Source organism: Enteractinococcus fodinae (genome assembly GCF_031458395.1).
Taxonomy (GTDB): Bacteria; Actinomycetota; Actinomycetes; order Actinomycetales; family Micrococcaceae; genus Yaniella; species Yaniella fodinae.
This window is the reverse complement of sequence record NZ_JAVDYJ010000001.1, coordinates 115344-173014: the sequence shown is the minus strand read 5'-3', so window position 1 is coordinate 173014 and position 57671 is coordinate 115344. Positions and strand designations below refer to the sequence as shown.

Genomic DNA, 57671 nt, shown 5'->3' with positions numbered 1-57671 from the left:
CAACAGTTGATGGGAGGCTAGTGTCTGCCATGTTGCTCCTAAGAAATATGTGGTGGTGTACTTAGACGCGTTCGACCAGCATGGCCGAACCCTGACCGACACCGATACACATAGTAGCCAGACCACGGGATTGCTGCTCGGCTTCCATACGGGACAGCAGGGTGATCACGATGCGCGCACCCGAAGAGCCCAGTGGGTGGCCCAGGGCAATAGCCCCGCCCCAGGTGTTGACGATGTCAGGGTTCAGACCGAGACGACGAATCGATGCCAACGACTGGGTGGCAAAAGCTTCGTTGATTTCGGCCGCATCCAGATCATCCACGGACCAGCCGGCTTTGGCCAGCACCTTTTCGGTTGCTGAGACCGGCCCTAGACCCATGACTTCTGGGGCGAGCCCAGCCGACCCACCGGCAACAATGCGTGCCCGCGGGGTGAGGTTGTACTTATCGATGGCCGCCTGGGAGGCAACAACGATGGCTGATGCTCCGTCGTTGAGGCTCGAGGAGTTCCCGGCGGTGACGACGTCCCCCAGTCCGGTGACCGGACGCAGTTTCGCCAGTGATTCGACGGTGGTACCCGGACGCGGGCCCTCGTCTTGAGAGACAACGGTGACGTTGCCTTTGCGGTCTTTGATTTCTACTGGCACGATTTCGGCATCGAAGCAACCGGCTTCTTGGGCCGCGACCGCTTTGGCCTGGGAGTTCACCGCGAATTCGTCAGCTTCTTCGCGGGTGATGCCGTCGACGTTGGCGACTTCTTGGGCAGTTTCGGTCATCGAGTAGGTCATCTTGCCGTTACGCGACAGATCACCGTGTTCGAACCGGGGGTTGACGAAGCGCCAGCCCAGCGCAGAGTCAAACATTTGACCAGGCTGGCCGAATGCGCGAGTTGGTTTTTCTAAGACCCATGGAGCACGCGACATGGATTCGACACCGCCGGCGATGACGATGTCGGCATCTCCGGTGGCGACCATGCGTGATGCGGTTTCAATAGCGGACATCCCCGAGGCGCACAGCCGGTTGATGGTCATCGCGGGTACAGATTGGTCGCCGCCGGCCAAGAGCCATGCCATGCGTGCGACGTTGCGGTTTTCTTCGCCGGCACCGTTGGCGTTGCCCAGCAGGACTTCATCGACATCGGCCGGGTCGATCCCGGTGTCTTCGAGGACGGCTTTGATGGTCAGGGCTGCCATGTCATCTGGCCGAACTGAGCTCAGCGCGCCGCTGTGTCGGCCCACCGGAGTGCGCTTACCCGAGACTAAAAATGCTTCTGCTACCACGAGGCTCCTTGAAAGAACTAGGAAAAATGTTGATTGGGTGAGGTCTTGGCACACCACAAGCTGGCTGCCGTCCTAGGACAACAGCCAGCTTGTGATTTAAGGGATGTTGGAGGCGATCATCCCCGTACTATTTGGCCAGCAGTTCGCCGCTGAATTCTGGTTTGCGCTTTTCTTGGAATGCAGCGAACCCTTCCGCATAGTCAGCGGTTGCGCACAGCTTGCCCTGGGCAATGTTCTCTTGTTCGACCGATTCCCACAGCCCGATGCGCTGATCCCGGATTTGCGCCACGAGGTCACGTGAGGCCAGGAACGCTCCGGTTGCGCCCTGGGCCGCTTTGGCGACCTTGTCGCGGGTGAACTCCAGCAGCTCTTCTTTGGGTAGGGAGCGGGAGAAGAGTCCTTGTTGTACGGCTTCTTTGCCCGACATCAGATCGGCGGTGTAAATAAGATCGAGGGTGCGGTGGGCACCGAGTCGTTCAGTGAAGAGGGCGTGACCCCCTGAATCGAGTGTCGCGCCGAGGTTGGCAAATGGTGAGCCAATTTTAGCGTCATCGGCAACGTACACGACGTCGGTGGCGATGGCCAGGCCCAACCCGACACCCAGGCAGGCGCCTTGGACCGCGGCGAAGGTCGGGGCCGGGAAGTCGGCCATTTGTCGCAGGACCGGAGTAACAAGTTTGCCCAGGTATTCGTAGGCGTCATCGTCAGCGGGATCGACATTCGAGATGTCTCGGCCGGCGCAGAAGCCACGGCCTTCGCCGCGCAATAACAGGGCACGGACACCGGCATCTGCCGCTTCGGTGTAGGCCTTGGAGAGATCGCTGATTGCGGCCTCATCCAGTGCGTTCATCTTCTGCGGCGCGTTGAGCGTGACTTCGGCAATATTGTTGTCAATGTTCAGTTCAATCATGGCGGTCCTAAGCATCGTAGTCGACGGTGAGCTTCTCGGATGTCGGGCGAGTCTGACAGGTCAGTACATAGCCGGCTTCAACTTCATCGGCTTCCAGCGCGTAGTTTTCATCCATCTCGAACGTACCGGTCACGACCTTGGCGCGACAGGTGCCACACACACCACCGGCACACGCAAATGGCGTATCGGGACGGACCCGTAGTGCCGCGTTGAGCACAGATTCGTTGGCGGCCACGGGGGTTTCGACGGAGGATGACAGCCCATCCAGGGAGAACTCGATCGTGCGGTTTTCGCCTTTGGGGTCCACGGCAACGGGACGTCCGCGGTGGCCCCGTGGTTCGGTTGGGTCACCGGTGGTGAACAGCTCGTACCGGACGGCGTCTTCTTGCACGCCGCGCTCTTTGAGCTTATCGCGGGTCATCTGAACCAGTTCGAAGGGCCCGCACAGGAACCATTCGACGGTGTTTTCGACCGGAATGATGTTAGCGAACAGCTCATCGAGTTTCTCTTCGTCAATCCGTCCTGACATGAGCGGCGAGATCCGCTGCTCACGGGACAGCACGTGGTGAATCGACAAGCGCGTGGGGTATTTGTCTTTCAGGTCGCCGAGTTCTTCGGCGAACATCACGTCCATGGCCGACCGGTTGGCATAGACCAGATCAAACGTGGCGTCCTCGGTGGACTTCAACAGGGTTGAAACGATCGACATGATCGGGGTGATCCCAGATCCGGCAGCTATGGCCACGAAGTGCCCACCCTGCCTCGCGTGCTCTTCGGCAATCGCCTCTGGGTCGTTTAGCGCGGTGCTGTGCATCTTCGAGGTGAAGGAACCCTGCGGGTTCATCACGTTGATGGTGTCACCAACTGCCAGCTCTTCGTGTGCCCAGGTGGAGAACAGGCCGCCAAAGTCTTTCTTGATGGCAACCCGGATTTCACCAGGAACGGGCTCGGCACAAATCGAATACGAGCGGCGGACTTCCTCGCCGTCGATGGTGGCACGCAAGGCCACGTACTGGCCGGGCACATAGTTGTAGTCATCTTGAAGCTCTTCGGGAATTTCGAAGGCCACCTCGATGGCTTCATCGGTCAGTTGGCGAATCTCCGACACGTTTAAGGCGTTAAACCGTGCGCGCTTCCGTGCGGGTGCCTTCAAGGTTTCAGTCATGAAGTGAGTTCCTTAATGGACTTTGAAGTAGTCAAACGGTTCGAGGCAGTCGTTGCAGGTATATAACGCCTTGCACGCGGTGGAACCGAATCGGGTGATTTCACGAGTACTCAGGGAATGGCACTGGGGGCATTTGACCGCCATCGGCACGATCACCGGACCGCTATTCACAGCGGATTTACCGGTGGGCGGCGCGATGCCGTATTCTTCCAGTTTGCGTTTGCCCTCGTCGGACATCCAGTCGGTGGTCCAAGCTGGTGTCAGAACGAGTTTCACTTCAGCGTCTTCGTACCCAGCGTTTTCAAGCGCCGCGGTAACGTCGGCTGAAATCGTACCCATGGCGGGGCAACCAGAGTAGGTCGGAGTAATCGTGACCACTGGTTTGCCGTCGGCCAGTTCAACACCACGCAGGATGCCGAGATCTTCAATGGTCAACACCGGGACTTCTGGGTCCGGTACCACCTTGACGACATCCCACAATTCTTGGGTTGTTGGGTCTACGGGTCGAAGCTCTGCTGAAATAGTCATTACCACTTAGCTCCTGGGAATTGACGAGCAAGTACTTGCATCTCGGTCAAAATATGATCGCGATGCTCTGAGTACCTGCCGGTACGGTTACCCCCAAATGCAGCGCGTACATCTGGGAGCTCTAGGGTTGCTTGTTCAATGATCGGGGCGATGCGCTGATCGAAGGCCTCGCGCAGGCTGGAGGGCAACACGGCGATGCCGCGTTCCGACAGATCGCGCAGCAGATCATCGTCCTGGAACAGTTCCTCGACATATGGCCACATGTAGAACAGGCCTTCTTGCATCCGGCGATGCGATTCTTCGGTGCCATCGCCTAAACGCAGGGTCCACTGGGCCGCGTGGTCCAGGTGGTACATCACTTCTTTGAACGCCTTGGCTGCCACAGCCGCCAGGGTTTCGTCCTTGGAGTTAGATAGCCGCGAGAATAGTTCGTACTGGTAGCACGCGAAGATCAGCTGACGAGCGATGGTCTGACCGAAATCGCCGTTGGGTTGTTCAACTAAACGGACCGAGCGGAACTCGGGGGCATCGCGGAAGTAGGCCAGATCGTCTTCGGTCTTATCCCAGGCTGTGCCTGCATACGACAAGAGGAAGCGTGCGTGGCCCAATTGGTCTTGGGCGATATTCGCCAGGGCAACGTCTTCTTCCATCTCTGGGGCGCGAGAGATCCAGTGCCCCAGTCGCTGTGCGAGCATCAGGGCGTCGTCGCCCAGATACAGTGCATAGGTCGCGACATCTTCATCGGCCTTGACATCGGCTTCGATGATGTCTTCTGGAGTGATCGCCTCGCCGGCGGAGATGCGAGTTGCGGAATCTGCTGAAGCGAAACTCATAGGTGCTTCACTCCTTCGGATTTGGTGTAGTAGGTCGCGTGACGAAAGGCTTTGCCCTTGGAAGATTCAAAGAACCCACCCTTGGAATCTGGGTCGGAGCTGGAGATGCAGTCAGCTGGGACGACCCACACGGAGGTACCTTCGTTGCGCCGGGTGTAGAGATCGCGTGCGTTGCGCAGTGCCATCGTGTCATCCGGGGCATGTAGCGAGCCGGCGTGGACGTGGGATAGCCCGCGAGATGAGCGGACGAATACTTCGTACAGCGGCCAGGAGGCATCAACGTTTTGTTCTGACATGTTTCTAGGCTCCAATCAGGTGACGATCAGCAGCGTCTTGGTTACGACGAGCTTGTTTTTCTGCGTATGCGGCGGCTGCTTCACGCACCCACGCACCATTTTCATGGGCTTCGCGACGGTGCTGAAGGCGCTGGACGTTACAAGGGCCGTTGCCCTTGATGACGGACATGAATTCATCCCAGTCCAGCTCGCCGAAGTCGTAGTGACCGCGTTCTTCGTTCCACTTCAGGTCCGGATCCGGCAGGGTCAGACCCAGTGCCTCGGCCTGTGGCACGATCATGTCGACGAAACGCTGGCGCAGTTCATCATTCGAGTGACGCTTGATGTTCCAGGCCATGGATTGCTTGGAGTTCGGTGAGTCATCATCTGGTGGACCAAACATCTGCAGTGCTGGACCGTAGAACCGGTTGACCGCATCCTGGGCCATCGCTTTTTGTTCTGGGGTCCCGTTGGACAGTTCGTACAGGATTTCCCAGCCTTGGCGCTGGTGGAAGGATTCTTCTTTACAGACGCGAACCATCGCACGTCCGTACGGCGCATAAGAGGCACGGCACAGCGGGACCTGGTTCTGAATGGCGGCACCATCAACGAGCCAACCGATCGCGCCTACATCGGCCCAGGTAAGGGTCGGGTAGTTGAAGATCGAGGAGTATTTGGCTTTGCCATCGAGCAGGTCCTGGACCATCTTGTCACGCGAGGTGCCAAGGGTCTCGGCTGCTGAGTACAGGTATAGACCGTGGCCGGCCTCGTCCTGGACTTTAGCCATGAGAATCATCTTGCGCTTCAGCGATGGAGCGCGCGTGATCCAGTTAGCCTCTGGCTGCATGCCGATGATCTCGGAGTGCGCGTGCTGGGAGATCTGCCGGACGAGGGTTTTGCGGTACCCCTCTGGCATCCAGTCGCGGGGCTCGATTCGAGAGTCCTCGGCGATAATCTGGTCGAACCGTTCCTGGCCTGCCCGCTCATCGTCTAAATGAGAGACATCGGAGTGTATAGACGTTGTAGACATATGTGACACCTCGCGACGGATAGTTAGTGAAAGTCTTTCGGAACTGCGGCTTACGCCTGAATTACCGAACGTTCAGTCAGTATAGAACAGAAGAGTGAGGTGCGCAACTCACGAAGCGGCTCATAGGGCAGCGCATGGTCTCGCTGCGCGCGCCACGCGACTAGCTCAGCGACACCTCCTCCAACAGTCCACTTGACACCGGATTTGACGCACATCACACTGATGATTACCGTATGAATGGTCAGTAGATAATTATATAGCTCACATCCGGAGAATTCTATGTCACAGGCATTGGGCACCAACGGTGCATCCCCTGGCACGACCGCAGGGATCCAGCAGGGTCACTTCGGTCCGCACGACCATCCCCGGTGGGGATTTGATAGAGCTTCCGAATGGTTGGGCGTGACCGTCACGGAATACGCACCGGGTTATGCCAAAGGGCAGATGCAGGTGCGCGAAGAGATGCTCAATGGTTTTGAGATCGCCCACGGTGGCATGATCTTTGCCTTTGCCGACACGATCTTCGCTTGGACGTGCAATAATCCCGACGGCGATGGCTCAACCATCACCGTGGCTCAGGGAGTCGATGTGAACTTCCTGTCGTCCCCAACAGTTGGCACTGTGCTGACTGCGGTTGGCACGACTCGGGCCGCTACGGGACGCTCAGGCCTGTGTGACATCACTGTCTATGACGATAAAGAAAATGTAGTCGCCGAATTCCGAGGTCGGTACCGGACAATCCCGAACCCGCACCAATAGCACCCCATCAGCGATACACAGAAACGTAAAGGACACACCATGACGACCAACAGCGTTGTACCCCCAGCGAACGAAGTTCCACAGCCATGGACACCACCTGCTCCACCAGCTGACCGGAGTCAACTCGATTCCGAAGAACTTTACAGTCGTACTGAAATCGAAGCCCTGCAATATGAACGCCTGCGCTGGACCCTGCATCACGCATACAACAACGTGCCGGCCTATAAAGAGCTCTACGACAACCATGGCGTGCACCCAAACGATTTCAAGTCGCTAGAGGATCTGAACCTCTTCCCGTACATCGACAAAGAATTCTTACGCGAAAACTATCCATTCAAGGCACTGGCGGTGCCGATGGAAGACATTCGTCGTATTCACGCGTCTTCCGGTACCACGGGCCAGCCGACCGTCGTTGCCTACACTGAAAACGACATCGAGCTGTGGGCCTCTCTGGTCGCTCGTTCAATGCGCGCGTCCGGTGTCAAACCCGGCTGGAAAGTCCATAACGCGTACGGCTATGGACTGTTCACCGGTGGGCTTGGCGCACACTACGGTGCAGAGCGCCTCGGCTGCCCCGTTATCCCGATGTCCGGTGGTCAGACCGAGAAACAGGTGCAGATGATCATGGACTTCGAACCCGAGGTCATCATGTGCACCCCGACCTACCTGTTGACCCTGGCCGATGGATTCCATAAGGCCGGTATCGATCCGAAAACGACTTCGCTGAAGGTTGCGGTCCTGGGCGCTGAGCCATGGACCGAGGGGATGCGTCAGGAAATCGAAAGCATTTTCGATCTGAAAGCCTGCGACATCTACGGTTTGTCCGAACTGATGGGCCCCGGCCTGGCCGGTGAAGCCGTTGACACCCAAGATGGCTGCCACATTTGGGAAGACCACTTCCGCCCCGAAATCATCAACCCGATCACAGGCGACGTCTTGGAAGATGGCGAATCCGGCGAACTGGTGCTGACCACGTTGACCCGTGAAGCACTGCCGATCATCCGGTTCCGCACCCACGACCTGACCAGCCTGTCCCCCGGCACCGCACGTCCGGGCCACCGTCGACTCAACCGGATCACCGGTCGCTCCGATGACATGATCATCCTGCGCGGGGTCAACGTGTTCCCGACCCAGATCGAAGAGCTTGCGTTGGAGATCGAAACACTGTCGCCGCACTTCACGCTGGAAATCACACGTCCGAATCGGATGGACGAGATGACCATCAAGATTGAGCGTCGCGAAAACGCCAGCCGTGAAGCCGCCGAACTCGGCGGCAAACAGCTATTGGCGCAGATTAAGACTCGCATTGGCTGCTCTTGCAAGATCGAAATAGCCGAGCCAAATACGTTGGCGCGCTCTTCCGGGAAGCTCCGTCGCATCTACGATCTGCGCGAGCTCAACTAACGAAACCTACGTGCCTGCCGTGGAGAGCCAAGCATTGGCCCTCCACGGCAGGCAACGTACGATAATGATTGACTTTCTGATCGCCGCTGCATCACCCTGGCTTTCACTCAAGGAGCTTGAATGACCACTACACCCACTCCGACCCAAGCGACCCGTCGTGGCCGCCCCGGATACGATCGCCAAACCCTGGTGGATCTTTGTGTGAAGGTCTTCAACCGCCACGGGTACGAAGCCACCAGCATGGGCATGCTCGCCACGGAGCTGGGTATCTCCAAGTCGGCGATCTATCACCACGTCAAGACCAAAGAAGAAATTCTTCAAAGTGCACTCGATGATGCGCTTGATGGACTCGAAGCTGTGACAGAACAGGCGGAGCATACCGCCGGCCCCGCTCGGGACAAGATCGAAGCGCTCATCAAGGGTGCGGTTAAAGTCCTAGTCAACAGGCAGCATTCCGTCACCCTGCTATTGCGACTCCGCGGCAACTCCGAGGTTGAAACGAAAGCCCTCTTACGTCGTCGTGACCTGACGACGCGGCTGGCAAGCCTCATCGCTGATGCCCAGGCTGAAGGATCCGTTCGAGAAACCACCAGCCCTAAAGTACTGGCCCGTCTCATCTACGGAACCGTCAACTCGCTGGTTGATTGGTACTCACCAGAAAAATCCGCTGGCGCAGAGCAAACCGGAGATGTTTTAGTCGACCTGATTTTTCAAGGCATCGAACAAGACTAGCCACCACGCGGTGGCAGCGAACCGGTCGGGGTAGATCGTGAGTGACCCACGTCCTGCTGTTTCTGCCTCCGTTATGCCGTGATGAACTCGGTAGAGTCCCGACCCAGGGCGGCCGGTGGGGCATTCTCAGTGATGTGAACGCGCAACGTTTTGGCGAATGCGTCTGCATCTCCCGTGCGGAGATACTCGGTGAGTTGCACGTGTTCGGCGATGATTTCGGCGCCACGATTCAGTAGTCGGTCGCCGGCGGCAAAAAGTACGAAACGGTGTCGGTCGGACAACTGTGCGTAGAGTTCCAGCAGCACCGTGTTACCGCCAGCCTCCACGAAGCCCCGGTGAAACTCGAGGGTGAGGTCGATGAAGCCGCGAAGGTCGCCACGGGTGAGTGCTTCGCGCTGTTCTGCGATGGAGCGATCGAGACGATCGGCCAGCCGGTGGCGCAACTGCGTGGATGCTCGGTCCACCGCCGTGGTTTCCAGAAGGACGCGGGCCTCGGCAAGCTCTGCGATCGTGCGCTCACTCATGCCCTGGACCAGGGCTCCGCGCTTAGGATAGATAACGATCCACCCCTCATCCTGGAGCCGAGCAAGGGCAACACGGATGGGTGTCCGGCTGACCCCGAGGTCGGTCGCCAACGCATTCTCACCGAGCATCGTGCCGGGAAGATGGGTGCCGTCGAGGATCCGCTCGCGAATCACCTGATAAGCACGCTCAGCAGCGCTAGTGCTATTACCTGTCTTCGCCATGTGCGTGACCTCCTCGGTGCTGTTTTCTCCAGATCGGGCAGAGTAGTCCCTCAACCCGTCTTCTCGCCTCCCATTATGATCGGAGCCCGGCGTTTAGCGCACTTGTGACTGCTCGAGGCCAGCGTCTTCTTTCTCACCGGTGGGCTGTGCTCTTCCGGGCCAGCGCATCAGTGGAATCGCTTTCACGGAGAAAGCCAGGGTGATGAGCAGGACCCCGGTTGCCATGAGGTTGATCCCCAGGAAGCCGCTTGTCTCCAGTACGGTCCCAGCCATCGCTGCCATCAACGCCCCACCGAGGTTCATTGCCGAATCCGACGCGCCCTGCAGTGGAATCTTCGCGTGACTGGGCACCGATGACGTCAACAGCGCCGAACCGCCGATGAGGAACATCGACCATCCCACTCCGAGCAGCAACAATGCAACACTCAACAGGACCATTGATGATACCGGTGCCAGGGCGTCGATGACGCCGAGTGTGATCGTGAGAATAAAGACCCCAGTACCGGCCGCGATCACCGTACCCGGCCCCCAGCGGTCAGCCATCCACCCGAAGACCGGCGACAGCGCGTACATCCCGGCGATGTGAATACTGACCACGATGCCGATCGCGCCGAGGGAGAACTCCTGATGGTCCATATGGACCGGCGTCATCACCATGACGTTGGTCATCATCATCTGCCCGGTGATTACCGTGACTATGGCAAACAACGGAACCGGCCGCGCCAACGCAAAGCGCAGCGCCGCACCGAGCTTCAGCGTCGCCGGTGCAGCTGTGCCGGCGGGCTGAGTATTGCTTGCTGTGTCTTGTTCCACTCCGCGGGCTAGGGTTGATGCTGACAGGGTGGCCAAGGCGAACGCTGTCATCGAGATCAGGTAGGGTCCAGCCAGGCCATTCATTCCCAGCGCATCGCCGAGGCGCGCACCAGGTTCGGTGAAGCTAGGGCCCAGCACCGAGCCGATCGTGGTCGCCCACACCACCAGCGACATCGCTCGTCCAGCCGCTGCCGGATCAGCCAGATCAACGGCGGCGTACCGAGCCTGCAAACCCGCAGCTGTAGATGATCCGCACATCATCATGCCCAGCATGAATAACGGCAGGAATTGCACCGCCACGCCCAGCAACACCACCCCGGCACCGAGCGTGCCGATCCCGAACCCGAGAGTAAGCGCCGTCCGCCGACCGCGCCGACCTGCTAATGCCGCCAACGGGTAGGCGACGAGACCGGCCCCGAGAATCACACTCATCTGCGCGAAACCCGCCATCGCGGTGCGTCCTGAAATTTCCTCGGCCAGTAGGCCGCCGACGGCATAGCCCGATGCGATCCCAGCACCGGAAAACAACTGGGCAATAATCAGCTTCGCCTGCGCCCGTGTACGCGTCTTCATCAACGCCCTACCTTCTCTCTGACCCGCTTGGCTGAGCGGCGATCATCGCTCGCACGCCCTGCCACTGTTATAGCTGGGATCCATCTTGGATACAAGAAGGCTAGCCGCTACTTACCGGGCTCGTACTATTGAGGCGGCGCGGAGTGCTTCAGCGATGTTGATGTCCACGTTGAAGCGTTGTCCCAGAGAGTCTCGTTCTGAAGGGCGGTGGCGTTGGACGGCTCCGCGGCGGAGTTCAGGTAGTACCGCCGGGAGTCGTTATTTATTGCAGCCAGCCTTGGCTAGGCAGTCAACCTCTGCCCCTCAACGGGAACTCGGCGTTGACCACCTAGCGTGGGTAGAGGTCAAAAACACCCCGGTGTGGCCGGGCTCCACCCGACCTGCGGTGTCAAGATTCCCTTATTGCTGTACAGCTGACTTACTCAGGGCTGGTTGTTCCGCGTGAGAAATGAGGGACTGGAAAATTAGACGACGGTGTTCCTCATTGGCTGAGGCTTCTTCGGGGTGCCACTGCAGTCCGATAACCCATGCTTTGTCTTCGTGCTCTATCGCTTCGATACTGTTGTCATGCGCGTATGCGGTCACGGTTAATCCCGAACCGGGCTGGTCAACGGTCTGGTGATGGGCACTTCGAACACCGATGGTTCCAGCGCCTCCTAGGATTTGCGCGATCTGAGAGTCGGGCACAAGTTCTACTTTTTCGTCCATGAACCCCATGTCGCCGTCCCCAAGATCTTGGCGATGTCCTTCGATATGCTCAACTAAGGTGCCGCCTTGGGAAACGTTGAGCAACTGGGATCCGCGGCAAATGCCGAGTACCGGCTTGTCTTCTGCCACCGCACGACCAACGGAATCCAGGCAGAACTTATCGGCTTTTGCATCGATCCATGGCATCTCGGTGGACAGGTCGACGTCGGAATAAAAACCCGGGTGAACATCAGGGCCGCCCATATATACGAACGCATCGACCTGGTCATGCCAGGTGGTTCCACGCTCTTGGAGTGTGGGCGCAGAGCTGTCGATGACTAATGGCCTGCCGCCTTGGTCCCGAATGGTGGTGACAGCCTGCATCGTAAGGTCGTGGATAGCTTGTGCCGACCAGTTACTTAATTTAGGTGTCCACAAGGAAACAACGACGGCGATGACCGGGCGGCCATCCTTTTCGAAGTCCTGTTCCTGTTGAAAGTAACGAACCGAAAAGCCTGGGTGTTGCTGAGTCAATATGTCCTCCTTATGGTTCACTGTGCTCGGCACTGAAAAGATGTAGGAATAGGTGCAGTTCAAGTGGGTCTTTCTGCACTAGTGGAACACTGCGCTCCGCAAGATAATTCCTGATCTTCCGCGCTCACTTTTGCAGTTTTCTCCGCTCTTATAAATCCGGCTGAACACAGCCAGTATTCGGCGGGACGAAGCGTTGCTCGGGCGTGCATCTGCCCGACATCTGGCGTGCCTTGGTAAGCGCGTCCACCGTTTACGTGCTCTTCAGTCGTGTGTGAGAGTTAAGAACAGCGTCAAGCTAATACTCGATTTTACAGCTCGTTTCGGAGGGCAGTCACGTGACGTTTTCCATTTGTGCGTATGACCCTGCCACAGGGCAGCTGGGTGTTGGGGCCATTACAGCGCTGCCCGGGGTTGGCAAACTCGTTTCTCATGCACAAAGCGGGGTGGGCGCAGCGGCTACGCAGGCCACGCTGAATCCCTACCTGGCACTGGACGGTCTGGCCCTGATGGCCGGAGGTAGCAATGCTCAGGCGTCGCTCGAAGAAGTCATCCGCCGCGACGATGGTCGGGAATATCGCCAGCTTGGCATCATCGATGCACAAGGCAATACAGCCGCTTGGACCGGGTCCAAAACTCCTGAATGGTCGGGGCATTTGCAGCGTGGCAACGCGGTCGCGCAAGGAAACCGACTTGTCGGAGCAGAAACACTCGAGGCCACGATGGATGCCTTCGATGAGCACGAGAACCTCGAGTTGGCCTATAGGATCCTGCGCGCTCTGCAAGCCGGCGAAGCGACAGGCGCGGATCGGCACGGTTCGGTCTCCGGTGCGATCTATGTGGTCGACACCGAACAGTACCCACTGTGGGACGTGCGCGTCGATGATGCCACTGATCCCGCCGCAGCGTTGGACGCGCTCGTGGAAACGTTTGCCGAAGACTTGATTCCGCAGGTCCGAAAACTACCCACGCGAAATGACTACGTGGGGGAACAAACACGAGAGGCAATGGCCGAAGACTCTGCTGGCTAATCAGCTAGACGATGGCGAGGCTTCTGCCAGGATATGAAAATAATCATCTCCCAAAATAAAAGCAGGAGAACTCTGTTTGCGCCTCTTCGGCCGGTGTTAGGGTAAATCACCCATAAAGCACTAAGCGACCCAGCGGATTGCAGAACACGAACATTCCGCTGCTGATGAGCATAGGAGGGACTTATGGTGTGTGCTATTGCAGGTGAACTCGCGTTTCGAGGAGCCCGAGCAGAAACAGGCGCAGTACAGAAAATGGCCAACGCCCTGGGGACGGCTAACGACAACCGCATCTGGAATAACGGGTGGGTAGCATTCGATCAGATACCACTTGGCAACACCGGTGCTTCCGCAAGCTCGCAGCCCACCTACGATGCAGAACAAGAACTCGCGGTAGTCTTCGATGGGCATCTAACCAACCGTGACGAACTGTACTCCGAACTCGCCAAAGATCACCGGTTCCGCGCCGGCACAGATGCCGAGGTAATCCTTGCAGCGTATAGCAAGTGGGGCGAAAGTTTCATCGAGCGGTTACACGGCGAATTCGCCATAGCTCTTGCAGATTTGCGACGCCATCGACTGCTGTTAGGCCGTGATCGGTTGGGCGTCAAACCATTATATGTAGCGCATCTCAACGGGCGGTTACGCTTCGCGTCGACATTGCCCGGGCTGGTGGCCAGCGGCGGAATTGATACGTCGGTCGATAGGATCGGGCTGCATCACTATATGAGCTGGCATTCCATTGTGCCCGCGCCACGTAGCATCCTCACTGGGGTCACCAAGCTGCCACCGGCCACCATGCACATCATCGACTCCGATGGCCAGCTATCCGAGCGCGTGTATTGGCAGCCTGACTATTCGCGCAACCACGTCTATGCGAATTGGGATGAGCAAGACTGGCAGGAAGCTATCTGTAATGCGCTGCAAGTTGCAGTACAACGTCGTCTCGATGACGACACGGGGGTGCTCTTATCCGGGGGCCTGGATTCCAGCCTGCTGGTGGCATTGATGGCAGAGGCCGGCCAGCGCGATATACCCACCTTCAGTGTCGGTTTCGACTCCAACGGCCAACAAGCAGGCAATGAATTCGAATACTCGGATCGGATAGCCGAGGAATTCCAGACGGATCATCACACCCTGCACATTGGATCGGAAGAATTTGCTGGGGCGGTCGGTGACGCTGTGGCCGCCATGATGGAGCCGATGGCCAGCCATGATGTCCCGGCCTTTTATCTGCACTCTCAAGCGGTCGTGAAACACTCCAACGCGGTGCAATCTGGCCAGGGTGCCGATGAGCTCTTCGCCGGATACCGGTATCACCAAGTCGCTGAATCGGTACCTCGAGAGTCAGCGTTGGCGGTGTTCGAAGAAGCGTTTGTGGATCATACCCAGCACGAACTGGCACAGATCCTGAACCCAACCTGGTTGACGTCTACGGATGTGAGCCACGAACGACTTGCTGACAAGCTCAGCGCTCCGGGGGCCGAAACTGCGATAGATGCAGTGCTCCGGCTCGAAACGCAACTGCTCATGGCAGACGATCCAGTCAAACGCGTCAGTAACATGTCGTCGATTGCCGGGCTTGAAGCCCGCGTGCCGTTTCTTGATCACGAACTGGTCGAGCTGGTTGCGGCGTGTCCCATCGAACTGAAAACTGCCCAAGGCGGCAAAGGCATCCTGAAAGATATCGGCCGGAAGCTCTTACCGTCGGAGGTCATCGACCGGCCGAAAGGATACTTCCCCGTTCCAGCATTGGGGCACCTGCAAGACCCAATCCTCACAGACATCCGCGAGGCGCTGCACGCCCCGGAAGCTCAGGAGCGAGACCTGTTTCGCCGCGACTACATCAACGCTCTGCTGGACAACCCCAACGACCAATACGTGCCCACGGGTGGCAACACCTTATGGAAGCTAGGGCTGTTAGAACTTTGGCTCCAAAGCCACAATGTTGGGTAGTCCGGCTATCCAAAGAATTCAAGATATATGAAGGGACGCGATATGCGGAAATTCGGAGTCGAAGAAGAATTACTGCTGGTAGATGCAACTTCTCTGAATCCCCTGCCTGCAGGAGAATTGATCGTCGCCAGGAACGGGCGGGAAACCCCCACGGGGCACAAGCTCACCACGGAATTTAAACAAGAACAGCTGGAAGTGGTTTCTCCGCCGCAACTTACCCTTGCTGAGCAGCTCGAGACGATCCGCACGGGGCGTGCGCTGGCCGAAGCCGCAGCCGCGGAGTCCGGCGGGCGGGTCGCCGCGATGCCCACTGCTCCGGCAACAGACAGCCCGCGCCGGACGCCCGGCCCACGAAACCACAAAATGGCACAGCGGTTTGGGCTCACCGCAGCTGAACAGCTCACCAATGGTTTTCATATCCACATTGATATCGATTCTTGGGATGAGGGCGTAGTCGCACTAGACCGCATCCGGGTGTGGTTGCCCTTGTTACTAGCACTGAGCAGCAACTCGCCCTTCTGGAACGGCGTCGATACCGGTTTCGCATCCTACCGGTACCAGGCCTGGTCACGCTGGCCAACCGCAGGCCCCACGGAAATCTTCCATACCGCTGCCGCATACGAAGCACATCGCCAAGCGATCTTGGACACGAAAGTTCCCCTGGATGCGGGCATGCTCTACTTTGATGCTCGCCTGTGCGACCATCAACCTACCCTCGAGGTTCGTGTGGCTGATGTCTGTCTCAAGGCTGAGCACGCGGCCGTTGTCGCTGCCCTGGCCAGAGCACTCGTGGAAACGGCGATCCGCAAAGGCGACGAGGAGCCTGCTGGTGTATCGGCCAACCTTCTTCGAATTTGGTCTTGGAAGGCGAGTCGCTACGGGGTGGAAGCAGAGTTGATCAATCCATTCACTGGGACACCAATTGCCGCACGCGATGCGATAGCGCAGCTGCTGGATGAACTTGCACCAGTCCTGAGCGAATACGATGAAGAAGAGACCGTGCAGACCGTGGTGGCAGAAATCTTGCAGGGCGGTTCTGGGACCGGAATACAGCGAGAAGCGTATCAACACCACAACAACATGTATGACGTCATGGATGCTGTTGTGCACGCCACCCATGACCACCACGATTCCCAACGGGTAGGTATCGGACCGAGCTAGTAAGAAAAGCCACCTTGCTATTGGGCACCTCACACCGTGTGCCCCAATAGCTTGATTCGTTGGTTAGGCGGAGGGCTCGCGGTACTGTTGTACCTGACCTTTTCCAGCTAAACACAGCGAATGAAGACTTTCACTGCGCAAAAAAGTGGGCGCATTACAAGGAGACCCGGTGTCCAACAATTCCATCATGACGACGTATGTAACGCCCTCACCCGGGCAGAAAGTCCAAGCGGACCTTGCCCGATCATGGCTGCTCGTCAATGCCACCCGGCCTGAAAGCTTTCAGGAGGCGGAGGACTCTGCAGCCGACGTCGTCGTGCTGGATATCGAAGACGCTGTGGCGCCCAAAGATAAAGAGCGTGCGCTGAAACATGTCACTGAATGGTTCGCGGCAGGTCACACCGGTTGGGTACGCATCAATGCGTATGGCAGCCAGTGGTGGGAACACGACGTCAGCGAGTTAGCACAATACATCACCCATCAACTCGATGGCCCGCACCATAACGGTGGGCTGCTAGGCGTGATGCTCGCGATGGTCGAATCCACCGACCACGTCAATGAGACCGCCGCGCGCCTGCCGGGCGTGCCCATTGTTGCGCTCGTAGAAACCGCCCGCGGCCTGCAACGTATCAACTCGATTGCTGCCGCTCGCGGCACCTTCCGGCTGGCCTTTGGGACCGGAGACTTCCGCCGCGACACCGGCTTTGGCGGGTCAGCCCGCGCGCTGGCCTATCCTCGCAGTCAATTCACCATTGCCTCAAAGGCCGCGATGTTGCCTTCGCCAATTGATGGGCCCACGCAAGGCACGATCAGTAAGAAACTGATTCAGGGTGCTTCCATTGCCTCAGAATTCGGATTTACCGGCAAGCTGTGCTTATTGCCAGAACAGACCGCAACCATTAATGCCGGTCTGAGCCCGTCGCAAGAAGAACTCACCTGGGCCCATGACTTCTTGGCCGAGTTCGAAGAGGCCGGCGGTCAAATTCGTGACGGCTCAGACCTGCCACGATTGGCGCGGTCAAATAGCATTATTGAACTCGCCGAAGCACTCGGGATTGAGTGGCGTCGTCCGGGGTCATCAAGTGATTACTCCCCGAACGACACCTACTACTACTAATTACTCACTGCTCGGTAAGGCGTCTTCAGGGTCCGTTTCGGCGGATTTGTTGAACGCATCCTGGCGGGCATAATCGTGGACGTCTTGCAGGATCTTGTACTGCCGGAGTGCATCGTCTGCCAGTTCTTCGAAGACCCCTTGTGGCACACCCAGGGCCTCGGAAATCGGCATCAGGGAGCGCCAGCCGTGCAGCTTTCCAGTCACCGCTGACATCATCAACTCGGTTTCTAAGACCAAGACCGATGGCGTGATTTTGACACCCTGCGGGAAGAAGGACTTGATCCGGGCTAGCCGCTCACCGACCCACAGGGCGGGTGCGGTGACCCCGGGACGTGGGAACCCTTGGGCTTGGATGAGTTCTTCCAGGTAGTGATGCTCGACGCGGATCTCTTCGGCCACCGTGGCGATATCCCCGTATTTCGGGGTCTCCATGAACGCTTCGGCAAGCTTCTGAATGCGGTTTAGCCCTGCGGTGGCGCCGGCGAGGTGATCCGACATGTACTGGCGGAGCGCAAGGGCATCAATGTCCTCCGGCAATTGGTGCTCGGCATCCGGTAGTGTAAACGGCGCCGTGGATTGCGGATCGCGGGGCCGCATCGGGGCCGACCGTTTACCGCTACCTTCCGCCATGCCTTGGATAAGTTCTTCTAATGCCGCAGCTCCGCTCATCGACGGCCACCAGTCGAGCTCTCGTTTGGCTCGACTATTATCCATCAGGGGCACGCGCAGAGCCATGTCCAGCCAGCCTTCATCGGCGGCTAGCACTCCTGTTCGATGTGCTGCTTTGATGAGCGGGCGCAACGCTTTGCTCGGGACCGGGACCACTCGGCCGTATTTCGAGTTCCCGGTGACCACTCCCCCAATGCGGGCGGCGTCGAGCACGTCATCGGCGCAGATATTGAAGGCCCCCTCAGCACCCTTAAGCGCCGCCAGCACGTAGGCTCGTGCGACGTCATCGGTGTGCACCGCTTGGGCTCGCACATCCTTGGGGAACGGGATAACCGGTGGCCGTCCGAGTTGGAGCAGCTGCACGGGTGCCCACTTGCCGAGGAAGTATCGCTGAATCTCTGAACCGGCACCGCCCTGAAATTTCAGAGCTGGCCGCAACCGGGCGACGGTCACCTCCGGGTGAGCCGCTTCGAATTCATCGATGACGCGTTCTTGGGCCGCTTTATCTACACTGTAGTGAGAGCTCTCGATGCCTTCGGTCGGCCATGATTCGTCACGCAACTCATCGTCATCGACCGGTGAATACGCTCCAACCGAGGAGGCGACCACGATGTGTCGAACACCTGCCGCCGCGGCTGCTTCTAGCACGTGGCGAGTGCCATCGACGTTTGCACGCCGCAGCAAGTCGCGTTCTTTATTGGGCTGGATGAGCCATGCCAAATGGATCACCGCGTCGTAACCGTTCAGCGCTTTTTCCAGGTCCGCGCGGGCACGCTCGAATTGAATATCGATCTGTTGCCAGTCCGCCTGCCGGTACGGTTCCATCTCGCGGTTCGGTAAACGCCGAGCAATGCCGAGGATTGATTCGACTTCATCGCGTGCGGCGAGTTCGCGCAGCACGGCGGTCCCTGCATTGCCCGTGGCTCCAACGACTGCAATTCGCATGACTTACTCCTGTGTTGCTTGTTAGTGGTCTTCAAGCAGCGATGAGATGATTCCATAACAACACGGCGAGACGATGGGAAACAATGTTTTAGGCTCGCTTACTCGTGCAACCGGAGCGTTAACGAACAACCGCACCGCCCCAGAAACTCTGGAACGGTGCGGTTCGAGACGACCAATTATTCTTAGGGTGCTTCGACGGGTTCGTCTTGTGGTTGTGGGGCCGGTTGCTCTGGTACCGGCTGTGGTTCGGGCTCCACCGGTGGTGGCACAGCGTCTTCCGGCATTTCAGGTGCCGGTTCCTGTTCCTCTTCGGGGAGCACTTCTCCTGGCTGTTCCGGCTGCTCGATCTCGTCATCCTGTGTAGGAGCCGGGACTTCTGCCGGGTCACCCTCTGCCGGATCTTGGACGCCTGTGATGGAGGTACCAGTGCTGTCTGGGCTCGTGCCGCCCGTATAGGACGACACTGGGCGACCGGTGGCCAGCTCGAAGATGAAGATGACCGCCATCGTGAGGGCGAATAACCCGGCGGCGAGCGCAGCGACGCGTTTCCACCGGATATTCTTCAGGGCCTCTTTGAAGGTCGGTTTGACCTTGCTCGAGAGCGCCTCGCTTCCGGTATGTTCCTCATCCTCGGCCGAAGCTTCGGCACGAGATGGTTCGTTGGGATCCCGCTGAGCGCTGATCGAGGTGGTGTCCTGCCGGGTGTCCTTCTTCGAAGAGCCGCCGACCTTTTTCATTTTGTCGGCGGTTTTTTCGATGCCCGTCTTGGCGCGCTGCAGGTAGTAGGCGTAGATGGCCCCACCCACAGTAATGATGAAGGTACCGATACCGGCACCAATCCAAGTACCGGCTGCACCGGTGGTGGACAGCAAGACAGCCGAGGTCACCGAACCCAGCCCGGAGCCAGCGGCTCCGACCCAGTTAATTTGTGGTCCTGCTTCTTTTGCCATAACACCCCCATCCTAATCCGCTGGTCGCCAGCCGTCGCGTTCTATCACTCAATCACGCCACAAGCGAGGCGGTCGCCAGCATCCCCGGTGTTCAGGGTGTCTTCGTCAGGTTCGTCACCGTCGAGATAGCGCTCGGGAACATGGGCGAAGTTATCCGGATCCGAGTGCACCATCACCGCGGTGCCCTCCTCGCCTTCTACGAGCAGCGACTCATCGAGGCGATCGGTGTGAAATGACATGGTGGCGGTGCCGTCTTCATTGACGTGTAGCGGCGGCATGTCTCCGGCGTGTTCTGGGTGGTCTTCGGCATCATCGGCTGTCAGGTGTCCACCGGCGGACATGAAGTCACCGGTGTTTTCTGGGTCGTTGGGGTCTTCGCTATTGGGTTCGCACTCCCCATTCTCGTGGATGTGGAATCCATAGAAGCCCGGGTCGAAGTCTTCCACGAGTGCCACGACTTCGGTTTGGACATCTCGGTCATAGAATTCGACCTGGCCGACGGTTTCCGCATCGGCGTCCATGAGCTCGGCGGTCGCAAACGGACCTGTCCGTTCATCAGGGTGAGCACCTTCTCCCTCGGCTCCGCCACCTTCTGTGTGGTCTCGAGGTTCTTGTTCCTGCCCCTCCTCTGACCCGCAGCCCGCAAGTGCGAGCCCGGCGGCCGCTAGGACGGCTGGGAGGCGAGATTTGGAGGATTGTTTCGTGTGCATACGGCATTTCCTTCCTGTGTCGTGCTGTACCGCCTGACGGAGGGTAGGAGGCGGCTGTACTGCTGAGGAGATGCTTGCTGGACAAGAGCTAAGGTTGCAGGACCACTTTGATGCAACCATCTTGTTTCTTTTGAAACATCTCATACGCCTCGGGCGCCTGGTCCAGTGGCATCCGGTGGGTCACCAAGTCTGTGACACCCAAGGGGTCGGTTGGATCTTCGACATACGGCAGCAGGTCTTCGTCCCAATTGCGGACATTGCACTGGCCAGCGGTAATCGTCAGTTGTTTATCGAAAATCGACAACATCGGCAGCGGTGTGGTGGCACCACCGTAGACACCACTGAGGGATACCACGCCGCCGCGTCCGGCAAGCTCGATGGATGAGTTGAGCGCGGCGGTTCGGTCAATGCCCACATTCTCTAAGGCTTTTTGGCCAAGCTTGTCGGGTAGCAGACCGGTCGCGCGTTGGAGGGTCGCAGCCACCGGGTTGCCGTGGGCTTCCATCCCGACCGCATCGACTACCCCGTCAGCACCGCGACCGCCGGTTCGTTCGTTGACTAATTCCATGGCTTCGTCGTGGTGCTCCGCGGCGGTGATGCCGTGTCGGACCGCCATCTCGCGACGTTCCGGCACCGGATCCACACCGACGACCTCGTAACCCAACTGCACCCCAATGCGTGCGGCGAACTGACCGACCGGTCCCAGCCCCACGACAGCCAGCACACCTGCTTCGGGCATGTGGGCATATTTCACGGCTTGCCAGGCGGTGGGCAAAATATCCGACAGGAAGAGATAGTGCTCGTCGGAGAGTTCTTCGCCCACTTTGATCGGCCCGTAGTCAGCGTGGGGCACGCGCAGGTATTCGGCCTGCCCGCCCGGTAAGTGACCGTAGAGCTTCGAGTAGCCAAGCAGTGTCGCGCCGGTGCCGTATTCGGTCACCTGGGTCGTCTCGCACTGGGATTGCAGCCCGCGTTGGCAGTAGAAGCAGTGCCCGCATGAGACGTTGAACGGAATCACCACCCGATCCCCGGGTTTGAGGTTGGTCACCCCGGCGCCGACTTCTTCGACGATACCCATCGGTTCGTGGCCGATGATATCGCCTTCTTCCATGAAGGGCGTCAGGACTTCATAGAGGTGAAGATCAGATCCGCAGATGGCCGTGGAGGTAACACGAATGATCGCATCTGTGGGTTGTTGAATGGTTGGATCTGGGACTTCTTCTACCGATAGGTTCCGTCGGCCTTGCCAGGTTACTGCTCGCATGAGTCTTCCTCGTGTTCGGTGATCGTGGGACGTGCATGTCGGTTGAGAAACGGTTTAGGGCTTGAGGACGACTTTGATGCAGCCGTCTTGTTTTTTCTGGAACATCTCGTAGGCTTCGGGAGCTTGGTCCAGTGGCAGCTGGTGAGTCACCAGGTCAGTGACCCCAAAGGGATCGGCTGGGTCCTCCACGTAGGGGATCAGTTCCTGATCCCAGTGGCGCACGTTGCATTGCCCGGCGGTGATCGTCAGTTGCTTATCAAAGATCGTCAACATCGGAACCGGGGTGGCCATCCCACCGTAGATCCCGCTGAGCGAGACGGTGCCACCGCGTGCTGCGAGGTCTAGCGCGGAGTTCAACGCCGAGGTGCGGTCGACTCCGGCGGTTTCGAAAACCTCTTGGCCCAGGGCATCTGGGAGCAGTCCGGCAGCCCGTTGCACCCCGGCGGCGATGTGATTGCCGTGGGCTTCCAATCCGACGGCATCCACGACCCCGTCGGCTCCGCGTCCATTGGTGCGCTCATTGATGAGCTGGACTGCTTCTTCATGTTCGGCGGCTACCGTGACGCCGTGGCGGGCGGCCATCTGGCGACGCTCTGCCACCGGGTCCACGGCCACCACTTCGTGGCCAAGGTGGACGCCGATGCGGGCCGCGAATTGGCCCACCGGTCCAAGTCCCAGCACTGCCATTACCCCTTGATCGGGCATGTGCGCGTATTTCACGGCCTGCCATGCAGTGGGCAGAATATCGGATAAGAAGAGGTAGTGTTCGTCAGACAGTTCGGAGCCGACCTTGATCGCGCCGTAGTCGGCGTGCGGTACGCGCAAGTATTCGGCCTGCCCGCCGGGCAACTGGCCATAGAGTTTGGAAAATCCAAGCAGCGATGCACCGGTGCCGTATTCGGTCACCTGGGTGGTTTCACACTGAGATTGCAAGCCGCGCTGACAGTAATAACAGTGCCCACACGTCACGTTGAATGGAATGACCACGCGGTCGCCCGGTTTGAGGTTAGTGACCCCGGATCCGACTTCTTCGACGATACCCATCGGTTCGTGGCCGATGATGTCGCCTTCGGTCATAAACGGGGTGAGGACCTCATAAAAGTGCAGGTCGGAGCCACAGATCGCGCTCGAGGTGACGCGAATAATAGCGTCTTTGGGCTCTCGAATTGTCGGGTCGGGGACTTCCTCGACAGAGATGTCTCGACGACCTTGCCAGGTTACTGCTCGCATAAGTGCTCCTCGCTCGGTTGAGGTTGGGCTTCTATGCTCTTCGCAGGGTGGTGATGAGGAGAATTTTTCTAGGGTACGTGGCCGAGTCTAGGCACGGCGAACTGAGCGTGTCCACATTTGTCAGTCCGATCTACGCCGTTTCTACACTCGGATGTGCGGCCCCTTTCGTCGACGCGAAGGAGGTGGATCTAGGCGTTCTTTCCGCGAGCGCCCACCGACCACGTGCTCACGGCGCCGTCGTGGTCGACTAGAAAGACCTCATCCACGAGGTTGACCGCAACGCACACGTGGTTCGGGATAACGCGTAAACGAGTGCCGACTGCTGGCAGCCGATCGCTATCCCACAGGATTGTGCCGTGGTGTTCCGACAGGGCAATGATCCGGGCGTCGGGGTGGCCCAGCACCCGGCCGTGCCCGGTAGCCCACGGAGCTTTATCGGTGGCCAGGATTTTGGAACCGGCATCCACAATGATGCGGGCGGGGGCGTCTCGGTGCGCTGGCTGGCTTGAGACGACGGTGGTGACCACGCTCAGTGCAATGTCGTCCCAGCCGATACGCCCCAGCTCGAGTTGTTGGGCATCGCCGAAGACGTAGACCCCGGGGCGGATTTCGGTGGCCCCGTCGGTTACGGTCGCGGTGGCCGAGGGTGATGAACCACCAGATAAAACCTCGGTGGGGTAGCCGGCGTTTTCAAGGATGTGTTTAGCTTCGCGCAGCACACGGGCCTCATCGAGGGCAGCCGTGCTGTGGGCGCCGGGGGCATAGCTGTGCCCGGGGAACGTGAACACTCCGCGCAGGGTCATGTTGCGCTGGGCAATCGCCTGGGCGATGGGGACAACCTGGTCGGGGAAGACCCCGGAACGGTGATGGCCCGAGTTGAGTTCGATCATGATCTCGACACCAGGATGTTCGTCCGTGACGTCGGCCAGCTGATGTACTGCTGCCACCGAATCGGTGGCGACCGCCAGTGTGCCGTCGTCGGCGAGCCGGGTAAGAAGTTGAGCATCGTTGCGGGTCGCCCACACCGGGTAGGCAATGAACAGGTCAGTGATGCCGGCGTTGAAAAAATATTGGGCCTCGCCCAGGGTTGCCACGGACAGGCCAGAGCTGCCGGCGGCCAATTGTTTGTGCGCCACGGGGCCCATTTTATGGGTTTTGGCGTGGGGTCGGAGCTGTAGGTTGTGGGTCGCTGCAAACTCGGCCATGGCCGAGATATTGGCATTCAGGATGGTCTCATCGACCACGATGGCGGGAGTGTGCGGTATCTGCTCCACGATCTACTCCCTTACAAGTACTAGCGGGCCTCGTCGCCAGGGGCATCGGTCTGCGGGGTTTCGGCGGCGCGCTGGGCTTCTTCGCGTTCGCGGCGCATACGTTCGCGGGCGCGGGCTACGGCGGCACGGTGCAGTTCTTCAGAGGAGCGGTTCATCCCGGAACCTTCGGAGAGGTGGTCGGGGTTTTCGCGGCCGGTCAGCTGCAACAGAGCGACCACCACGAGGGTCGCGGCGAAGGCGATACCAAAGGCGATCAGCCCGATATCGACGCGGAGCGGGTGGTCGGGGTTGTTGAGCCCTCCCGTGGAGACCATGGTGGCCACTACGAACGCAATGATACCGACGATGAAGGAGAAGGTCAGCGGGACTTTAATGCCGCCTTTGAATCCCCCACGTGGTTTTTTAGGTGAGTTTGCCATGATGTGTTCCGGCTACCGGATTTGCTCCTTTGAAAATTCGATCGGCTCTATTCTAGTGGTTGTTTTACGCAACGTAGAACTACCGGCTGTGGGCGAAATTTCGGCGGGCGCTTAGGGCCGTGGTGGCTTGTAGCCGTGCTCTTTGACGGCCTTGCGAGTATCCAACCAGTAGCCGATCCCGGTGATGGCAAACAGCACCCCGACGATCAGCGCATAGGTGCCGGTGATGCCGAAAATGCGGTGGTAGTCCAGGTCCATGCCGATGAATAGCGCGGTCACCACGAGGGCTGCGACCCCGGCGATCAGATGATCACGGGCCGGTGCGAAGCTCTTGCGCCAGGTGGAAGCCCACAGTTCAGCCAGGCCGGAAAGTCCCAGGGCTGCGGCGATGGTGATCCAGGTGACGGTGGGCGACAGGTCACCGAGTTGGACCCCGACCAGGGTCAGGGCGGCCAGCATCCAGATCGCGGCGATCATGGATAACGGGGAGCGCATCTTTGCGGGGACCGGGTCGCGGCGCAGGTATTCCCACATCGCGGATCCGGAAAACAGGAAGAAGATTGCGGTGCCGTAGTTGACCACCGCAGCGTTGGGCTCTTGGATGAAGAAGGTGGCGATACCAAAGATCAGGGCGATCCCGGCGCGAATGAGGATCGGCCGGTAGATGACGGCAGTGGTATCGGGGTCTATTGTGTGGTTCATGTCTGCTCCATTCTAATCGCTGATGTCTTCAGTGCGCGCCGAGACGAATCCAGGTGTCACGACGGATCCGTAACCACAGTCCGATAGCGCGGGCGGTGAGGTAAATGCCGGCAAAACCAACCCACACCCAGGCCACCGCGCCGACATGGGAGGCATCGGCGGCCAGCAGGGCCAGACCGTACAGTGCGGGCAGGTAGACGATAATGTTGGCGATGCCGATCAGGCCGAGATATTTCGCATCACCGGCGCCCATCAGAATGCCATCGAGCACAAACACGTACCCGGATAACGGTTGCGAGATGGCCAACACGATCAGTCCTGCGGTCGTGGCTTCGATGACGGCCTGGTCGGTCGTGAAGAGGTGAGGAAGCCAGGGTGCGCTGACGCCCAACAGGATGCCGGTAATCGCGCCGAAGCCGAATGACCAGCGGATCATGGTTGAGGTCAGAGCGCGCACCGCGGTGACATTCGAAGCACCGAGTTCTTTGCCGATGAGTGCTTGGGCCGCAATGGCCAGCGCGTCCAGGGCAAAGGCCATGGTCGAATACACATTGAACACGATCTGGTGTGCGGCCAGCACTTCGGTGCCCAGCGCGGTTGCGGTCAGCACCGTAGCCAACACGGCCACTCGTAGCGAGGCCGACCGGACCAGCAGCCAGGAACCGACCTGGGCGGTGGCGCGCAGGCCCGCACCGGTCGGGGCGAAACCAACCTGGTGGCGTCGCATCCGCGGGATCAGGATGGCCGCGTACACCGCGAACATCAGCCATTGGACGCCCGAGGTGCCCAGCGCTGAACCCATCACTCCGAGCTCAAGCACGTAAATGAGCACGTAGTTGGCCAGGATGTTCAGCCCGAACCCACCCCCGGCGACAATCAGTGGTGTGGTGGCGTCCTGCAAGCCGCGCAGTACTCCGGTGGCGGCCAACACGGCCAGCATCGCGGGCAGCCCGAGCATCGAGTACTGCAGGTAGGCGACCGCATGCGGTGCCGCATCGTTGGTGGCGATGGTCCCCAGTAACGGTGCCGCATACCAGCCGATGACGGCGATGATTGCACCCAGGCCGAGCCCCAGCCAGATGCCGTCGCGGCCGCGGGCCAGGGCATTGTCCAGCTGTCCCGCCCCGAGGAACCGTGCCACGGCCGGGGTTGTCGAATAGGCCAGGAAGATCAGCAGGCCGGTCACGGTTTGGACGATCGCGGCTGCCAGTCCGACACCGGCCAGTTCTGCAGCTCCGAGCCGGCCGATCATGGCCGTGTCGGCTAGCAGGAATAGCGGTTCGGCGATGAGCGCGCCAAAGGCCGGGACGGCCAGCCCCAGGATCTGGCGTGAGAGTGACCGCGGAGAGGAGGTGGTCATGTTAGATGATGACGGCGGCTTCCATGAATTGCAGTTCCATCAATAGCACCGACATCACATTATTAAAGGCGTGGGAGAGCCATGCGTAGGCAAAGGATTTCTTTGAAATCAGATACACGGCGGTGAACGCGATGGCCATCGACAGATACGGCAGCACGGTGGCGAACGACATGTTCGGGTCGCCCATGAAGTGCAGCAGCGTGAAGGTGATGATTGAGATTGGGACGGTAACCCAGGTCGGGATCCAGCGGCCGAGTTTACCGATCAGGATGTGACGGAAGATGTATTCTTCGACGAAGGGCCCGATCAGCCCGAGGATCAGGATCGACACGATCAGCGAGGATTCCCCGGCGGCTTCTTGGACGGCTTCCTGGTTGGCGGAGACATCACCTTCTTGCCCTGAGATGATCAGCAAGAATGAGGTCAGGATCAAGGTGGCCAACCAGATGACGGGCAGCAGCAGCACTTTGACCCACCACCAGGTCGCAAACCAGCGGAACGACTGAATAAAGGGCCGCCATGAGACGGCGATCATGATGATCCCGGTGATGCCGTAGAGCACCACATTGGAATACATCAAAAACCAGCCGGGCATTTCTGGGCCGGCGAGCATCTCGTTGAACGATACTGGCTCACGCCCGTACATTTGGGCACCGAATTCGGTCACCCCGGGGATGGTGAATAGCAGCAGCATCCCGCCGAGGATGAACCCACCGATGTAGACGACCAGTGCCAGGATGTCACCCCAGTGCAAACGTCCCGGATCGGAGGCGGTTTTGTCGTTGGCGTTGTGCCCCCGGCGGCCTCTTTTGCCGCCTCGCGGGGTCTGGGGCCAACCAGTTGGGTACTGGTTTGGCCAGCCTGTTGGATAGGGGCTGGCCGTCTGGCTGCCGTACGGATTGGAACCGGGACCTGATGGGTAACTCACCGGCCTCCTTCGATGTGCTGCTGGGTTTGGGCCGTGTATAAGTCATGGTACATTCCACCGGCTGCCAGTAGCTCCTCGTGAGAGCCCTGCTCAACGACGTCTCCGTGATCCATGACCACGATGACGTCGGCTGAGCGGATGGTGGATAAGCGGTGGGCGATGACAAATGAGGTGCGCCCCCGCTGCAGGGTGGCCAGGGCTTCCTGGATGAGCGCTTCGGTGCGCGTATCGACCGAGGAGGTCGCCTCATCGAGGATTAGCAACCGCGGATCCGACAGGAAAGCCCGTGCGATGGTGAGTAGTTGTCGTTCGCCGGCCGAGATCGCATCCGAGTCGAGGCTGACCTTGGTGTCGTAACCATCGGGCAGCTGGGTAATGAAGTGATCGGCGCGTGCGGCTTGGGCTGCAGCAATGATTTGGTCGTCGGTCGCATCGGGGCGGCCGTAGGCGATGTTGTGTTTGATGCTGCCCGAAAACAGCACGGCATCTTGGAGCACCATGCCGATGGGTTCCCGCAGCGAGTTGCGCGAAACGGTAGCGATGTCGGTGTCGTCGAGCAGGATCTGCCCGCTATCGACGTCGTAAAATCGCATCAGCAGGTTGACCAGGGTGGTTTTGCCGGCCCCGGTCGGTCCCACAATGGCGACCAGTTGCCCCGGTTCGACCGTCAAGTTCAGGTCGGTGATCAGCGGGGTGGCCGCATCGTAACCGAAACTGACATTGCGGAATTCCACGGCCCCGGTCACTTCGGGCAGCTCGCCGTCGGCTTCGGTTTCTTCGTCGGCGTCTAAGAATTCGAACACCCGCTCGGCCGAGGCGACCGCCGAGATAATCATATTCGCCAGCCCGGCCAGTTGGCCCAGCGGCTGGTTGAATTCGCGCGAGTATTGAATGAATGCGGTGACCGAGCCCAGCGGCAGCGCCCCGGCGGCCACGCGCAGCGCGCCGACTACCGCGATGCCCACGTAGCCCAGGTATGTCACCCACTGCATGATCGGGTGGATCATGCCAGAGACGAACTGGGCCTTATAACTGGCTTGGTATACGTCGTCGTTGCGTTGATCGAATTCTTCGACCATCGCGTCGGCGCGGTTGAACAGGAGCGCCACATCGTGGCCGGTGAAGGCTTCTTCGATGTGGCCGTTGAGTTTACCGGTGTTAGCCCACTGGGCCGAAAACAGTTTTTGGGCACGCTGGCCGATGATCCCCACGACGATGGCCGCAATTGGCACCGCAATCAGGGCGATCAGTGCCAGCTGCCAGGAAATCGAGAACATCATGATGGTGATCCCGATGATCGTCAGGACCCCGTTGAGCAGCGACGACACCGTCTGCTGGACGGCGTTTTGGATGTTGTCGACGTCGTTGGTCGTGCGCGACAGCAGGTCGCCGCGTTGCTTGCCGTCAAACCAGTTGGTGGGCAACCGGTGTAGTTTATTTTCAACGTCTTGGCGCAACAGGTAGGTGATCTCCACACCGATGATGATCAGGATCCGGCCCTGCCACCACATCAAGGCCATGGCGATGACATACATGGCCAGCACCTGGGTGATGAGTTGGCCCAGCACCGCAAAATCGATGCCCTCGGCGTGAAACAGCACATTGACGGCCTCACCCAGTACCAGTGGCGCCCAGACTTGCAGTACGACGGAGACCACGGTGATTGCGACCGCAAAAATCAGCTTGGCCTTATACGGGGCAAAGACGTGGGCCAGCCGGCGCAGGGCGGGCCAGAATGCGGTGGGTTTCCGTCCCGGATCGGCACCCTCTGTCAGTTCAGCGGTTCCAGTCATGTGCACCTGCCTGCGATGCCACAATTTGCTGGTAGACCGTAGACGTGTCCAGCAGTTGGTCGTGGGTGCCTTCGTCAACAATCCGGCCGCGTTCTAATACCAGGATGTGATCGGCGTCGCGGATCGTGGCGACCCGTTGGGCGACGATCAAGATGGTCGCCTCTGAGAGTTGATCCGCCAGGGCGGCCCGGAGTCTGGCATCATTGGTGGCATCCAGTGCCGAGAAGGAATCGTCGAAGAGGTAAATGTTGGGTTTGGCTGCCAGGGCCCTGCCGATGGCTAACCGTTGGCGTTGCCCGCCCGAGACATCGCTGCCACCCTGGGCGATCGAGGACTCGAGCCCGACGGCGTTTTTGGTTTCACGCACGCTCACGAACTCTTGCGCCTGGGCGGTATCCAGGGCCTGCCAGATGTCCTCATCGGTCGCATCTGGTGATCCAAAGCGCAGGTTGGAGGCAACCGTCCCGGAAAATAAGAACGCTTTTTGGGGCACCATACCCACCGCCTGCGACAGCGCTTGGCGGCTGTAGGCGGTCACAGGTACCCCATCAATGAGGATCTGCCCGGAGGTCACATCGATCAGGCGCGGGATGAGGTTCAGGAGCGTGGTTTTGCCCGACCCGGTGGAGCCGATAATGCCGATGGTTTGTCCCGGTGCGGCGCTGAAGTTGATGTCCGAGAGCACGGGTTCGTCAGCACCCGGGTAGGCGAAGGTCACATCACGGAATTCCAGGTTGCCGTGCACGTCATCGATATCGAGCTCACCCTCGGTCAGTTCGGGTTCCGTGGCGAGCACTTCGTTGATGCGCTTGGCCGAGACCATGGCCCGGGGGATCATCAAAAAGATCATCGTGGCCATCATGACGGCCATCAAAATCTGCAACAGGTACTGCATGAATGCCGTCAGCGAGCCGACCTCGACCAGGCCGGCATCGACCCGGATCCCACCAAACCACAGCACCGCGGCGGTGGCGCCGTGGAGCACCAGTGAGATCAGTGGGAACAGCAGGACGAAGATTTTGCCGACCCCGACGGCAAGATCGGTCAGGTGTTGGTTGGCCTTGGTAAACCGGCGGGTCTCATAGGCTTCGCGGACGAAGGCCCGGACGACGCGCATCCCGGTGATTTGTTCGCGTAGGGTGTGGTTCACGTCGTCGATGGCTTCTTGCATCTGGCGGAACAGCGGCATCATTTTCAGTCCCGCGAAGATCATGATGGCGATGACCACCGGCGCCGAGACCCACACGAGCCAGGACAGCCCGGCGTCTTCCCGGATGGCCATCACGACCCCACCGGCGCCCATAATTGGGGCGAGCACCAGCAGGCTCATGCTCATCAGCGTGACCATTTGGAGTTGTTGCACGTCGTTGGTCGCGCGGGTGATCAGGGTGGCCGGCCCAAATTGGGACATTTGGTAAGAGGAAAACTTCGACACCCGCCGGAAGATCGCCGCGCGAATGTCTCGGCCGATCGACATGGCCGCTTTGGCGGCAAACCACACGGACCCGATGGAGGTGGCCAGCTGGGCCAGTGCGACCGCGAGCATGATGCCGCCTAACCGCCAGATCACGTCGGTGTCGCCTGTGGCAATCCCGTCGTCGATGATTTGGGCGTTCAGGGCAGGCAGGAAGAGAATCGCGCCGACTGTCGCCAGTTGCAGCACGACGACGGCCACTAATTGGCCGCTATATGGGCGCGCAAAACGCGCCAGCAGTTTGAGCAAAGACGTTCCTACCCGGTCAGGGCGTTTCTACCGTCGACCATTCATACACATTTTTATTGCGCATCGATACCAGCTCGATCGCGTGGTGTTGCAGTTGTTTTTCGGCCTCGGTTTGTGGCTGCCACGGTGGGATCGGCTCGGCCTTGCCCTCCTCGGCGACCACCATAATCGCAATGGATTGGGCCACCGGGCCCAGATTGCGCTGTTCGGGTTTCCCACTCCAGGCACGCACGACCAAATACATCGAACGCTCGGTGGTGTGCACGATCCGGGCCTCGATCTCCACGATATCGCCCACATACACCCCGTGGTAAAACTGCACGCCACCGGCAAACACGGCAACCGCGGGTTTGCCCGCCCACCGCGAGGCGCAGACGAAGGCTGCTTCGTCCAGCCAGTTCATGACCGAACCGGCTTGTAATCGGAAACCCGGCGTGACTTCGGCGGCGTGGGCGATAAAACATAGCAGCACGACTTCTGCGGTGGTGTCGGCGTCTTCTGGGAACGAAATTTGTCCCAGCGCGTCTTCGCCGCGGGCGTGTTCAATCGAGCGCTGTTTGGCGACTTCCCGACGGCGATGTCCCGCCTCCGTGCGCGGCTCCCACTGTTTGATTTGCTTGGGCTGACCTGTGGCATCGACGGCTTGGTACACCATGACCACCCACGTGGCCACGATCGGTTCGCCGTCCTCATTTAATACGTCTGGAAGCGTGAGCCGACCTTGCACGTGGACTTGGGTGTCTTCGGTATAAATCAGTCTGGCCTGGGCGGTGATTTGGGTATCCACCGGCACGGGGTGACCGAACTTCATATTCCCAATGTAGGTGGCCACGACGTTGCCGCCAGCCCACGTGGCTGCGGCAGCATACCCGGCCTTGTCGAGCCAGCTCATGACGGTACCGGCATCCACGTATCCCGAGGGATGATCGTACGCTTCAGCCCGGAAGTGTAAGGTAATGGAACTTCGCGAGCGCATAACCACTAAACTACCACCCGCGAACAGGGCACAATAGAGACATGTCCTATTCCGCACCGCATTCTGCCAACAGCCCCGATCACTTCTCCAAACCCGTCACCACGCGCATCGCCGGCGCCGTTGAAACACTGGGGTACACGACCCTGGTGGACTGGGCCATGCGACTACTATCCGGGCAGACTACGCCGGACGCCGAATCCGACCCAGACATCCGACTGCTCGGCGGGATGGACGCTATTGAGCCCTATATGGCGCGCGTGTGGGCCGGTCAGGCTCTGTTGCACGCCTGGCATCATCAGGCCTCTGAGGCTGTTCAGGTCGCGCTGCACGACGAAGATTGGCAGGTCCGGGAGGTCGCTGCCCAATTGGTGGGCCACCATAAGTTGGTTTACGTCGATGAACTGGTCGAGTTGCTCACCGATGATCCCTTCCCGCACGTTCGCATCACTGCCGCGCACGCGCTGGGGGCCGTTGCGACACCACAACACGATGTGGCAATTCATCGCTTGCAGGGGTTAGTCATGGACCCGAACTCAATGCTGGCCGGGGCAGCCGAGGACGCGCTCGGTGAGATCGCTAAACGGCACAACCGTCCGGATCTGGCGGTTGCCCCGAGATACTAAATCTGCTGAGCAAGTGTCTGCTGGGGTCGTTCGGGGCGCCTGTTCGTTGCGCCTCGAACATCTCGACGGCACTTGCTTGCGGCGTGGTTTAGCCTTCGTCAGTTTCTGTGGGCTGAGGACTGACGGGTTCGCTCTCCCCGGTATCCTCGTTGAGTGTCTCTGCTGGGACCGGTTCTTCTGGCTCGTAAGGCGCGGGCGTCACGTTGTCGTCAAGAGCTTCGGTGGTGGTGCATCCGACGATCGCGAGACCAGCTGCGAAGAGGAGTGTGGGGATACGCATGTGCTTCATGTCCCTAGCTTATTGGAGCGGGCCGCAGACTAGTAGAGTTCTGCGCCCTTACAAGGGGTCACACCTACACCGTCTGGGCGAACGGTCGAGCACACACCGAATAACCTGTGCGGCGTTGTCCAATGAAGATACTCATGAAATGAGTGACCAAGTTGTTCAATCGCGACCGCTGAAAAGAAGTATCGCGACGCCACTGATGACTAGGACCAGTCTGTCTGTTTGGGCTTCTTAGCGTTGCGGACGTCCCTGTGGCATCTCGTTGGCCGCGACCGCAGGGAAGGGTTTGCCGTCGTTATATTTCTCTTCCAAGCGTTGGACTTCTTTCATGACCGCGCGAATCACAAACTGGCTCAGCGAACGGTGCCCTTCAGCGACCATAGTGTGTAACACCGCACCGCGAAGTCGAGCAGTATCTTCTGGCTCTTGGTAGAAGCTCACCTTATTGGGATGCTTTCGTGGCGCAGATTCGGGATGTTGTAGGACATCCTCGTTGACCTCTTTGGCCTCTGCTTCTACTTCTTCATCGACTTCGGGTTCACTAAAGGGAGTCGGGATCGCTATGCCGATATCTAGTGCGCCCTGTTCCGCGGCTTCACCGTCTTGTTCCTTTGGATCTTCAACCCGCGCGGCTGGTTTCGGGGTTGCCGACTCAACCGGTTCGAGATCGAATAATGTTGCGGAATGTTCAAGAGGTTCAGACATGTTCTACCTTGACGACTAGATGACGGTGCGACCGATTAACACTCTAGGTCAGAGCTATCGTCAGTCCCGCAAGGTCAGGAGAGTGTGTTCACGCGCCGCTTCTTGTGAGCACCGACGACCTATTAAAAAGGCGCAAGGTGGATCGCTCTGATCACAGAACGATCCACCTTGTCAGCTACGACTATTCAGTATGCGTTACACACGCTGAGTCATTAGTCGACCGGGAATAGTGATACGTTGATCGCACCTGCGTATTCACCCGCATCGGTATCTGCGGGGACATCAAGTGCGAGGTCAGCGACAACGTCGGTCGAGCCGAATCGTGCGTGATCATCTGCCGAAGCAAGAAGAGCCGGTTCGATCAATCCGCTACCACCGCGCATCTCGCCGAGGGCAACTTCACCGTTCGCAGCGGTGGAGCCACCCAGTACGCGTGGAACCCAACCCAGGTAGGAAGCGCTCAAATCGCCAGCTTCGCTTGCCAGATCGCTTGCACTACCGCTCAGTTCCCAGCCTGCAGCAGCATTCCGGGTGTCAGTTACGCGAATGGTTGGCATGGCCGAGGAGTAGGTCCAGCGGTCACCAGCGTTGGTGGCTTCGCCCATGTTGACCGAGGCGTTTTGCGGGATCGACAGGGTCAGGGCCCCAGCGGTTGGGCTACCTGGGGCAACTGGACCGTCTGCACCACGTTCAGGTATTGCAGCGTTGACCTCGATATCACCATCAACTGGTTCAGCAGCCGAGTCATCGTCCAGGCCGGTGGCCACACGGCGCTCGATGCCTTCGGTAACAGATTTGGTTCCGTTGTCGTTCTTGGTGATGGTGAACGCATCAGCGGTATCGCCGATTTCGCCATCGAAGCTCGGGTTCGAACCGAACTGCATCGCGATCGCTTCGTATTCCAGCTTATCTGGAGTGACACGGATACCAGAGGTCAGGGTGGTCTGCTGGTACTTGGTGACCTGCGTTGCGCCGTTGTTCAGCCACACGTTGGAGGCATCGTTAGCGAGACCGTAGTACTTCGGACCGGAGTTCGACACCGCGAACACTGGGCCGTCGGTCACACCGTCGTTACCGGTGACGTCTTCATCGAGGAAACCACGAGCGTAGGTGTGGTCGTGACCGGACAGGACGAGGTCAACGTTGTGCTCCTTGATAATTGGCAGCACGGCTTCGCGGACATCCGGGTTGTTCCGGCCCTGAGAAGTTGAGAAGGTCGGGTGGTGGAACTGCACGATGTTCCAGTTCGCGTCAGATTCTTCCAGCACGCCATCTAACCACTCGGCCTGCATACCGATGTACAGGTCGCGCCATTCACTACTGGAGATATTCGGCAGGTCTACGTCCTGCTCGGTCTCCAGGTGGCCCTGGTTGCGGAACTCCGAGTTCAGGGTGATGTAGCGGACACCCTGATAGTCGGTGTAGTAGGCACGGTTTTCTAGGTGGTTGGCGATGAGTTCACGGTATGGTGCATCGGCGCTGCTGCCCACCTCGGATGGGCCGTTCTCAGGAAGTGTGAAGCTCGCGTTCCAGTAGGCGCCGGTGGCGTCAGAAAAGTACTCGTGGTTACCGACAGCTGGCAACCAGTTTTCGGTCTGACGTTCACCGTCGGTAATGGTGAACCATTCTTCCCACTCGTTTTCGACGGAGTAGTTGATGAGGTCACCGGTTTGCAGCGTCAGCTCCGAGTTCGGGAAGGCTTGGCTGGTCTGTTCGACCACTGGGGTCCACTTTTCGGTCAGGTCATTCTGACCGTCTGCGTACCAGGTGAAGGTAAAGGGATCATCTGAGCTTGAGGCGGTAGTAAAGCTGTACCACTCGCTTGCGCTGTCGCCAGTCAGCACTCGATATGAGTACTCCGAGTCCGGGGACAGGCCGTCAAACGTTGCGGCGAAGGTGGTTGCAGGCTCTTCGCCAACTTGACGTTCGGCGCGAACCTCGGCCTCGACCGTGGTGATGTGACCGTCGGCGCCGCGGATCTCTGCGGTAGCAGCAACATCCGGGGTGGCACCAACTGAACGCCAGGTGACGGTCTGAGAGGTGGAGGGATCTTCAGTGGGGTTGAGGATGACACGCTCTGGTGCGGCTTCTACGGAATCGACTGCGATGGGGGCGGCCATTGCTGGGACCGCGCCGCAGGCGAAAACTGCACCGAGCGTAACACCGGCGGCGAGGTTCCGCCAGCGTCGTGAATGCGAAATACGCATTATTCTCCTAAATGTGGTTCATCTGTGGTTCGGGCCATTTCTGACCCTGCGATCCACCATTTCCCACTCAGGTTTCTACAGAGTTCTTCCAGGTATCTACGACCTTCTATCAAGGTAAACACTAGGAAACATCCAGCCTGACCTGCCTCATTGAGTGCTTAGGCTCACACGTTAAGAAAGTGTTTTCTGGGTCTCATCGGCGGCTTCTTCAGCATGCTCGCCATCTGACTCGGCGGCACCACGCGCATTTTCCGAGCGCTCAGCTGCCGCAGCGCGGGCACCCTCGGCTCGAGCAGCGGCTAGCGCACCGGCCATCGCGCGCTTGCGGCGACGCCGCCGCACAAGCACGGTGACCACGACTGCGATCAGCAGAAGGAATGCGATGAGGTAGATCCACGGAACCGCCCAGACCGTTGTTTCCGACGATGCTGAGGCCAGCTCCACCTCGATCTCGTCTTCCCCGACGACGTTCTGGGTCGCGGTGATCGAGGAGGTCAGAGGGCCCAGCGGCCACGCTTCAACCTGCACCGAATGTGCAGCGCGTTGTCCGGGCAAAATTTCACGTTGTGCGCCGACCGCTTGTTCCGCCACTCCGGCACTGAGGCCAAACAGACCCGCAACGGAGAGAGCTTGTTCTGAGCCCAACCGCACGTTTCCGGTGTTCTCGACCGCCCAGTCCAATGTGAGCACTCCGGGTGCGAAAGGATTCCATGACGGGGCATACTGCGCGTTGAGGTCTTCAATGGCGATCGTCGGGGTGATGTCGCCGGCAACGCGAAGGTGAATTCGAGCTCCGACCTGGGCAGCAAGGGAGACATCATTGCCTTCGGCGTCCGCGGCCAGACTTGCAGCGATGCCCGCCGGGTGGTCACCAGGCAGCGCATCTTCGGGCACTGTGAGCGTGAACGGCACGGTGGCAGCATCGCCGGCGGGGATAGTTACTTCTTCGTCGATGGCGATCCACGTGCCGGCGTCGGTCGATTCCGATGGATCAGGCAACAGGTCGAAAACACCTTCTTCAGTGACGATGCCGTCGGAGGTGATCAGCTCGAACACCAGCGGCTGCTCGGAGAAGTTGGTGACGACCACCTCGTCTTCGACGCTTTCGCCGGGCTCGAGTTCAAAGCGGAACGATACGCGCTCTGTGGTCTCATCTTCGGCCTCAGTTTCGGCGTCCGCCTCATCCTGTACGGGGGCGATGCTCCACGTCAGCATGTCTTCGGGCGTGGGCTGGTTCGTCTCATCGCCCTCGGGGGCATCTTCGATGCTAGTAGTACCGATCATGCTTGGCTCCGCATGCGCGGGCTCTGGGAGCACAGCACTGGTAAGCACTCCGGCAGCGACAAAGGATGGCAGCAACAGCGCAGCCAACGCGGCACGATCGAAGGTGAACGACGATTTCATAGACTCCTCCAGGTGGTGACATAACTGCCCACGGGGCAACACTTTGGCAGGCTATGCAGGCGACGTGAACTGGAGAATGCCACCAGGTGACAAAATGGTCCTCGTGAGGTTGCTCGAAGGTAACCCACCGCTGAGAACCGTCGATGACAATGCCCGCGGCTCAGCGCGTATGATAAAGGCCACACAGTAGTGATCCGCATCGGATACGGGTGACTATATTCGTAGGAGGGTTATCTCATGGAATTCCGGCACCCCATCGTGGCCGCACCAATGGCCGGCGGGCCGTCCTCAACAGCGTTGGCCCGAGCTGTCGCCTCGACCGGGGCCTTAGGCTTTCTCGGCGGTGGCAATAAAACAGCGCAACAGCTCACAGAAGATTACCGCGCGGTCGCCGATGCCGGTTCCGTGGGGGTGAACCTCTTTGTCCCGGATGTCGCAAACACCGCGGTGGACCCGGTCAGAAGCCAAGAGCAGCGTAGCGAGAGACTCGCCGCGTTCCGCGAGAAACTTCTGCCGTTTGCCGACCGGCTCGGCGTGGATATCCCCACCGTCGAACAGGCCGGCGCTGATGTCTCCGACGACTGGAACGCGAAACTCGCTGCCGCCGATGAGTGGCCTATTGTGTCGTTTACCTTTGGCCTGCCGCACCCTGAGATCTTTGCCCAACTACATGACTCCGGCACCCAGGTCGGCGTCACGGTCACGACTGTCACCGAAGCGCGCAACGCGGTAGAGCATGGAGCCGACTTTCTGGTAGTGCAAGGACCCGAAGCCGGTGGACACCGTTCGGTGCATGACCCACTGGCCGAACCCGAAAACGTCCCGCTGCTGGATCTGCTCGATGCGGTGGCTGAAGTCGTGGACATTCCACTGGTCGCCGCCGGTGGGATCGTCACCCCGGAACACGTCCAAGAGGTCCTAGCCCACGGGGCTGCCGCAGCCGCGGTCGGAACGGCATTATTGTTGTCCGATGAAGCCGGGACGAACCCGATCCACCGCAAAATGCTGCAAGAAGACCGCTCCGGGGCCACTCAAACAACGCGCGTGTACTCCGGTCGGGTATCACGTTCGCTGGTCAATGAGTTCATGACTTTAGAGGCGCCTGCTATCTACCCGGAAGTCAACACGCTGACTGTGCCCATCAAACGCGCAGCCATCGCAGCGATGGACCCGCGCTCGACGCACTTATTTGCCGGCACCGGGTATGTGCAGGCCCGAACCGGTCCTGCCGCAGAAATTGTGGAGTGGTTGGCTTCGAATCGTCCCTGAGAATGATGTGGTTGCCTCGCACGGAGCCTAGGATGTGACTCCGTGAAGTTCTTCGACCGCCTCACCCGCTGGTGGCGCACCCACCCCCGGCTCGCTGATGGGCTGATTATCCTCCCGCTGCTCGGGCTCATACTGCTGAGCTCGTCCGGCTCGATGGTCTCCGCGGCATACCCCGTCACTGTTTATCATTGGCCTCCGTGGGCTCTGAGTCTGGTCCTCGTCAGCATCATCGTGCTGCATATGGCACCGTGGATTTTCCGCCGCACAAATCCGGTGGGTTCCGCCGCGGTCGTCGTGGTTGGTTCACTCATTCAGCTGGTCTTCGGACCAGATCTCGTGCCGTCTATGTTCATGGTGTTGTTGACCGTGCAAAACTTGGCACACCGCGCACCAAGGTGGGCTTCGATCGGTGGGTTTGTCACTGCCTTGGTTGGCGCCGTGCTGTACGCCGCCGAGATAAGTTTCCTGCCCCACTTCACCGGTCCGGGCAGTTACAGTCCCGGAGAAATCCTCAGCCCCATGGGGTGGCTCGCCGGCGCCGTCACGAGCATTCCAGTCATCGCCCTGGTGGTATTAGCCTGGGCGATCGGCAATATTCAACGCACCCGTCGAATCCGCATGGAAACCCTCCAAACCCGGGCAGCACAGCTTGCCGTCGAGGCCCGACAAGAACGCGAACTGGCCGCAGCCGATGAACGCAATCGGATCGCTCGCGAACTCCACGATATCGTGGCCCACTCGTTGCAGGTCATTATTTCCCAGGCCGACGGGGGACGGTACGCAGCCAAAGCCACTCCCGAGGTGGCCGCGCGGACCCTGGAAACTATCTCCGGCACCGGACGCGATGCGCTGGGGCAGATGCGCCGGCTACTGGGCGTGCTGCGCGATACCGACGCCGCCGAAACCACGCCACAACCGACCCTGGCAGATGTACCCGAGCTGATCGACACCATGCGGCTGGCCGGGCTAGAAGTTGCATACACCGAAGCCGCCGGCCGCCCAGCGCGCTCTCTGGCCGACGGGGCCGAACTAGTGCTCTACCGGATCGTCCAGGAAGCGCTCACCAACGTTGCTCGCCACGCCGGGACAGCTGCGAGAGCAACCGTCGTTTTAGCCTGGCAGGATTCCGGCGTGTCAGTCACGATCGAAGACGACGGCACCGGCGACACCGAAACCGATCACGCCGGCCAGGGCCTGGTCGGCATGCGCGAACGCACCGCGCTATATGACGGCACGTTTACTGCCGGGCCGAAACCCGACCGCGGATTTCGCGTGCACGCCCAACTGCCGTATGAGAATGGATAACATGCAACCGATCAACGTGGCCATCGTCGACGATCAACACCTGATCCGCTCGGGACTGTCAATGCTGATCAACTCCCGCAACAATCTGCACGTCACCGGCGAGGCATCCAACGGGCAACAAGCCCTCCAGTCGGCGCATGTGCACGGCGCCGACGTGGTCCTGATGGACGTTCGGATGCCCGTCATGGACGGCATCACCGCCACGAGTCGGCTACTACAACACCACGACAAGCTGAAGATTATTGTGCTCACCACGTTTGATCTGGACGAGTACGCACTCGATGCGATTGACGCCGGGGCCAGCGGATTCCTCCTGAAGGACGCCCCACCCGAGCAACTGTTAAGCGCTATCGAGTCGGTCTATCACGGGGATGCGGTCATTGCCCCATCGACGACCAAACGCTTGCTCGAACACTTCGTGCGACCGAAACGGGGCAAGCTGTCAGCGGAACACGATCCGGACCTTGCGGCCATCGCGACGCTGACGGCCCGCGAGCGCGAAGTACTCGAGGCCATGGCGGCCGGGTTGTCGAACGCTGAAATCGCACAGCACTTCTTCGTGTCCGAAACGACGATCAAAACCCACGTCGGCAAAGTGCTGACCAAACTCGGCGCCCGCGATCGGGTGCAAGCGGTCGTGCTGGCGTACCGGACCGGAATTGTTTAGTGTTCCATACCGGGCGATAATGACGGTATGGAACCACGCAGAGGACTCGACGACAAAGACCTAGATAACCCCCGACGCGCCAAGCCCGCCACCGTCGGCATGACGATCATGTTGATTATTGGTGCATTGGTCATGGGCTCATCCCTGGCCTTGAACTTTTTCACCGGCCACTTCTCGGTCTTGACGTTTGTCATCGGCATTGTTCTCATCGGGATTGCAGTAGCTTATTTAGTAGTTAACGCGTTCAAGGACGACGCCGCGGGCAACTGATATAGCGGACCAACGCACCGTCGGGCAGTCGCCAACTCATCCTTGAGAAGGAGACGGGCCCGGGCAGAATCATGCCAGCTGGTGATGTGCTGAAAAGCGCCACACAGCATGCTGGAAGCATGACAGTACATCGTGCACCCAGTACACCAACCCAGACCATATCCACCGCCGTGGCAGCACAAGCGGTCACCAAAACTTTCGGCGGCAGCGACGACGCCACCAGGGTCACCGCCCTCGACAACGTCACCGTCGCATTCCGGCCCGGCGAGTTCACCGCCATCATGGGACCCTCGGGGTCCGGCAAGTCCACCCTTATGCACTGCCTGGCGGGTCTGGACACCGTCGACTCGGGCCGAGTAGCCATCGGTTCCACGATCATCACCGGCATGAGCGACCGTGACCTGACCCTGCTGCGCCGCCGTCGCATCGGGTTCATTTTTCAAAGCTTCAACCTCGTCCCGACCCTGAACGCACGCGACAACATGCTGCTACCTCTCGACTTAGCCGGCACCAGCGCCGACGACGACTTGTTCGCCCATATCATCGACACCCTGGGCCTGGCCGACCGGCTGGCTCATACACCGCATGAGCTCTCGGGTGGCCAACAACAACGCGTCGCCATCGCCCGGGCCCTGTTAACCCGCCCGGCGGTGATCTTCGCCGATGAACCCACCGGTGCCCTGGATTCGACCACGGGCACCGAGGTGCTGGAGCTGTTATCGCGCAGCGCCCGCGAGATGGGTCAGACCATCATCATGGTCACCCACGACCCGCACGCCGCTTCCTATGCCGATCGTGTAGTGGTGCTCAAAGACGGTGCCATCGTGGACCAGCTGCAGAACCCGACCGCCCAGACGGTACTCAGCGCGCTCGCCGGATTGGGGGCCTAGCCGTGTGGAAAGTTGCGATCAGTCAACTCACAACCCACCCGCGCCGCTACGTCGCCGTCGTGGTGGCCATTGTGCTGGGAACCCTTTTCCTGGCCGCTGCCCTGTTGGTGACCTCCTCGGCTAAGGAAACCACCAAACACATGCTGGGTGCGACGTATGCCAATGCCGATCTGCTCATCGTCGCGGAACTCGGGGCATATTTTGACTCGGATTCGGCCTTCTACGACCTGGTCGGAACAGCGGACGCGCCCGGGAGCCTCGAGCGTATTCCCGGGGTGACGGAAGTATATCCCCTAACGAATACGCCGGCCACGATGGTGCTCCCCGAGGACTCCACCCAGCGCGGCACCTTCGGCCCCAACGCCGATTTTGTGCACTTGACCAGCCGGCCAGCAGACGCCTCGCTTCTTTCAGCACCTTTCGTCGACGGCGCGCTGCCGGAAGCCCACGATGAGGTAACCATCGATGCCGCCACCGCTGACCGGCACGAGGTGTCCGTAGCTGACACGCTGACCATCCGATCTTTGACCGACGACACCGAAACCGACTTCACGGTGAGCGGGATCTTCGACAATTCGATGAACCCGACCGTCGTGGGAGCGGTGACCGGCTATGTCACCCCCGAAACCCTGACCCAGCTGGCAGACGGGTCCCAGAGTGCCGATATGGCGCTGCTGCGTGTCGACGGTGATCTCGACCAAGTCCTCGCCGAGGTCCAGCAGGCAATAGACAGCGCTGGTCTCCCCCTCACCGTCAACACCCCGGATGTCCAAATTTCTGAACAACTGGTGGATATGATGGGCTTCGACGCGATCACCGTGGTGCTGGGTGGGTTCTCCGCGATCGCCCTGCTGGTGATGACGCTGGTCATCCACAACACGTTTTCGGTCTTGGTGGCCCAACGCACCAGACAGTACGCCCTCCAACGCGTGTTAGGTGCCACTCGCGGCCAGATCCGAAAAAGCGTCTTAACAGAAGCCGTGCTCATCGGGCTGATCGGGTCGGTGGTCGGGATAGCGCTGGCCATCGGGTTGATGGTTGCGCTGCTGCGTCTGGCACAAACCTGGATTCCCGGAGCAACCTTTGGCATGGACGCATCGATTGTCTGGGTGGTGGTGATCGGTGTGGTCATGACCGTGGCGGCGTCTTGGCTGCCGGCCGCGCAAGCCACGCGAGTTTCTCCGGTAGCCGCGATGCGGCCCGTTCCCGAAGTCACCGCGAAATCCAGCACCGGCGCAGTCCGCCTGGTCTTGGGTGCAGTGTTGATCCTGGCCGGCGGAGCGGCGCTGGTGCACTTCAGTCTGCGCGGGATGGTTGGTCCCGCGATTTTCGCCGGGGCGCTATCCTTTCTCGGCGTGCTGGCACTGGGTGTGTTATTTGTCCCCGGAGCTGTCTATGCGCTGGGCTGGCTGCCTCGACTCACCGGGACTCCCGGCAAGATGGCCCAACTCAATGCGGTGCGCAACCGGTCACGCACCGCCGCCACCGCAGCCGCGTTAATTATCGGCACCACCTTGGTCACCCTGATTCTGACCGGCGGGCGCACCGTGCAGCACAACACTGATGAGCTCCTGGCCACGAATTATCCGGTCGACATCTATGTTGAGCTCTCCGGTGTCGCAGCCACCGACGAGCAGGACGTCAGCGCTACCACCGAACGGCTGGCCGCAACTTCGGGGATTTCCAGTGCTGAAGCCCTCGCCCCGGTAGCCTCCATCGATGAGCCGTGGGCAGCATCCGGCACCATCTTCGCCGGTGATCCCAATGAACTCGCGACAATTTCAGATGGCATAGCTGATGATGAGGCGCGCGCACTTCAGACACCGGGTACCGTACTGGTCCCCGCTACCCACACAGCAGATACCGTGACGATCCGGACTGCAGACGAGCAAGCGGTCACACTTGAGGCCATCCGCTCCGAGCTGGATTCGGTCACGCCCGTGGTCTCGCCCCAGACCGCCGAAGCCTACGACCTGCAGGCCGCCGGGGCCCCTGTGGTCTGGCTTGCAGTTGACAGTAGAGACATGACGCAATCCGAGCTGCAAGAACTGGTGACCACTATGATTGCCGAAGCCGGCGTATCGGCCCAGGACGTGAACTCTCCGTTGATGCAGCGCGCCGTCTACCAGCAAGCTATTAATGCGGTGATGTTGACCGTCATCGGGTTGTTGAGCATCTCGGTGGTCATCGCTTTTGTGGGAGTGGCCAATACGCTCTCGCTATCCACACTGGAACGCACCCGAGAAAACTCCTTGATGCGAGCCCTTGGACTCACCAGAGGTGGCTTGCGTAGCATGCTGATCTGGGAGGCGATCCTCATCAGTGCAATCGGCGCTATCCTGGGCAGCGCGCTCGGCATGCTGTACGGGTGGGCAGGGTCCGTCGCGATTTTCGCTGAGATCTCGCCCGACGGTGTCGAAATGTCCTGGCCATGGCTGGAAACGGCCGTTGTGGTCCTCATTGCGGTGAGCGCCGGGCTGCTCGCTTCGCTGGCCCCCTCACGCCGGGCGGCGAAACTCTCCCCGGTGCAAGGACTTGCCACGGTTTAAGGACTCGGCGATGCAACACTTTCGTCCCGCTGGAGCTGCGATATTGAAGATCCAGCGGGACGAAGTGTTGCCAATCTGAAAATCCACATCGAAACTTTCATGGCGTTGTTCTGTGTGATCGGACGCAGAAAAGCGATCTGTGTAGGCGGTAGTACCAGCTCGAGGGATCCCGCCAATTTGAGTTGCCGACGCAACTGATCGAGCCAGCGTTTGCAAACTTGCGCAGCACACAACATTCGTCTGGCATTGTTGACTTAACCGAGGAAATCCTGCCCTGACCAGCGCAGTTCAACAGGGTGTTCGCGACATGTTGCGGAGTCTAAGAGGTTTGTGCCTGCCCCGGGATTGACTAGAATTGTGGCTGATATCACACTAGTCGCCCGGCGTGCCCGGCATGAAACGATGTGGGATCACTTCGCAATGTCTCACTCTATGACAGAACGTCATTATTTGAGTGAAAATTCAAGATAAATAGTTTACCTAAGCCTATTCCACTCGGCAAAGTTCCCAGCTACCCTTTAGTAACAACGACGCATTGCGCCCGTCAACGTCAGCTCATCACTCACATATTTGAGCAACTACTTGGCACGAGTTGGTCTAAACCTGGGAGGGCAGAACGATTTTACGCAACCCAGAATCAGAGCGCCTACAAGCTGTCTCGGAGATTCTTACCCGCGCGTACACCTACGGCGGCGGCACGGTCCTTGTCGATGGTCTTGCCGGTATGGGCAAAACCCACTTTCTACGAAACTTAGCCATCCAAGCTGACCAGCAGGAGCGCTGGCAGGTCACTTTCGTCAACGCCGACCGACTCGAGATCGGCGAGCCCTACAGCTTCATCGAACGCCTCCTGGCAGCAGGGGTAGCCCCCGATTGGAACTTTGAACCTGCCACGCAGCTTCAACCGATCGCCGTTGCCCGGGAGTGTGTCCGTCGACTGTTGCGCCAAAACCACGGGCCAGACGAAGGACACATCATCATCATTGATGACGCGCATTGGATCGATCCAGAGTCAATCCAAGTCTTGCGCCACATGATCCCACGCTTCAACCGCCGTAATGTCTTTATCGCCTGTGGGGCGAGAACGCCGCATAAGCCTGGTTCCCTGGGAGAGCTGCTTGCTGAAGCAGCCGCAACCAACCCGCACCATCACCACGTGGAAATGCGGCCGCTCAGCGAACACGACATCCGCGCGCTAGCAATGCAGCGATTTGGTGTCAGCATCTCAATGCGTAATGCGTTCCAGCTCAGTGAGATCACCGGGGGCTCGTTTCTTGGCGTCGACAGTATTTTAAACCAGGTCACCGAAGAAGAGGTGCGCCAACTTCACACGACCTGGGATCTGCCCATCCGACCCCGCAACCTCGACAATCCGCTGCTGGGTGCCTACCGTGAGCTCAGCCCGGAGGCACAACAGGTCGTGCAGATCGTGTGCTTAGCAGAACACGAAATCACACCGCAGGCACTTCAGACCGTCTGCCGACAACTGTATATCCCGGCTGCAATCGACGAAGCGGTCCGGGCAGGCGTGGTAATCGAGTCAGACTTCGGTCAGGCCATTGTGCCAAAACACCATCTGATCGGTGCGGCAGTCCGGGAAACGGTCGAACCAGCGTTCGGCCGAAAAGTGCACCGCCTCTTTGTCGACCTGACCGAAGGGTTCCGTTCGGTGCGGCACATGCTCAAGGGTGCAGAAAGCTGGAGCGACCAGCTGCGGGAACAAACAGCACAGTATGCGCGTGAGGCCAGTCAACAATCGCAGTACCTCAATGCCAATGACATCCTCCGCATGGCACTGGACCTCGCCCAAGACCCCTACGAACGTCAAGGACTCATCACGGAGCTGGTCCTGATCAATATCCGGGCGAAGACTGGCTTTAAGTGTCTAGACTTATTACCGGAGATTGAGACGTTCCCGCCCAGTACGCTTCGCGAGTTCCTCATCGTGATGCTGCGGGTCTATCTCGTCAACGACCCATTCCCCCACCGACGCATCCAGGATGTCCTGAACACCGAGAACACCACACCGGATGAAAAGACGCTTCAAGCGTTTATGGTGTTCATGATGGTGATGATGTTGATGCGCAGTAACGATCGCAGTCAGATCTCCGAGCTCATCCCGGTGGCAAAGCGCTTGTTTGCTGAAAGCCCGATGCATCCCGAGGAACTCGCCGATGCACGGCTGGGGTGGATGGTCTCGCCCAATGAGTACATCTTGCTGCTGGGTTGCTATGCAGTGGCGCTGTCACACCTCGATGGCGATATCGACGTCACACGTCAAGCGCTGCCCGACCTTTTAGATCGCACCGCTGAACTGCCTGACATCGCCATTAAGGTAGATTGTCTGGTCCCGCTTGCCGGTGCTGCCGTGGCTACGGGGGATATTATCCTGGCGCACGATATCGCAGCCCAGGCCGTAGACATCCTGGAGCGTGTCCATGGCGAACCGTGGACCGCTGCCACGCCTCGCGTCATTCTGGCCCACGTGCTGGTGCTGCTGGGTAAATACCAGCAAGCCGAAGAAGTTCTCGATATCCTGGACGAATTCAACCACGATGCCCTCGATCTAGAAGCCCGCTTGACCGGAGCCGCGCTTCGGTCCTCCATCGCGGCCATCAGGTGTCAGCGAGACCCCGAACAGTACCTGGCACATGCACGCCGCGCCAGTGACATCGACTGGGAACATTACGGGCGCGATCTGTCGGTCATGGCCAAAGTCGAAATCGCCCGGGTCAAAGATGATGCCATGGGAGTAGTCACCGCGGCTTCAGTCCCGCGAGCGGCATCCTTCCGCAATACCCAACGTGGCTTCTTGACGTATAAAGCACATGCGCTAATCACCCTGGGAGCGCTGGACGATGCGCGCAACCTGATCCAGGAACTGCGCGAACGACGCGGCACGACCTGGTTCGAGTACTGGGGCACGCTCGATGGTCTCGAAGCCCGAATGGCACAGGCGCAGGACGATCACGCTTCGGCGCGCAAGCTGTACGAATCAGCGCTCAAACAGCGACTCTTCCCGCTGGCGTGGGCGCTCACCGCGATCGACTATGGCGAATTCCTGTTCAGCATCGAAGACGCCGAAGGCGCCGAGAACATCCTGCGCGAAGCCGTGTCCACCCTGGAAAAGATCGGGGCGACCGCCTACCTGCGGACCGCAGAGCAACACCTCAAAAAAGCAATAGATCGCAACAGTAGTGCCCAAACGAACGCTTTTGCGGCCATGACAAAACGCGAGCGCGAAGTTGCTGCACTCTTGGCGGAGGGGCATTCGAATAAGACGATCGCTAAACAACTCGTGGTCTCAGAATCGACCGCACGCTTCCACGTGTCCAATATACTGCGCAAGCTTCAATTGAATTCACGGGCTGAAGTACCACGCGTGCTCAAACACCTCACCCGGAGTCGGTAACCGGGCACTCCAGCGCACCCTCGGGGCTGGCCTACTACACGGTAGGCCAGCCCCTTTTTTTGTCGTGTTTGCGAACCTAGCCGGAAAGCCACGGAAGCCTCACACAACCTCGCCGAAAACCGGTCGTTCCTCACGCGATCCCAACGCCAAGACCATCTGAAAGGCTAGTGTTCCCCGCACTGGGCCTCCCTACTCTGTGAGATAGCTGACATACCGGTTGACGCTACCCGCAAATTTGTTGGGTAGCACCTTGCCACCGCTCATCACCACACCGTCGGCTAGAGAGGACAGTACGCTGTGCGAACTTCTTTAGGCACGATCCGTAATGCCGGCAAGACACGCCACTACCGCACGGCGACCGCTGCGCTATTCAGTGCGGCACTGCTCCTCTCAAACTTTTCCGGTGCGAGCCACTCGGTTGCTACCCCAGAAGATAGCTCTGCGGAGCCTTCCGTGTCGGCAACAGTGGAGGAACCGCGCCAAGAGTCCAGCGCACCGGTGACGCCTAGCCCGTCACAATCGGCCCGTTCGGCTGAACCAAAAGCTTCTACCTCGCCCGAGAGCTCACCGACAGAAGAAGAAGCACCTTCAGAGTCACCATCTGAAAGCGCTGAAGCTACACCAACCCCAGAAGCCACCCCGGACGTCACCGAGGCCACTATCACAGTCCGTATAGCCGGTGGTTTAAGTGGCGTGAAACTGCAGTTGCATACGGGCAACGCCAATAAGTCTGGGGCAGCGATACCAGAAGCGTGGGCCAGCTGCGTTTCAGATGGTGCCGGGAAATGTTCTTTTACCGTGCCAGAAACGCACGCCTCCAGTGACGATTACGAAGCCGGCGAAAATTATGATCAACAGTTTTGGGTCAAACAAGTTTCCGCACCTTCCGGTTGGTATATGAACGAGACCCTTGGATTGACCGGCAACTCCACGGCAGCCTACGAATTCCGGACGGGACCACAGCTTCGAGCTGGACAGCACTACACCTCGGGCAGTGACTTCATGACCGCCGGTTCTGATCGAGCCTCGACGGGAGCATGGCAGAACTCCCGGAATAATCCGGGAGCAGACCTGACATGTCGGCCCGGTGCGGATTTCGCCGTGGTGTTGGATCGCACCGGTTCGGCAGGCACCTCAGCCGCGGCTGCGATGAAAGAGGCCATGATCGGCACGAATTCTTCCGTGACCGTTTACGACGGAGCTAGCAGCCTGGCACAAGGTTTGGGCAAGGCTGCGGGCTCTGGACATGACCTCGTCGTGGTGGCGACGGGCGGATCGGAAAGCTCGGCCGGGTTCGCGCCGACCGAGAAAGCGATTACTGCTGCCAATACGTTGAAAGCCCAGGGCTCGCGCGTTCTGGCCATCGGCGTGGGAACGAGCAATCATGCGAATCTGCGGGCAATCTCCGGTAACGAATTCTCCAGAAACGCCACGTACTCGGGTGCTGATTACCACGCCATCGGGAACGGACAGCTGAAGAGCCTACTGGAGTCGATCGCACAGCAAGTGGAATGCGAAACAACCGTTGAGGTCACCCAAAAGACTCAAGCCTACGACCAAGACTCGGCAGTAGCTGGGGGCTCAGGTTGGAAATTTGAACTCACCACCGACGCTGGCACGGTACGGCCTGATGCCAAACAGACGACCGGTGATAACGGAAAAGTCTCCTACTCCATTGAGTTCGACTCCACCAAACCAGACCAGCTCGACGCGTCACTCAAGAGCATTCTCAGCGACGAGCAGGAGACTGAGGGCTGGGCGCTGAAACAGGTCACTTGCAGCAACAACGGCAGCACCATCGACGTAGAAGCGCCCACCGCCAAATTCTCGGTGACTCCGGGCGATCGCATCGAATGCACGTTCTTGAATACTCAAACGCTCAAACCTGGCATGACGGTGAAAAAGCAAGCCTGGGATACCCCGAACGCATCGGACCTGTCCGAGGCCAAAAACTTAGCACCGGGCCACAGCCTACTCTCCGGTCACCAAGTGACTTGGACTTATGAGGTGACAAACACCGGTGAAACGGCTCTGCGCGACATCGAAGTCGTCGACGATCAGCTACCCGACGATGCCGTCACGTGCCCGAAGACCACCCTGGAAGTCGGCAAGTCCATGACGTGCACCGCCTCCGGAAAGGTCACCACGAAACCTTAATACTTTACTCATCACACTCTCGTTCAACTGGACGGAAGTCGATATATCCGCAGCACATTGCATTACTAACACACCCATCAATATCCCGGCAGCGGCCGGGGCTCACATATAGGAGAGACAAGTGAAAAATACAACGAAAGGCTTTCTCGCCGGCGCAGCTGGCCTGGGGCTCGTACTAGGTGGTTCCACCTTTGCACTCTGGACCGACACCGCGGGATTAGGTAGTGACACTACGCTCACTGCCGGTAACCTCGCCGTCGGCGTGGTCAGCAGCGAATGGAGAGATATCTCCTATGACCGTAGCTTCGACCGCGGCCACAGGATCAACAATATCGAGAAATTCCGCATTATCCCTGGTGACAAGATCCAGGCTAAATACGGAGTCAGCGTAGGCCTCGAAGGCGACAACATGGTGGCCAAGCTCCGTCTGAAAGACAAAGACGGAAACACCGTTGATGGCGCTCTTGCACCAGGCCTGAAAGTGACCTACAAACTCGAGAGGGCTAGCGGCGGTTTCTGGCCGTTTAGCGAGGATGCGGTTGAAGGAGACGGCGATGGTGTTGAAGTAAACATGATCTCCAAAGAGGCAGACCTCTACGCCAGAGATAACAACATCCGGTTGCCATTCATACACATGGTGGTCGATCGTGATGTTGACAACAAAGCTGACTTCAACGTCACTGTCACCGTGGAATTCACTGGCGACGACCTGGACTACCGGAAAGCGAAGGCAACACTGGCCGATGCACAGCTTGAACTCGAGCAAGTCCGTGAGGACGTCTTCGGTTACCGCTAGATCGATGTAGCCCGGTCTAAATCGTAGTACTCACCAGCACAGTTAGGTAAGCATCATGGAAACCAGATCAGACGCTCGACGCTCACACCAAGCAACTGATCAGCCCCGTCACCGCCAAGCGGTGAAAGAGCCGGGTATATGGCGGGGTGTGCTCTCTGGGATGTTTACCACTGTGCTGGTGGGTCTACTTCTTATTCTTGGCGCCGTCGTTGTGGTGCCGAAAATGCTGGGTGGGGCCGGCCTCACGGTCCTCAGTAGCTCGATGGAGCCCACTTATTCACCCGGGGATATGGTGATCTCGGTCCCGCAAGATAGCTATGCTGTTGGTGACGTGGTTACCTTTCAGCCGGTTTCAGGGGACCCAACGTTGATTACCCACCGGATTGTTGCCCATCGGACCGGCGACACGGCCATCTCATACGTCACCCGCGGCGACGCGAACGGTAACAACGACAACCCTATTGTCGGCGGACAGATTATGGGCAAAGTGATTTACCACGTCCCCTACGTCGGCCACGTATCCCTGGCCGTTGGAGAGCATCGCAACCTCCTGATTGGTGCGGCCGCGACCGGCCTCTTTGGTTACGCCATCTACGCGATCGCGTCCGGCCTGATCCAGGACCGGCGTCGTAAACAAGCGGAGAAGTCATGAGGCACACGCACAACGCATCGCGTCAGCGGGGCGAACGCAAACCCAGGCACGGTATATGGCCGCTATGGATCACGCTGGCTGTGCTAGCCGCGCTGGGCGCTGCCGCGGGGTCATTCGCCCTGTGGAATCAGGACGCAGCATGGCCCCAAGCGCACTTCGTGACCTCCGGGGACCTGCGCGTCACCGCTACCGATGATCCGGTGTGGAAAGAGACCTCCCCTGACGTGACCACGGCACCGCGGGTCATCGATCCCAACAAGTTCCTCATTCGCAGCGGAGACAGCGTCTCCGTCGAGTTCCCCTTCGAAGTGGCTTTGACCGGCGATAACATGCGCGCCAAGTTGCTCGTCGATTGGGATACTGACACGCGGGTCCCTGATTCCGTTTTTGGTCGGTACGGCGTGTACGACGCTGAGGGCAATGAACTGACCGAACCTGGGGCCGCACTTGGCACTGAAACCGAACTTGAACTCACCCCAACACAGCTTGATGGTGACACGGCAGCCTACAGAGTCCACGTGGAGCTAGATTTCGCGGGACTTGATGATCGTTTTGGCGCTGACAGCGTGGACCAGCTCAGCGACCTCGGAGATCTGACCGTAGAGCTGCACCAAGTTCGCCCGGGAGATGAGACGCAATGAAACACGCCATGACTCGCCGACGTGCCCACCGCGCGCTCCCTACCTGGCGTCAACCAACGATGCTGGCAGGAGCTGCAGTGCTAGCCGGCGCCGCGCTTGGCATGGGTGGCAGCACCCTTGCGCTGTGGCAAGACCAGGCTGGTTTTTCGGTATCCGCCCGCAGCGGGTATGAATACTTCGCGGCCGGCGCTCCCGGTCAGACCCAGCCAGCAACCAATGGCACCGTCAAGTTCACCGTGGGAGCCGAACACGCCGCCGAGCTGCAGTCTGAGCGACAGACCGCCATCCCGTTGGAGACCGAGTCGATCAGCCAGGGCAATAAGGGGCTGCGCTACACGATCACTGAACCCGACTGGGGCGACCATTTTTTCGGCGCTGCGACCACCACATTGTTCCAAGTCCCGTCAGCGCAGGAGTGCACCGTCGAGGGCGCGCCGGATTCGTCTCGAGCACAAAGCTCGACACCGGTCAGCGCAGACTATTCGGACACCGAAGATCCCGTGGTCGAAACCTGGTGTCTCGTTGCCACCATTGAAGACCTGCCCGATGAGGGCACGTACTCGAACTCGGTCACGGCAAAGGCCGAAGACCCGGCCGGCACCTCAGTCGAGGCGACCGATACCTGGAACGCGGAAGTCACCTCGTCTATGGACCCCGAGGACGAGCCCAACCATGTGATTACTTTCGAATACGAGACGTTCCGGCCCACCAACTAAACACCGGTCGTGGCCTCGGTTTCGCCCAGTACTTCAGCCCTCGAACGTTCCGTAGCGGCCGCACTGTAGTGCCCGAAGGCACCCCGGTACTGGGCGGCCGGATGCGTGTCGGACAGACGGTCTTGCCCAGTCAGGCGACCCCGCAGCGTGGTGCCGGTGTCGGCTTGCAGTTCTGCCTCGCTGCGGGCCATACCGCGACGACGTAACTCGGGAATAACATGGTCAATGAATTCGACATAACTGCCCGGCAGGGTTGCGTTGATGACGTTCACCCCATCGATTCCGGCGTCCTGCCATTGGGCTAATTCATCAACGATCTGTTCCGGGGTGCCGGTCACGCGGGTTGCCTGGGCGCGGAACCGTGCCAGATCGCGCACCGTCATGGTCCCGTCGGGATTCATCTTTCGCAACTCATTGAGGTGCCCGCGCGAACCTTCTGTGGTGAGCTCACCAATCGGCTGATCTAACGGAAGGTATCCAAGATCGATGCCCAGGCTGCCGCCGGTGTGAGCGATCAACGCGTCATCATCAAGCGAGTCATCCAACTCAGCGGCTTTTGCCTTGGCTTCGGCCTCGGTCGATCCGATAACAAAGGATAGGCCCTGAATAAATTTTACGTCATCTGCTCGCCGCCCGGATTGTACTGCTCGACGGCGCACATCGGCGGCATGATCTTTGGCTTGCGCTAAGCGTGGGGCCATCGAAAACGTCGCTTCGGCGTGTTCGGCCGCAACCTGGCGGCCTCGCGGTGAAGACCCCGCTTGGAATATCAGTGGCGTCCGCTGCGGCGAAGGGGCTGACAAGTGGGGCCCTTCAACCTGATAATTTGCGCTTTCGTGATGAATCTTGGCGACTTTCGCCGGGTCGGCGTGGAGCCCGGTGCCACGCTCATGGGCTAAGGTCTTATCGGCTAATAGTGCATCGTCATCCCAGGAGCCTTCCCAAAGTTTGTAGCAGACCGCCAGATATTCTTCGGCCAGATCGTACCGGTCCCCGTGCTGGGCCAGTCCCGCCCCACCGTAATTCCGGTGCGCGTTTTCTAACGCCGAGGTGACCATGTTCCACCCGACCCGACCTCCCGAGAGGTGATCCAGTGTGCTCAGCTGTCGGGCGAACGTATACGGGTGGGTTTGGATGACCGACGAAGTCAGTGCCAGGCCGATACGTTGGGTCGTTGCGGCAAGTGCTGAGAGCAGCACGAGCGGGTCATTGGCCGGAATCTGCAGGCCGCGGCGAACGTGCGAGGCCCACCCTCCCTCGTGGTCGCCATAGACTCCGACGACGTCAGCGAAAAACGCGATGTCGAATCCCCCGTCTTCCAGGGTGTTCACGAGATCCACCCAGTGCTGCAGCTCATTAAACCGGTGTTGTTGTGCCTCCTCTCGACGCCACGCACCGCCAAGAATATGGCTGGTGGTGTTCATCATGAAGGCGGACAAAATAAGTGGACGATGAGACATGAAAGACTCCTAGGGGTTGAGACTGAAGATGCGTGCAGTCGGGATGTCGTGGCATTAATTGGCGTTGAATTCGTTCCAGCGTTCCTCGACGTTGTCGACGCTGTAGGCGTCACTGAATTCATTGACGCCATTCATGTATTCGGCGAACCATTCAGCGACTTCATCAGATTGGTATGCCTCTTGTAACGCTCGGGTTTTCTCTGCATCGCGTTCACCTTCTGCAACGCTGAGGAATACGGTGAACGGGAAGAAATCCTCGTGCTCTTCAACGGCCAGCAGCACGTCGTCGTACTCGTACCCGGCTTCGACCACCGAGCTGCCAAAAGCAAAGGCTGCATCGACGTCAGGAAGTGTCCGAGCAGAAGATTGCTGATCCACTTCCACGAACTCAAATGATTTGGGATTGGCCGTAATGTCAGCTTGCGAGAGCTCAGTAATCTCGACGCTCTCGTCCACCTCGATGAGGCCGGCTTGTGCAAACAGATGCAGGGCGCGCCCATTATTGGAACGATCAACGGGGATCGACAGCGTGGCTCCCTCGGGTAGGGCATCTAACGAATCGTATTTCAACGAAAAGACGCCGCTTGGCGAGTAGAACACGCTGAACGCGGGCTCTACCGCGGTGTGGTTGTCATCATTGAATTGCCGCAGGTAGGCCGCATGCTGGAAGAAGTTGGCATCATACTCGCCTTGCGAAACAGCTTCGTTGGGCTGAATGATGTCCGTGACATAGGTCGTTTCCAGTTCCCACCCTTCTTCAGCGAGTATTTCTCGAGCTATCTCGGTGGGTTCTTGGTACCGGGGTGTTTCCGTGACAATGAGACTGATGGTTCTGTCTTCCGACGCTGCTGAACCTGCTTGCGTCAGGCCGCAGCTCGTGAGGGTCAGGGCCGCTGCCGAGGCGACACCGGTGATCAGAGCGCGGCGGAACTGCGTGATCTTTGGGGTCTGGGCGGAGAAAAAGGGCATGACAAATCCTTTGAAGAGTAGTGGAGAAGAAATGGTGTGGTGGAGCTGGGGGCTAGATGCGTTTATCGGTGACCCGCGCCAGGCGGTTGCCACCCAGTTGGACCGCGGTGACTAGTAAAACCATCAGCACGACGGCGACGAACATCACCGGCGTTTCATATCGGTAGTAGCCGTAGCGAATGGCGAAATCGCCAATGCCACCGCCCCCGACTAATCCGACCATGGCGGAGTAGGAAATAAAACTCACGGTCGTTACGGTGATGGACCCGATGATGCCTGGTCGGGCGTCTACGAGCAGCACGTTGCGAATGATTTGGCCGTGTGTCGCACCCATGGCCCGTGAGGCCTCTACAGCACCGGTACCCAGCTGCGAGATGTTTTGTTCGACCAATCGCGCAAAGTATGGGATCGCGTTGATGGTCAGCGGCACAATAGCGGCCGCTGTACCAACCGTTGTTCCGACAACGAACCGCGTGAACGGGATGATGGCAATGAGCAAAATGAGGAAGGGGAAGGACCGCAGCATGTTCACCAGGCCGCTGACGATCGCATGTAATCGTGGTTGCGGCGCGATCGATCCTGGTGCGTGGACAAACAGCCAGATGCCTAATGGAGTGCCCAGGAGCACGGCGATGGGGATCGAGACGCCGATCATGGCAAAGGTTTCGAGTAAGGCCTGGACCAGTTCAGGACGGAGTTCAATGATACGTTCCATTAGGCTCGCCCTCCTGCCACAGCAACCGGCTCGTCAGAGGACTCCAGACCCGACGGCAGCGTATCCAGCGGGGGTGCACCGCGGTCGATGCGAATGCCATCTGAGACCAGGTACTGACCAATGGAAGTCGACGGTGAGAAAGCCGGATCGTGGAGCTGGTGGGCGGCGAAACGCTCGACAATGCGCCCGGATTCCATCACGGCCACGTGGTCGGTGAGCGCTTTGATGACTTCCATTTCGTGGGTCACCACGACAACCGTAATGCCCAATTCTCTATTGATGTCAGCCAAGTACTGCAAGACCGTCGCAGTAGTAAAGGGGTCCAGTGCTGAGGTGGGTTCGTCGCAGAGCAACACTTGGGGACGGGTTGCCAGTGCGCGAGCGATTGCCACGCGCTGTTTTTGTCCGCCCGATAGCTGCGCGGGGTAGGCGGCTGCCTTGTCGGCGAGTTCCACAATTTCCAGGGCCTCAGCGGCCCGAGCACGACGAGGTGCCGAGGCTTTGACACCGGAAAATTTCAGCGACAGCTCCACGTTCTGTTCGACCGTGAGGTTATTGACCAGGTTGAAACCCTGGAAAATCATGCCGATCTGATGACGGGCTTGACGCAGTGCTTCCTCGTTGAGTTGTGTCAGATCGGTACCGTCGATGAGGACCTGACCTCGGGTGGGCCGTTCCAACAGGTTGATGTTTCGTAGCAGGGTGGACTTCCCGGCACCGGAAAACCCAATGATGCCTTGAATACTGCCGCGAGGCACTTCGAGGCTGACATCATCAACCGCGGTGATGGGGTCCTTGCCATGGTCAGCAAAAACGGTGGATACATTGCAGAGAGAAATCACGTCATCACTCCATTGGTCCTGGCAGTAGCACCGTCCCACACTGCAAAACAGCTTCGGGGGTTGCTGCGACGTCAACGAGCCAGATCTCTCAGTCGCTCTGAATGGTTTGCGTATAGAACGGTACATCAAACAATGTGAGGCTGCCAATTCTCCCGACGTGCTCCGGGTCATACGACGCAACATTGCCGCCTGATCATCTCACGTCGATAGGCGCATTCGTCGAACGAAACCGGTAAACTCCAGACAGGGCATCAGTCCGAGCCTGACATACCGAGTCGACGACATAGGTGGGTCCATGACGATAAGAACATTCGGGATGGCGTTGTTGACGTCGTGCCTGATGATTTTCGGCTTTCTTGCGCCAGCGCACGCTGCCGATCCGGTAACCATACCGCCGGGAACCTTTGTGGTGGATGAGGCCGACGTCCTGTCACCCAGTGAAGAAGATGCCCTCGAAGACCAGGTCCGCGAGCTTCAAAGCGAGCACGGGGCAACGCTTTTTGTCATCTATGTACCCACGTTTGAAAACCCTGATGAACCCGAAGCGTGGGTGCAGCAAGTCGCCGAGCAGAAACAGTTAGGCAGCAACGACAACATCCTGGCTATCGCGACCGATGACCGACTCTATAACTTCGTCGCCCACTCCGACGGACCCTTCCGCGAGTA

Annotated in this window: 53 protein-coding genes and 1 riboswitch (2 of these 54 cut by a window edge); of the genes, 21 read left to right on the top strand and 32 right to left on the bottom strand. The window is 59.2% G+C overall.

Going from position 1 to position 57671, the window contains the following annotated elements; all coding sequences use genetic code 11:
• The 8 genes from J2S62_RS00800 to paaA all read right to left on the bottom strand — a co-directional run.
• Window positions 1-31: the 5' portion of a 3-hydroxyacyl-CoA dehydrogenase family protein gene (locus J2S62_RS00800; protein WP_310170168.1), read on the bottom strand. 830 nt of this gene lie to the left of the window's left edge; the window shows 31 of its 861 coding nt (coding positions 1-31); it begins with the start codon at window positions 29-31; its stop codon lies off the left edge, out of view.
• 30 nt (window positions 32-61) lie between these two features.
• Entirely contained in the window at window positions 62-1279 is a 1218-nt protein-coding gene (locus J2S62_RS00795) for a thiolase family protein (RefSeq protein ID WP_310170166.1), read from the bottom strand.
• A gap of 127 nt (window positions 1280-1406) precedes the next feature.
• Window positions 1407-2189, bottom strand: coding sequence for an enoyl-CoA hydratase/isomerase family protein (locus J2S62_RS00790; RefSeq protein ID WP_310170164.1), 783 nt, complete (start codon window positions 2187-2189; stop codon window positions 1407-1409).
• A gap of 7 nt (window positions 2190-2196) precedes the next feature.
• The gene (gene paaE / locus J2S62_RS00785; protein ID WP_310170162.1) at window positions 2197-3354 is read right to left on the bottom strand and encodes a 1,2-phenylacetyl-CoA epoxidase subunit PaaE; all 1158 of its coding nucleotides are present in this window, start codon (window positions 3352-3354) and stop codon (window positions 2197-2199) included.
• A gap of 12 nt (window positions 3355-3366) precedes the next feature.
• Entirely contained in the window at window positions 3367-3882 is a 516-nt protein-coding gene (gene paaD, locus J2S62_RS00780) for a 1,2-phenylacetyl-CoA epoxidase subunit PaaD (protein ID WP_310170161.1), read from the bottom strand.
• The gene (paaC, locus tag J2S62_RS00775) at window positions 3882-4715 is read right to left on the bottom strand and encodes a 1,2-phenylacetyl-CoA epoxidase subunit PaaC (protein WP_310170159.1); all 834 of its coding nucleotides are present in this window, start codon (window positions 4713-4715) and stop codon (window positions 3882-3884) included. Before paaC ends, paaD begins: the two co-directional genes overlap by 1 nt.
• Window positions 4712-5011 carry a 1,2-phenylacetyl-CoA epoxidase subunit PaaB gene (gene paaB / locus J2S62_RS00770; RefSeq protein WP_310170157.1) on the bottom strand — a complete coding sequence of 100 codons (300 nt, stop codon included), beginning with the start codon at window positions 5009-5011 and terminating at the stop codon, window positions 4712-4714. The genes paaC and paaB overlap by 4 nt, the downstream gene beginning before the upstream one ends.
• A 4-nt stretch (window positions 5012-5015) precedes the next feature.
• Window positions 5016-6020 carry a 1,2-phenylacetyl-CoA epoxidase subunit PaaA gene (gene paaA / locus J2S62_RS00765; RefSeq protein ID WP_310170153.1) on the bottom strand — a complete coding sequence of 335 codons (1005 nt, stop codon included), beginning with the start codon at window positions 6018-6020 and terminating at the stop codon, window positions 5016-5018.
• A gap of 279 nt (window positions 6021-6299) precedes the next feature.
• On the opposite strand from paaA, the gene J2S62_RS00760 reads away from it, so the two are divergent.
• The 3 genes from J2S62_RS00760 (at window position 6300) to J2S62_RS00750 (ending at window position 8915) form a co-directional block, all read left to right on the top strand.
• Window positions 6300-6779, top strand: coding sequence for a hotdog fold thioesterase (locus J2S62_RS00760; RefSeq protein WP_310170150.1), 480 nt, complete (start codon window positions 6300-6302; stop codon window positions 6777-6779).
• Between the two features lie 39 nt (window positions 6780-6818).
• The gene (locus J2S62_RS00755) at window positions 6819-8183 is read left to right on the top strand and encodes a phenylacetate--CoA ligase family protein (protein WP_310170147.1); all 1365 of its coding nucleotides are present in this window, start codon (window positions 6819-6821) and stop codon (window positions 8181-8183) included.
• 120 nt (window positions 8184-8303) lie between these two features.
• Window positions 8304-8915 carry a TetR/AcrR family transcriptional regulator gene (locus J2S62_RS00750; RefSeq protein ID WP_310170145.1) on the top strand — a complete coding sequence of 204 codons (612 nt, stop codon included), beginning with the start codon at window positions 8304-8306 and terminating at the stop codon, window positions 8913-8915.
• Window positions 8916-8986: 71 nt separating this feature from the next.
• Here the strand turns inward: J2S62_RS00750 and J2S62_RS00745 are convergent, their stop codons facing one another.
• From J2S62_RS00745 to J2S62_RS00735, 3 genes are all read right to left on the bottom strand, one after another.
• Window positions 8987-9661 (bottom strand): GntR family transcriptional regulator, encoded by a 675-nt coding sequence (locus J2S62_RS00745; protein WP_310170143.1) that lies wholly within the window; start codon window positions 9659-9661, stop codon window positions 8987-8989.
• A 93-nt stretch (window positions 9662-9754) separates the two neighbouring features.
• On the bottom strand, window positions 9755-11047 hold the full coding sequence (locus J2S62_RS00740; RefSeq protein ID WP_310170141.1) for an MFS transporter: 1293 nt from the start codon (window positions 11045-11047) through the stop codon (window positions 9755-9757).
• Window positions 11048-11446: 399 nt separating this feature from the next.
• Entirely contained in the window at window positions 11447-12268 is an 822-nt protein-coding gene (locus J2S62_RS00735) for a gamma-glutamyl-gamma-aminobutyrate hydrolase family protein (protein WP_310170138.1), read from the bottom strand.
• Between the two features lie 335 nt (window positions 12269-12603).
• On the opposite strand from J2S62_RS00735, the gene J2S62_RS00730 reads away from it, so the two are divergent.
• The 4 genes from J2S62_RS00730 (at window position 12604) to J2S62_RS00715 (ending at window position 17527) form a co-directional block, all read left to right on the top strand.
• Window positions 12604-13296: a DUF1028 domain-containing protein gene (locus J2S62_RS00730; protein ID WP_310170135.1), complete on the top strand. Its 693-nt coding sequence runs from the start codon at window positions 12604-12606 to the stop codon at window positions 13294-13296.
• 183 nt (window positions 13297-13479) lie between these two features.
• On the top strand, window positions 13480-15249 hold the full coding sequence (locus tag J2S62_RS00725) for an N-acetylglutaminylglutamine amidotransferase (RefSeq protein WP_310170133.1): 1770 nt from the start codon (window positions 13480-13482) through the stop codon (window positions 15247-15249).
• Window positions 15250-15276: 27 nt separating this feature from the next.
• A complete protein-coding gene (locus J2S62_RS00720; protein ID WP_310170132.1) occupies window positions 15277-16410 on the top strand; it encodes a glutamate--cysteine ligase in 1134 nt (377 codons plus the stop codon).
• Window positions 16411-16597: 187 nt separating this feature from the next.
• The gene (locus J2S62_RS00715; protein WP_310175679.1) at window positions 16598-17527 is read left to right on the top strand and encodes an HpcH/HpaI aldolase/citrate lyase family protein; all 930 of its coding nucleotides are present in this window, start codon (window positions 16598-16600) and stop codon (window positions 17525-17527) included.
• On the opposite strand, the gene J2S62_RS00710 is transcribed toward J2S62_RS00715, so the two are convergent.
• From J2S62_RS00710 to J2S62_RS00650, 13 genes are all read right to left on the bottom strand, one after another.
• The gene (locus J2S62_RS00710) at window positions 17528-19141 is read right to left on the bottom strand and encodes an NAD-dependent epimerase/dehydratase family protein (RefSeq protein WP_310170129.1); all 1614 of its coding nucleotides are present in this window, start codon (window positions 19139-19141) and stop codon (window positions 17528-17530) included. It lies immediately after the preceding gene.
• 182 nt (window positions 19142-19323) lie between these two features.
• A complete protein-coding gene (locus J2S62_RS00705) occupies window positions 19324-20091 on the bottom strand; it encodes a hypothetical protein (protein ID WP_310170128.1) in 768 nt (255 codons plus the stop codon).
• A 44-nt stretch (window positions 20092-20135) separates the two neighbouring features.
• A complete protein-coding gene (locus J2S62_RS00700; RefSeq protein ID WP_310170126.1) occupies window positions 20136-20801 on the bottom strand; it encodes a superoxide dismutase family protein in 666 nt (221 codons plus the stop codon).
• Between the two features lie 88 nt (window positions 20802-20889).
• A complete protein-coding gene (locus J2S62_RS00695; RefSeq protein ID WP_310170124.1) occupies window positions 20890-22065 on the bottom strand; it encodes a zinc-dependent alcohol dehydrogenase in 1176 nt (391 codons plus the stop codon).
• 54 nt (window positions 22066-22119) lie between these two features.
• Window positions 22120-23295: an alcohol dehydrogenase catalytic domain-containing protein gene (locus J2S62_RS00690; protein ID WP_310170121.1), complete on the bottom strand. Its 1176-nt coding sequence runs from the start codon at window positions 23293-23295 to the stop codon at window positions 22120-22122.
• A 188-nt stretch (window positions 23296-23483) separates the two neighbouring features.
• A complete protein-coding gene (locus tag J2S62_RS00685; RefSeq protein ID WP_310170119.1) occupies window positions 23484-24569 on the bottom strand; it encodes an alanine racemase in 1086 nt (361 codons plus the stop codon).
• A 20-nt stretch (window positions 24570-24589) separates the two neighbouring features.
• Window positions 24590-24988, bottom strand: a complete 399-nt coding sequence (locus tag J2S62_RS00680; RefSeq protein ID WP_310170117.1) for a hypothetical protein — start codon at window positions 24986-24988, stop codon at window positions 24590-24592.
• A 111-nt stretch (window positions 24989-25099) separates the two neighbouring features.
• Window positions 25100-25690, bottom strand: coding sequence for a hypothetical protein (locus J2S62_RS00675; protein WP_310170116.1), 591 nt, complete (start codon window positions 25688-25690; stop codon window positions 25100-25102).
• Between the two features lie 28 nt (window positions 25691-25718).
• Window positions 25719-27050, bottom strand: a complete 1332-nt coding sequence (locus J2S62_RS00670; RefSeq protein ID WP_310170114.1) for an MATE family efflux transporter — start codon at window positions 27048-27050, stop codon at window positions 25719-25721.
• 1 nt (window position 27051) lies between these two features.
• A complete protein-coding gene (locus J2S62_RS00665; RefSeq protein WP_310170112.1) occupies window positions 27052-27978 on the bottom strand; it encodes a CPBP family intramembrane glutamic endopeptidase in 927 nt (308 codons plus the stop codon).
• Window positions 27975-29771: an ABC transporter ATP-binding protein gene (locus J2S62_RS00660; protein ID WP_310170110.1), complete on the bottom strand. Its 1797-nt coding sequence runs from the start codon at window positions 29769-29771 to the stop codon at window positions 27975-27977. The genes J2S62_RS00665 and J2S62_RS00660 overlap by 4 nt, the downstream gene beginning before the upstream one ends.
• Window positions 29755-31494, bottom strand: a complete 1740-nt coding sequence (locus J2S62_RS00655) for an ABC transporter ATP-binding protein (protein ID WP_310170109.1) — start codon at window positions 31492-31494, stop codon at window positions 29755-29757. Before J2S62_RS00655 ends, J2S62_RS00660 begins: the two co-directional genes overlap by 17 nt.
• Window positions 31495-31510: 16 nt before the next feature.
• A complete protein-coding gene (locus tag J2S62_RS00650) occupies window positions 31511-32470 on the bottom strand; it encodes an acyl-CoA thioesterase (RefSeq protein WP_310170107.1) in 960 nt (319 codons plus the stop codon).
• Between the two features lie 41 nt (window positions 32471-32511).
• Here J2S62_RS00650 and J2S62_RS00645 point away from each other — a divergent pair, with 41 nt between their 5' ends.
• Window positions 32512-33093: a HEAT repeat domain-containing protein gene (locus tag J2S62_RS00645; protein ID WP_310170105.1), complete on the top strand. Its 582-nt coding sequence runs from the start codon at window positions 32512-32514 to the stop codon at window positions 33091-33093.
• An 88-nt stretch (window positions 33094-33181) separates the two neighbouring features.
• On the opposite strand, the gene J2S62_RS00640 is transcribed toward J2S62_RS00645, so the two are convergent.
• The 4 genes from J2S62_RS00640 to J2S62_RS00625 all read right to left on the bottom strand — a co-directional run bounded on the left by J2S62_RS00640 (window position 33182) and on the right by J2S62_RS00625 (window position 37695).
• Window positions 33182-33382 (bottom strand): hypothetical protein, encoded by a 201-nt coding sequence (locus J2S62_RS00640; RefSeq protein WP_310170103.1) that lies wholly within the window; start codon window positions 33380-33382, stop codon window positions 33182-33184.
• A gap of 228 nt (window positions 33383-33610) precedes the next feature.
• The gene (locus J2S62_RS00635) at window positions 33611-34084 is read right to left on the bottom strand and encodes a ParB family protein (protein ID WP_310170100.1); all 474 of its coding nucleotides are present in this window, start codon (window positions 34082-34084) and stop codon (window positions 33611-33613) included.
• Between the two features lie 212 nt (window positions 34085-34296).
• Entirely contained in the window at window positions 34297-36291 is a 1995-nt protein-coding gene (locus J2S62_RS00630; RefSeq protein WP_310170097.1) for a metallophosphoesterase, read from the bottom strand.
• 171 nt (window positions 36292-36462) lie between these two features.
• Window positions 36463-37695: a WxL protein peptidoglycan domain-containing protein gene (locus tag J2S62_RS00625; protein ID WP_310170095.1), complete on the bottom strand. Its 1233-nt coding sequence runs from the start codon at window positions 37693-37695 to the stop codon at window positions 36463-36465.
• A gap of 237 nt (window positions 37696-37932) precedes the next feature.
• Here J2S62_RS00625 and J2S62_RS00620 point away from each other — a divergent pair, with 237 nt between their 5' ends.
• The 12 genes from J2S62_RS00620 to J2S62_RS00565 all read left to right on the top strand — a co-directional run bounded on the left by J2S62_RS00620 (window position 37933) and on the right by J2S62_RS00565 (window position 53019).
• The gene (locus J2S62_RS00620; protein ID WP_310170093.1) at window positions 37933-38964 is read left to right on the top strand and encodes a nitronate monooxygenase; all 1032 of its coding nucleotides are present in this window, start codon (window positions 37933-37935) and stop codon (window positions 38962-38964) included.
• A 42-nt stretch (window positions 38965-39006) separates the two neighbouring features.
• Window positions 39007-40269: a sensor histidine kinase gene (locus tag J2S62_RS00615; RefSeq protein WP_310170090.1), complete on the top strand. Its 1263-nt coding sequence runs from the start codon at window positions 39007-39009 to the stop codon at window positions 40267-40269.
• On the top strand, window positions 40262-40936 hold the full coding sequence (locus J2S62_RS00610) for a response regulator transcription factor (protein ID WP_310170088.1): 675 nt from the start codon (window positions 40262-40264) through the stop codon (window positions 40934-40936). The genes J2S62_RS00615 and J2S62_RS00610 overlap by 8 nt, the downstream gene beginning before the upstream one ends.
• 27 nt (window positions 40937-40963) lie before the next feature.
• Window positions 40964-41206, top strand: a complete 243-nt coding sequence (locus J2S62_RS00605) for a hypothetical protein (protein ID WP_310170086.1) — start codon at window positions 40964-40966, stop codon at window positions 41204-41206.
• A 119-nt stretch (window positions 41207-41325) separates the two neighbouring features.
• Window positions 41326-42096, top strand: coding sequence for an ABC transporter ATP-binding protein (locus J2S62_RS00600; RefSeq protein ID WP_310170082.1), 771 nt, complete (start codon window positions 41326-41328; stop codon window positions 42094-42096).
• Window positions 42097-42098: 2 nt separating this feature from the next.
• A complete protein-coding gene (locus J2S62_RS00595) occupies window positions 42099-44645 on the top strand; it encodes an ABC transporter permease (RefSeq protein ID WP_310170079.1) in 2547 nt (848 codons plus the stop codon).
• Window positions 44646-45264: 619 nt separating this feature from the next.
• Complete coding sequence (locus J2S62_RS00590) at window positions 45265-48057, top strand: helix-turn-helix transcriptional regulator (RefSeq protein WP_310175676.1); 2793 nt, start codon at window positions 45265-45267, stop codon at window positions 48055-48057.
• A 297-nt stretch (window positions 48058-48354) separates the two neighbouring features.
• Window positions 48355-50214, top strand: a complete 1860-nt coding sequence (locus J2S62_RS00585; protein ID WP_310170077.1) for a DUF7507 domain-containing protein — start codon at window positions 48355-48357, stop codon at window positions 50212-50214.
• Window positions 50215-50335: 121 nt separating this feature from the next.
• A complete protein-coding gene (locus J2S62_RS00580; protein WP_310170074.1) occupies window positions 50336-51010 on the top strand; it encodes an alternate-type signal peptide domain-containing protein in 675 nt (224 codons plus the stop codon).
• A 55-nt stretch (window positions 51011-51065) separates the two neighbouring features.
• The gene (locus tag J2S62_RS00575; RefSeq protein ID WP_310170072.1) at window positions 51066-51662 is read left to right on the top strand and encodes a signal peptidase I; all 597 of its coding nucleotides are present in this window, start codon (window positions 51066-51068) and stop codon (window positions 51660-51662) included.
• A complete protein-coding gene (locus J2S62_RS00570) occupies window positions 51659-52303 on the top strand; it encodes a hypothetical protein (RefSeq protein WP_310170070.1) in 645 nt (214 codons plus the stop codon). Before J2S62_RS00575 ends, J2S62_RS00570 begins: the two co-directional genes overlap by 4 nt.
• A gap of 8 nt (window positions 52304-52311) precedes the next feature.
• Window positions 52312-53019, top strand: coding sequence for a hypothetical protein (locus tag J2S62_RS00565; protein WP_310170068.1), 708 nt, complete (start codon window positions 52312-52314; stop codon window positions 53017-53019).
• Here J2S62_RS00565 and J2S62_RS00560 read toward each other — a convergent pair.
• From J2S62_RS00560 to J2S62_RS00545, 4 genes are read right to left on the bottom strand one after another with little or no spacing between them, the layout of a single operon-like run.
• Window positions 53016-54479, bottom strand: coding sequence for an NtaA/DmoA family FMN-dependent monooxygenase (locus J2S62_RS00560; RefSeq protein ID WP_310170065.1), 1464 nt, complete (start codon window positions 54477-54479; stop codon window positions 53016-53018). The genes J2S62_RS00565 and J2S62_RS00560 overlap by 4 nt on opposite strands.
• A 54-nt stretch (window positions 54480-54533) precedes the next feature.
• Window positions 54534-55448, bottom strand: a complete 915-nt coding sequence (locus J2S62_RS00555) for a MetQ/NlpA family ABC transporter substrate-binding protein (protein ID WP_310170063.1) — start codon at window positions 55446-55448, stop codon at window positions 54534-54536.
• A gap of 52 nt (window positions 55449-55500) precedes the next feature.
• Window positions 55501-56163: a methionine ABC transporter permease gene (locus J2S62_RS00550; protein ID WP_310170061.1), complete on the bottom strand. Its 663-nt coding sequence runs from the start codon at window positions 56161-56163 to the stop codon at window positions 55501-55503.
• On the bottom strand, window positions 56163-57005 hold the full coding sequence (locus J2S62_RS00545; RefSeq protein ID WP_310170058.1) for a methionine ABC transporter ATP-binding protein: 843 nt from the start codon (window positions 57003-57005) through the stop codon (window positions 56163-56165). Before J2S62_RS00545 ends, J2S62_RS00550 begins: the two co-directional genes overlap by 1 nt.
• Before the next feature lie 6 nt (window positions 57006-57011).
• Window positions 57012-57113, bottom strand: a riboswitch (SAM riboswitch).
• 187 nt (window positions 57114-57300) lie between these two features.
• On the opposite strand from J2S62_RS00545, the gene J2S62_RS00540 reads away from it, so the two are divergent.
• Window positions 57301-57671: the 5' end (the start) of a TPM domain-containing protein gene (locus tag J2S62_RS00540; protein WP_310170056.1), read on the top strand. 1657 nt of this gene lie beyond the right edge of the window; the window shows 371 of its 2028 coding nt (coding positions 1-371); the start codon lies at window positions 57301-57303; its stop codon lies beyond the right edge, outside the window.

Excerpts from the sequence above, each read along its gene's own strand:
- J2S62_RS00720 (WP_310170132.1), top strand. The coding sequence starts at position 15,277 with ATGAAGGGACGCGATATGCGGAAATTCGGAGTCGAAGAAGAATTACTG.
- J2S62_RS00670 (WP_310170114.1), bottom strand. The coding sequence starts at position 27,050 with ATGACCACCTCCTCTCCGCGGTCACTCTCACGCCAGATCCTGGGGCTG.
- J2S62_RS00640 (WP_310170103.1), bottom strand. The coding sequence starts at position 33,382 with ATGAAGCACATGCGTATCCCCACACTCCTCTTCGCAGCTGGTCTCGCG.
- paaC (WP_310170159.1), bottom strand. The coding sequence starts at position 4,715 with ATGAGTTTCGCTTCAGCAGATTCCGCAACTCGCATCTCCGCCGGCGAG.
- J2S62_RS00755 (WP_310170147.1), top strand. The coding sequence starts at position 6,819 with ATGACGACCAACAGCGTTGTACCCCCAGCGAACGAAGTTCCACAGCCA.
- J2S62_RS00610 (WP_310170088.1), top strand. The coding sequence starts at position 40,262 with ATGGATAACATGCAACCGATCAACGTGGCCATCGTCGACGATCAACAC.
- J2S62_RS00630 (WP_310170097.1), bottom strand. The coding sequence starts at position 36,291 with ATGCGTATTTCGCATTCACGACGCTGGCGGAACCTCGCCGCCGGTGTT.
- J2S62_RS00680 (WP_310170117.1), bottom strand. The coding sequence starts at position 24,988 with ATGGCAAACTCACCTAAAAAACCACGTGGGGGATTCAAAGGCGGCATT.
- J2S62_RS00645 (WP_310170105.1), top strand. The coding sequence starts at position 32,512 with ATGTCCTATTCCGCACCGCATTCTGCCAACAGCCCCGATCACTTCTCC.
- paaA (WP_310170153.1), bottom strand. The coding sequence starts at position 6,020 with ATGTCTACAACGTCTATACACTCCGATGTCTCTCATTTAGACGATGAG.
- J2S62_RS00565 (WP_310170068.1), top strand. The coding sequence starts at position 52,312 with ATGACTCGCCGACGTGCCCACCGCGCGCTCCCTACCTGGCGTCAACCA.
- J2S62_RS00570 (WP_310170070.1), top strand. The coding sequence starts at position 51,659 with ATGAGGCACACGCACAACGCATCGCGTCAGCGGGGCGAACGCAAACCC.
- J2S62_RS00650 (WP_310170107.1), bottom strand. The coding sequence starts at position 32,470 with ATGCGCTCGCGAAGTTCCATTACCTTACACTTCCGGGCTGAAGCGTAC.
- J2S62_RS00715 (WP_310175679.1), top strand. The coding sequence starts at position 16,598 with ATGACGACGTATGTAACGCCCTCACCCGGGCAGAAAGTCCAAGCGGAC.
- J2S62_RS00605 (WP_310170086.1), top strand. The coding sequence starts at position 40,964 with ATGGAACCACGCAGAGGACTCGACGACAAAGACCTAGATAACCCCCGA.
- J2S62_RS00710 (WP_310170129.1), bottom strand. The coding sequence starts at position 19,141 with ATGCGAATTGCAGTCGTTGGAGCCACGGGCAATGCAGGGACCGCCGTG.
- J2S62_RS00700 (WP_310170126.1), bottom strand. The coding sequence starts at position 20,801 with ATGCACACGAAACAATCCTCCAAATCTCGCCTCCCAGCCGTCCTAGCG.
- J2S62_RS00725 (WP_310170133.1), top strand. The coding sequence starts at position 13,480 with ATGGTGTGTGCTATTGCAGGTGAACTCGCGTTTCGAGGAGCCCGAGCA.
- J2S62_RS00550 (WP_310170061.1), bottom strand. The coding sequence starts at position 56,163 with ATGGAACGTATCATTGAACTCCGTCCTGAACTGGTCCAGGCCTTACTC.
- J2S62_RS00560 (WP_310170065.1), bottom strand. The coding sequence starts at position 54,479 with ATGTCTCATCGTCCACTTATTTTGTCCGCCTTCATGATGAACACCACC.
- paaB (WP_310170157.1), bottom strand. The coding sequence starts at position 5,011 with ATGTCAGAACAAAACGTTGATGCCTCCTGGCCGCTGTACGAAGTATTC.
- J2S62_RS00740 (WP_310170141.1), bottom strand. The coding sequence starts at position 11,047 with ATGAAGACGCGTACACGGGCGCAGGCGAAGCTGATTATTGCCCAGTTG.
- J2S62_RS00660 (WP_310170110.1), bottom strand. The coding sequence starts at position 29,771 with ATGACTGGAACCGCTGAACTGACAGAGGGTGCCGATCCGGGACGGAAA.
- J2S62_RS00790 (WP_310170164.1), bottom strand. The coding sequence starts at position 2,189 with ATGATTGAACTGAACATTGACAACAATATTGCCGAAGTCACGCTCAAC.
- J2S62_RS00635 (WP_310170100.1), bottom strand. The coding sequence starts at position 34,084 with ATGTCTGAACCTCTTGAACATTCCGCAACATTATTCGATCTCGAACCG.
- J2S62_RS00620 (WP_310170093.1), top strand. The coding sequence starts at position 37,933 with ATGGAATTCCGGCACCCCATCGTGGCCGCACCAATGGCCGGCGGGCCG.
- J2S62_RS00695 (WP_310170124.1), bottom strand. The coding sequence starts at position 22,065 with ATGCGAGCAGTAACCTGGCAAGGCCGACGGAACCTATCGGTAGAAGAA.
- J2S62_RS00750 (WP_310170145.1), top strand. The coding sequence starts at position 8,304 with ATGACCACTACACCCACTCCGACCCAAGCGACCCGTCGTGGCCGCCCC.
- J2S62_RS00760 (WP_310170150.1), top strand. The coding sequence starts at position 6,300 with ATGTCACAGGCATTGGGCACCAACGGTGCATCCCCTGGCACGACCGCA.
- J2S62_RS00575 (WP_310170072.1), top strand. The coding sequence starts at position 51,066 with ATGGAAACCAGATCAGACGCTCGACGCTCACACCAAGCAACTGATCAG.
- J2S62_RS00705 (WP_310170128.1), bottom strand. The coding sequence starts at position 20,091 with ATGGCAAAAGAAGCAGGACCACAAATTAACTGGGTCGGAGCCGCTGGC.
- J2S62_RS00745 (WP_310170143.1), bottom strand. The coding sequence starts at position 9,661 with ATGGCGAAGACAGGTAATAGCACTAGCGCTGCTGAGCGTGCTTATCAG.
- J2S62_RS00690 (WP_310170121.1), bottom strand. The coding sequence starts at position 23,295 with ATGCGAGCAGTAACCTGGCAAGGTCGTCGAGACATCTCTGTCGAGGAA.
- paaD (WP_310170161.1), bottom strand. The coding sequence starts at position 3,882 with ATGACTATTTCAGCAGAGCTTCGACCCGTAGACCCAACAACCCAAGAA.
- J2S62_RS00675 (WP_310170116.1), bottom strand. The coding sequence starts at position 25,690 with ATGAACCACACAATAGACCCCGATACCACTGCCGTCATCTACCGGCCG.
- paaE (WP_310170162.1), bottom strand. The coding sequence starts at position 3,354 with ATGACTGAAACCTTGAAGGCACCCGCACGGAAGCGCGCACGGTTTAAC.
- J2S62_RS00625 (WP_310170095.1), bottom strand. The coding sequence starts at position 37,695 with ATGAAATCGTCGTTCACCTTCGATCGTGCCGCGTTGGCTGCGCTGTTG.
- J2S62_RS00555 (WP_310170063.1), bottom strand. The coding sequence starts at position 55,448 with ATGCCCTTTTTCTCCGCCCAGACCCCAAAGATCACGCAGTTCCGCCGC.
- J2S62_RS00600 (WP_310170082.1), top strand. The coding sequence starts at position 41,326 with ATGACAGTACATCGTGCACCCAGTACACCAACCCAGACCATATCCACC.